Origin of the sequence: Pseudomonas sp. GM30 (assembly GCF_000282275.2) — a bacterium.
Taxonomy (GTDB): domain Bacteria; phylum Pseudomonadota; class Gammaproteobacteria; order Pseudomonadales; family Pseudomonadaceae; genus Aquipseudomonas.
The window spans coordinates 115,344-169,948 of record NZ_AKJP02000011.1; the positions used below are offsets into that span (position 1 = coordinate 115,344).

Here is a 54,605-nt window from a genome sequence, read left to right on the forward strand (position 1 = left end):
TAAGAAAGCTATCAAGTAGAGGTAATGGATATGCCTACGTATTTCCCCTTCTCAACGAAGGAAATCGCCTACAGTTTTTCTGCTGAAATTATGCTTCCTGCGCAGGAGGCTGATCATGTCTGATACGCACAATTCTACAGTCTTCACCCGCCACAACCTCCACCTACACACCCTTCTCCTCGAAAACCAAACATGGTTCTGCGCTCGCGATATCGGTCGTTTAATGGGCGTCCATCTCAGTGATCGCATGATCAACAAACTGGACAACGATCAGCACCGCTTGCTGAGGATTGAGTATTACCGACAACCTGAAAAACAGTTGATGCTCAGCGAATCCGGTGTGTATGCGCTGTTGGTGTATCACTACATCCCTGAGAATCGTTTGCTACGAGAGTGGTTGACCAATCAGGTGGTGCCAGCCCTGCGCGATGCTGAACCCTCGGATAGGTTTGATCGCCCAACGTTGAGCCTGTTGAACTGGTCGGAGATGTCGTTGAGTCTGCTGCATTGGCAGGATGAAGGTTGGATTCGTCTGCGGGATATGCCGTATCTGCTGGAAGGTCAGACTCAACGGCGAGAAACGATGGCTAAGCCTTGGTGGCGAAAAGTCGCGCAGGCGCTTCAGTCGTCGAAGCATTCACTCGGTTAGGAAATGCGCTTGTAGGATCTATCGCGAGATTCGTCGCTATTTTTTGTGGGAATTTTCGTAGACATCCGTAATGGCCACTCAGTATCGTCCGAGGGTCCACAACCCTCGGCGATTCTATGGAAACGGAAAAGAGCAGCAGCGACTGGAACGACTCGGAGATTGACGCAGCGGTCGATGCTTATATCAGCATGTTGTCACGCGAGCAGACTGGCCAAAAGTTCGTTAAAACTGAAGAGAATCGAATCCTTCGCGAAGGTGCCTTAATCGGGCGAACAAAAGGATCAGTTGAGTTTCGGATGCAAAATATTTCTGCGGTTCTTGAAGAGTTGGGATTGCCGCGCATCAATGGCTACAAACCAGCGAAAAACGTGGGAAACCATATCAGAGATCGAATTCTTGCACGACTTACTGAAAAAAATTTAATTCCCCAAAGTTCTAAACCATCAGATTATTCAAGAGAAACGTTGTTCCATAGTGATGATCCATGGGCGATCGGACTGGAAGACAAAATTGGTGTCGCAGATGAAGCAAAAGCGATGGCTACACTTGCCATTCGTACAGAAGACCCTCCATTAGCAATCGGAGTCTTGGGCGACTGGGGGACGGGCAAATCATTTTTCATGAGACTTGTTTATCAGCAAATCCAAAGAGACTCTAAAGATACCGTTCTAATAAAATTTAACGCTTGGCACTTTGTCGATACAAACCTTTGGGCCAGCCTTGTTGATCATATCTTCACAGAACTCGATCAATGGGTTCGAAAAAACGAAATAGAAGGAGAGAGCCGGCTCTCCTCACAGAAGCTATTTGAGAATCTCTCAACTGCACAAGAATTGGCAGTGGAGTCTGCGGAAAAACTGGTTCTCTGCCGTCAAGCACAAAGCATCGCTACTGAGAGATTAGCAGAGGCAAGAGATAACAATAATGCTTTCTGGCAATCCATCACCGAAACTCTAAAAAAGCAGGTTGATTTTGAAAAAGTTAAATCCGCGGCAAAAACCCTTGGTTTAGAAAAATTATACGAGGACACTTTTCAACTAAAAAAAACCATTGATGCCTTCAACAACGAGCGAACACGAACAAAAGCCATTAGAGAAGGACTATTACATCGCATAGCTAGCTGGCAAGCTATCCTGATAGGATTGACCATCATCCTAATTCTACCGCCGGCGTTTTCGAAAGCGTTTGAACTAATAAGTGAGACACTCAAAGCCAATATAAGTATTTTTACCAAAGAGATACTGACACTCAGCACTACAATCACCGGAATAACTGCTGGAATTGCATTTCTAAATAAACATATTCGCTCAGCAGTAAACCAGATATCCGGCTTCCGAACGACACTAGAAAAAGTGATTGACGCTCAAGAAAAATCAAAATCTAAAACACTTTCGAAGTTAGCAACAGATGTCGAAGAAGCTCAGAACCTACTAACTGTAGCTACGGAAAAAGTGGCCGCAGCCACACACGACTTTGACGCAGGTACGGGTCGAGGAAGAATGTTAAGTTTCATTCGCGCACGAGCTAATGATGGACATTATGCAAGCCATCTAGGGCTCGTAGCAGCTATTAGAAAAGACTTTGAGGAACTATCACGCGGGCTAAAAACTGATTCAAATCAATCCAAAATGCCGATTCTCGATGGAAAATTAAAAAAGCGAATACTGGACTTAATTGACGATCCAAAAAGCCAGCTAAAATCGGCAGATAAAGAAAAGCTCGAATCCATGCTGAAAGTCAGTTCAGTGACGGAGACACAAAAATTCAAGAGAATAGTTCTTTTTATTGACGACTTGGATCGCTGCCCACCAACCAAAGTAGTAGAGATACTTCAAGCAGTTCATTTACTACTAGGATTCCCATTATTTATCGTTTTCGTCGCTGCAGATGTGCGGTGGGTCAATCGAGCTCTAACCAAGCATTATCCTGACCTCCTGGATGAACAACATGCCGAAAGCTTTAACAAAAAAATCGGCGCAACCGCTCATGATTATCTCGAAAAAATATTCCAAATTCCTTATTGGGTAAGACCAATGAGCGCAAATTCTAGCGCCGCATTATTAGAATCTAGGATTCAGAATTTCAATACAGACACAACTTCACTCTCCACATCCCCTATAACATCCGACGAGGCTATTACCAACAATACCGCAGATTCTACAGAAGACCTTAGCGAAAACAGCAAAGAAAAAACACAGAACAACAGGCTAATATTTAGTAACGACGAGCGAACATTTCTAAGTGAGCTAGCGCCGTTTGCTGGAAATTCTCCACGCAGAGTACTTCGCTTCATTAACACTTATCGAATCATAAAGATCAGCTTATCTGATGAAGAAAATGAAGCACTTGAGCAAAGATACTTTCGAGAGCTTTTGTTAAGCCTAGCAATAAGCATTGGAACCCCAGAGGCATTCAATAGCTGGTCGCAGTTCATACAGAGTGGCCCAACCAACACGGATCTTAGAACCCTGCTCAAAAAATCTGACTTACAACCTTGGCACCGTCTTTCCTCTTCAAACACAACGCTTCAAGGAGCGGTCCAAACTTACCTCCGCACGAACACCTCTGGAAGCATACAAGACACTATTGAGGCTTCAAAACTAGTAAAACGTTATAGTTTTATTGGATAATCTGCGCCCGTTCCTTTTAGCGTCCAACAATAACATTGAAAAATAATTTTTAGAGTTAGGAAAATGAAATTCGATCTCGCCTACTGCCTCAGCCTCGACGACAAGTTGTCGATCTATGACGTTCGCGATCTCAATTTCGATGAGACGGTGGCGTTCGATTCGGCAAAGGAGCATTTCATGTGCCCCAACGATGCCTGTCGCGCCGCATTCGATGCAGCCAACGAGTTGGGCACGTTCAACGCCAAGAACGTGAATTACGTGCGCACGCCGCACTTTAAGAATCTGCCCACGACGCAGCACGTGGCGGGTTGTCCGTATGTGAGTTTGAAGTCGTCAGCGTCGGGAGTTGAGGCGGCGGAGGGTGAGGTGGATGACGGGCGGGAGGAGCATTTTCCATCGGAGTTGTTGCTGACGCGGCGTGAGTATGCGCGCAAGCCAGCTGCGCCTGCGGGGGCGGCGGATGTGTTGCGGGATGATCCGGTGCGGGTGGCGCAGGTGAGTTCCAGGGAGTCGCCGGGGCGTGAGACGGCGCCGGACAAGACCAGTGTGTTTGCGCATCCGGTGGAGTGTTTTGTGTCGAACTTCGCCGACAAGGAGTTGCTCAAGCGTATGCCGTTGAAGATCGGCGAGCACACGGCGCCTTATGGCTCGTTCTTCAAGAAGATCGAGTATCTGACGGATAACAAGGGGCTGATTTACTGGGGCAAGATCAAGGAGATAAAGGATTACACCCAGAGTTTTCGCATCGATTTCGAGCAGAAAGTCTGGTTCAAGCAGGCGGATGAGGCGAAGAAGAAGCCGTATTCGGTTAACGTCTACTTGAGCAAGAAGCTGATCGACAACTACCGCAAGCGCAAGGCGTTTCTGGAAGAGATCAAGCATGCGATCGACAGCGACAAGGAGTTGTTCTGTTTCTTCTATGGCGTGACGCCGGAGTTGAAGCAGGTGCCGAGCAAGAAGAACCCCGAACAGACGTTCGGGGTGTTCAGTGCCAACATCGAGAACCTGGACCACTTTATTGTGCGGGAGGCGCCGGGCTTGGCGTGACGTGGCGCCGCTACGTTTGAATACGCACTGGTAAATTTCGCGGCGACTTATCAAGGGGCTGTCACAGGAGTCGAGTGCGCCCGCAGGTTTCAGCTCTCCAGTGTTGCTTCGAAAGCACGAATCTCTTGTTGCGCCTTCCTGCGCCGTTTCGAAGCGTCGTGAATATTTGTTTCATCCGCTGCGCAGTATTGACGTAACCAGTGGGCGATCATTTCTTCATCCGGCCAGAAATATTCCTTTTGGCCTTTGCTTCTGGGCCTGTCGTTCACCTGTGCATCGAAGCCAATAGCAGCCCGTTCGCCCTGTGGCAAACATCCCCACTCCGCTGCGCAATCTTGAAAAAACCAGGCAATTTCATCGATGTGCTTTTGCGCACTGCGATGGCTGCGTCGATAAAACCTGTACTCCAGACAGGCCTCTTCCATTCGCTGCGGCATGATGCCGGCATCGACCCAGCTCATGAGATCGTGGTTGATAGAATCGCGTATCAATCCTTCCCGCCAGCGCTCGGCAAACCAGGCAATAAAGCCTTCTGTGCCAGCCTTCTTGGCATCGGCGAAGATCATGCAATAACGAGTTTCCACATGAATGACGAACAGTACATGCTTACGCTGCACGGTGATGGCGTGCACCAGCCACTGCTCGACAAAAGGGGCACACTCATCATCCTCAATAACTGACGACGGTGGTTTGGGGTCTACCGGCGTGAGCTTTTTGCCCTTATGCACGCGGCTAAAGAACTTACTGGCCGCCTCGGTGCAATTGAAGATCAACATCTGTTTTCTCTACTAAATAAGGGTCAATGACGCTCAGTCGTCATATTTGCTTTCATCAACCCACTCAATCTCATAAGGCTGGCGAACAGCACTTTCCAAGATCGCCATATTGCCTCCACGAAGCAATGTTGAGTTGAGCCGGGAAGGCCTCATCTTATAGACATGCCCAGCAAAACAAGAATCAGCAATCCGATGTACACCCAAGCATGCACCCGATCCGGTATCCGCCCGATCCACGGCGTGGCCAATCGAATCCCGACCAACGACCCCAGCGTCAGCACCGCAAACGCCAGCAAATCCACATACCCGAAAAACCATGCGCCCAGATCCGTCTCGCTGAAACCGGCCAGTGCCATGTAGGTCAGTGTCCCGGCCACGGCCACCGGCACGCTTAACGGGTTCGCCATGGACGTGGCCTGGGACATGCTCAGTCCGCAGCGGCGCAGGAGCGGCACGGTCATGACGCTTCCTCCTACGCCGAGGAACGTGGCGATGGCGCCGATGCCTACACCGCCGGCGGATATTTCCCTGCGATCCAGTCGGCGTGGGATGACGCCGTCGCTACGGGTGAGAAAGCCGCGTCTGAGCAGGCAGTCGATGATGGTCACGCCGAGGTAGGCAATGAAGGCGTAGCGAATGACCTCGCCGCTGACCCACACCGCGGCGATCGCGCCGATGATCGCGCCCAGGGCGATGAAGCCGCCGAGCGGCCACAGGTAATGGCGGATCAGGTTGCCGGCGCGGCGGTGTTTGTCGGTGGCGATCAGGGCGTTGACGATCATCACGCAGGTCGAGGTGGCGACGGCGATGTGCATGGCCGATTGGCCGATGGGGTCGTCGGCGCCGTGGCTGGCGCTGAGCATGCGGTAGAGCAGCGGCACGACGACGAAGCCGCCGCCGAAGCCGAAGAGCACGGCGGTGATGCCGGCCATACAGCCGAAGAGGGTCAGCAGGAGGTAGAACATGGCGCGTCTTCCGGTGGTGGGGAGCGGTCGACGATAGAGCGACGCGGCTTGGCCTGCTTCAGCAAATCAGTCAATAATGTTTGCGTTTACGCCAATTACCCGGAAACGCTCAATGCGCAATGTTTCGATCAACCTGCTGGATGACACGCCGCGCCCGGTGGTGGCGATCGGTACGGATTATTCCCACGGCCATCTGTTGCCGTTTCATACACACCGGCGGGCGCAATTGTTGTACGGCGCGACCGGGGTGATGCAGGTCCGCACCCATGACGGCAACTGGGTGGTGCCGCCGCAGCGGGCGGTGTGGATTCCGCCGGGAGTGGCGCATGAGGTGCTGATGCTTGGGGTGAGCACGCGCAGTCTGTACATCGAGCCGGGGGCGGTGGACTTGGGTAGGCGATGCCAAGTGATCAGCGTTTCGCCGTTGATGCGGCATTTGTTGATGGAGGCTGTGGAGGCACCGTTGACCTATAACCTCGAAGGACGCGACGGTGTACTGATCGAGCTGCTGCTGCATGAACTGGCGCGGAGTGCGCCCCTGCCCTTGCACATTCCGCTGCCGACTGACGGAAAGCTCCTGGCTTTGTGTCAGACCTTTCTGGATCAACCCAACGCCCACGAGTCGCCGCAATACTGGGCCGAGCAGTTGCACATAAGCTTGCGCACCTTCAACAGACTGTTTCGACAGCAGACCGGGTTGAGCTTCAGCCAATGGCGGCAACAGGCCTGCGTGGTGCTGGCGCTGGCGCGGTTGGCCGCCGGTGAGGCGGTGACGCGGATCGCCCTGGATTTCGGTTATGAGAGCCCGGCGGCGTTCTCGACGATGTTCCGGCGCATCCTCGGACAGGCACCGTCCGTCTGGTTGGAGGCGGCGAACTAGGGCAAATCAAAAAATGCGTTTGATCCCGGCCGAAAACAACTGTACAAAAACACAGTACATTTTCAATCAGCACTCTTGAGCCCGGAGCACACCATGGCCTCTCTTGCGATGAACCACATCCTCGAACGCATTGCCCTTTTCCAGTTCACCCCGACGCACTGCGTCCAGGCCCGAGCGATGCTGGGCTGGAGCGTGGAACAACTGTCGCGCGAGGCGGAGGTTGCGTTGGATGATATCCAGCGGTTTGAAGCGCAGCAGGACGTGGCGGATGCGGCGCGGCTGGCGTTGGCTTACCGGTTTGAGGCGCACGGGTTGGTGTTCTTTCCCGGGTTTGCGCCGGGTCGCAAATTGAATCCCCAGGCTATGCAGCAAAACGTTGCAGAGCGTGGGGATTTTGCTTAGGTGCAATGATTACTTGAACGCAGGGTGCCGCAGCTCGGCCGAGGCTTGTTCATAGCTGTAGGCCATGGCGAACAATTGCGGCTCGCTCCATGGTTTGCCGAAAAAGAACACGGACGTGGGTATGCCGTTATCGCCCATGCCCGATGGCAGGGTTATCGCCGGGTAACCCGCCACTGCGGCAGAAAATTGCGAGTAACCATCCGCTTCGGCAACCATTGCGTCGAGGCTGTGTTCGCGCAGTTGCTCGTCAATGGCGTCCTTGAAGTTTTTGCTGATGCTCAAGATCGATCCGCTGGCCTGTTCGTGAGTCATGTCCAGCGCATTCATCGCTTCGAGCGTGGCCTGCCCATAGCCCTCCTTGCCGGGATTGAGCTGATTGAAGTCGATCAGGTCCTGCAGCGACTGGATCGGCAGGCCGGAACGGCTGACGAGATATTCAGGCAATTCGTATTTCATCGCCCCCATCAGACCGGGTACGAAATCATCGATATCAGGTAAACGAACGGTCACTGGCACGAGCGTCGCACCTTGTTTCTCGAGTGTGGCCATTGCCTTTTCAAACTCCACTCCAGGAGTCAGGACCACGCCGCCCGTCCCCTCGTAAGCGGCGGGATAACCGATACGCTTGCCTTGCAGGGCATCGTTTGCCAGTAACGCCGTGTAGTCGATTCCTGTCGGGGCGGCCGATGTCGCGGAGTCCGCAGCATCCATGCCTTGCAACACGTTGAACATCATTGCCGCATCGCGGACAGTACGTGTCAAAGTGCCTGGGGTGTCTTGCAGCCGGGTGATCGGCACCACCCCGCTTCGACTGAACAGACCCAAGGTGGGCTTGACGCCAACCACACCATTGGCCGATGCCGGGCAAGAAATCGAACCGTTGGTTTCCGTGCCCAAGGAGAACGGCGCGAAACCGGCCGCCACGGCAGCGGCCGACCCCGAACTGGAACCGCAGATTTCCTCGCTCAATGCGTGTGGATTTTTCCCTTGCCCACCACGTCCGCTCCAACCATGGGGCAATCCCATCTCCCGCACATAAGCCCATTCGCTCATGTTGGCTTTACCCAGAATAATCGCGCCGGCATCCCGCAATTGTTTAACCACAAAGGCATCGTTGGCTGCCGGCTGACCGACCATGGCCAAGGAGCCGGCGCTGGTTTGCAGGCTGTCGGCAGTATCAAAATTGTCTTTGAGCAGTACCGGAATACCATGCAACGGACCACGCGACTGTCCCTCGTTACGCTCGTTATCCAGCGCGGTAGCCATTTCGATGGCTTGTGAATTCAGTTCGACGATGGCGTGGATAGCAGGGCCTTGCTTGTCCAACTCGGCAATTCGCTGGTGGAAGTGTTCAACCAGTTCAACAGCAGTGAGCTCATTGTCGGCCATCATTTTGCTGAGTTCACTGACGCTGGCGTAATGAAGATCAGTGGCCGAATGGGCGGTGGCAGCGGCACCTGTCGCTGCCAGTGCGACCAATATGGATTTCGTCAGCGTATTCACGCGACGTTTAAAGAAGTGTGTCATGTATATCGTCCTTGTTTAGGCTCATCACGAGTGACTCATTCACTCGCGACCAAGCCTACCGAGGACATAGGAAAGAGCTGTCAGCTAGCTGGACTACCGACAGTAGGAAAAGTCATCCCGACTTGTAGCCGCTACCAGCAATTGGGGCGTTTTCCGACACATCCTGCTCCATATTCAGCCACCACGTGTGCCCCCGCTGCGGCTGCATCACGTTAAACGCCTCGCCCATTCGTGGCGTGGTGATCGAAACACTGCGTTCCCACGCCAGCGCCAGAATCCGATCAAACGGTTCATGCCAGGCGTGCATCGCCAGGTCGAAGGTGCCGTTGTGGATCGGAAACAGCCAACGGCCCTTGAGGTCGAGGTGCGCTTGCAGGGTTTCTTCGGGTTGCATGTGCACGTGTGGCCATTCGACGTTGTAGGCACCGGTTTCCATCAGGGTCAGGTCGAACGGACCGTACTGTTCGCCGATGCGTTTAAAGCCGTCGAAGTAGCCGCTGTCACCGCTGAAGAAGATCCGCGTGTCGCCATCGATCATCACCCACGAAGCCCACAAGGTGCTGTTGCCGTCGAACAGGCCACGGCCGGAGAAGTGCTGCGACGGCGTGGCGACGAAGCGGATGCCGGCGATTTCGGTGCCCTGCCACCAGTCGTACTGGCGGACTTTGCTGGCGTCGATGCCCCATTTGATCAGGGTGTCGCCGACGCCCAGCGGGGTCAGGAAGTAGTTGGTCTTGGCCGCGAGTTTCAGCACTGCCTGGTGATCGAGGTGGTCGTAGTGATTGTGCGACAGGATCACCGCTTCGATCGGCGGCAGTTGGTCGATGCTGATCGGCGGCTGGTGAAAGCGTTTCGGGCCTGCCCATTGCACGGGTGAGGCGCGCTCGGCGAAGACCGGGTCGGTGATCCAGAATTTGTCGCGCATTTTCAGCAGCAGGGTCGAGTGGCCGAGGCGATAGACGCTGTGGTTGGGCGCCGCCAGCAGGTCTTCACGGGTCAGCGCTTGCACCGGGATCGCGGCGGCCGGGCGGGTGTTGCGCGGCTTGTGGAAGATCATGTTCCACATGATCCGCAGCATCTTGCGCAAGCCTTCGCGTTGTACCGGCGCATGGTTGCGAAATAACCCTTGATCCTGGCGAGAGGCTTCAGGCGTGGAAGTTTGATCCGCAGAAAAATCTGGATTGGCCATGACTGAGAGACTCCAGAAAAACCGCGCAATTCACGGTTTTTCACGGTGGGACGATAAATGGCCAAGGCACGCACGCATCAGCCGAACTGTCTGGTTTTTAGGTTGCGCGGATTAACGCAACATTACACTGGGCGGTGTAGTTTCTAGGTTGCATGAAACTCGATGACAAGTAAACTGCCAAGTGTAATTCCACTCTTTCTCTGCCGAAGCGTACTTATGACAGCTCCAAAGCGCCTCACCGACCGCAAACGCGAAGCCATTATTCAGGCGGCGATTGCCGAATTCCGCGCCAACGGGTTCGAGATCACCAGCATGGACAAGATCGCAGCCACCGCCGGGGTGTCGAAGCGCACGGTGTACAACCACTTTCCCAGCAAGGAAGAACTGTTCGCCGAAATTCTCAACCAACTCTGGGCAAGGATCACCGACGAGCAAGCCGTGACCTATCGCGCGGATCAGCCGCTGCGCGAGCAACTGCTGCCCATGTTGCTGGCTAAACTGCAGATGATGGCCGATGACAATTTTCTCGGACTGGCGCGGGTGGCGATTGCCGCCACCATCCATTCCCCGGAACGCGCGCAAGACATGGTGGCGCGCATGGGCGAGCGCGAAGAAGGCCTGACGGTGTGGATTCGCGCCGCTCAGGCGGATGGTCGACTGAAAGCCGTGGAGGCGGAATTCGCCGCGCAACAGATGCAGGGTCTGTTGAAGTCGTTCGGGTTCTGGCCGCAGATTTCCATGGGCCTGCCACCACTGGATGCGGACACGCAGAAAGCTGTGGCCGAGTCGGCACTGGAGATGTTCCTGGCGCGATACCAGCTCTAGACCGCCCCTCTCCCTGTGCCCACCCCGAGTAAATGGCTCGAAAGGACACTGATTATTCCCGGTGGAATAAATGACAATGTCCGACAATTTACCGACGAACGGTCAACCTGAAAAAACACTTCAAAGTATTTCAGGATGAATCTGGCGCAGGACATCATGGAAAATCAACGCGGCAAAGGCCTGTCATTCGCCAGACGCATTTATTTGCCAAGGACCATCGGTCTGGGCGTCGGCTTTTTCAGCGTCGCGGCCGCGCTGTATCCGTTGCACATGCCGACCTGGCTCTGGGCGCTGCTGGTGTTCAACGGTTTTATCTGGCCGCATCTGGCCTATCAGGTTGCGACCCGCTCGACCTTCCCCTACCACGCCGAACGCCGCAACCTGGTGTACGACTCGTTGTGCGGCGGTTTCTGGACCGCGTGTTTTCAGTTCAACCCGCTGACCACCGTGACCATCCTGTCGATGATGACCATGAACAATGTCGCCGCCGGTGGACGACGTCTGTTCCTGCTGGGTGCTCTGGCCCAAATCGCCGGCGTGTTGCTGGGCTGGTTACTGTTCGGCTTCAATTTCAGCCTGACGATGACGCAAATCGAGGTTTGGGCCTGCCTGCCGATGCTGACCTTGTACCCTTTGGCCCTGGGCATGGTCTGTTACCAACTGGCGATCAAACTCGCGCAGCACAAGCGTGCACTCAGGGACCTGAGCTGCACCGACAGCCTCACCGGGCTGCTCAATCACGGCGCCTGGAAGGATCTGCTCCATACGCGTTTCATCTTGTGCCGACAAAACAATACCCAGGACATTCTGGCGTTGATCGACATCGATCACTTCAAGACCATCAACGACAACTATGGGCACATCGTTGGCGACGCCGTGCTGCGTGAGCTAAGCCAGGCACTCAAAGGATTACTGGCTGAAGGTGAACGGGCCGGCCGTTATGGCGGCGACGAGTTTTGCCTGATCCTGCCCGACCAGCCACTCAATAAAGCCGAGGCGCAAATGGAACGATTGCGTCAGGCGCTGGACCAATATCGGCACCCGGATGTACCAGAGCTGCGCGTCAGCCTGAGTATCGGTCTGGCACGCTTTCAGCCGTCGTACAGCGACGCGGTTGCCTGGCTGGATGACGCCGACAAAGCGCTGTATACCGCTAAACACACGGGGCGCAACACCATCAGTGTGGCGCTGAGCAATCCGGGCTAAGAAGACGCTCCTCCTCTGAGTCTTGAAAAAACTGCAAACATGTTGATTCGCAATTTCTTGTACAACTTAAATCAGTTTGTATAAGATCTGCTCGTCAGCCTGGATGCTGGCACTTTGCAGTCAATGACCAATGCCGACCCGGCATTTGCTCTGCCAGCGCGGAAACAGGGACACAAACCTCGTCTTTCCCTACTTCCAGGTACTGCCCCTATGTTTTTCAAACGCCATCAGTCCGAACTCAACGACCTTCAACACACCATCACCGAACAGAACGGCCTGCTTGAAGCGATCAATCGCTCCATGGCGGTGATCGAGTTCGATCTTGAAGGCGTGGTGTTAAAGGCCAATGACAACTTCCTCAAAACCATGGGTTACCGCGCCGAGCAGGTGATCGGCCAACCTCATCGCTTGTTCTGCACCCCGGAGTTTGGCCGCAGCGCGCAATACACCGAACTGTGGTCGCGCCTGAAAAACGGTCAGTTCCAGTCCGGCACTTTCGAGCGGATCAACAGCCAGGGCCAGCCGGTCTGGCTGGAAGCCAACTACAACCCGATCAAGGATGCGTCGGGACGCGTGGTCAAAGTGGTCAAGTTCGCCATGGACGTGACGACCAAGGTCCAGCAGGAAAGCGAGGCCAATGCCAAGCTGCAGGCGATCGACCGGGCGATGGCGGTGATCGAATTCGACCTCAACGGCGGCATTCTCACCGCCAACCAGAATTTTCTGACGCGCATGGGTTACACGCTCGCTGAACTGAAGGGTAAACATCACCGCTTGTTCTGCCGCGCGGAACTGGTCAACAGCAGCGCCTATGAGGATTTCTGGCGCCGGTTGAATCAGGGTGAGTTGTTCCAGGGCCAGTTCGAACGCGTCGACAAGCGCGGCCAGAGTGTGTGGCTGGAGGCCAACTACAACCCGGTGTATGACGCCGCCGGACGTTTGTGCAAGGTGGTGAAATTTGCCACGGACGTCACCGCCCGCGTCGAGCAGCACGAGCACGATGCGCGCAGCGCCAGCGCCGCTTATCACATCTCGGTGGAAACCCGGAAAGTCGCCGAGCAAGGCACTCAGGTGATCCAGCAGGCGGCCAGCGAGATGCGCGAAATCGCTGACGATATCGCGCAGTCATCAACGCTGATCGCGCAACTTGGCGAGCGTTCGGAGCAGATCACCGCGATCGTCAACACCATCCGCGCGATTGCCGACCAGACCAATCTGCTGGCGCTCAACGCGGCGATTGAAGCGGCGCGCGCCGGGGATCAGGGGCGCGGGTTTGCGGTGGTGGCGGACGAAGTGCGGCAACTGGCGGCGCGTACCAGCGGCTCGACGGCGGAGATTTCCAACATGATCGGTTTGATCCAGAGCGAAACCCGTCAGGCGATCAAGAGCATGGAAGGCACCCGCGGGCGGGCGGCGCAAGGCGTTGAACTGGCGGATCAGGCCGGCAGCGTGATTCTGCAGATCCGCGATGGCGCCAGTGAAGCGGTGCAGGCGGTGAGCATGTTTGCCAATGAACGGGCGCCGGGCTGATCGATATGTCGGGCCGTTGGACCGCGTCGCGGCTTTCGCGAGCAAGCTCGCTCCCACAGGGATTGAGTCGATCTCTTAACTTGTGATCAACCATTAACCTGTGGGAGCGGGCTTGCTCGCGAAAGGGCCATAAGCCTCGATGCAGGACTATAGTGACCCTCAGTCCCAAGTCCTGCCGAGCCCATCATGACCACAGAAAAAACCGACGCCCCCGCGCCCGCCCCCGTCGACCACCTGCGCTTCCACCGCCCCCACGCCCACCTCAACACCACTTTCGGCGACGACAAGTTCGCCCTGCGCGCCGAGGCCTTTGCGCGGTTCTTCGGCACGCCGGCGTTTCTCGGCGCGCAAACCCTGATCGTGCTGTTATGGGTTGTACTCAACGTGACGGGCATCACCACTTTCGACGTGTACCCGTTCATCCTGCTCAACCTCGCATTCAGCCTGCAATCGGCCTACGCCGCGCCGTTGATCCTGCTGGCACAAACCCGCCAGGCCGCGCGGGACAAGGCGCAAGCGGACGCCGATGCGCAACACCGTGAAGCATTGGCGACGGCCAACACCGAGCGTCAGGCGCAAGCCGCGAACACCACCGCGCAATTGCTGGAGCTGCTGGAGCAGAACACCCAGCTCACCGAAATGACCAAGAGCCTGACTGAACGCATCGAAGGCCTGACCCGCGAACTGCATGCGCACATCTGCCAGAACCCGCAACGCTGATCACGGCAACCGCAGCGCGCTCCCCAACTCATCGAACAGAGTGACCACCGAGCGCAATGCCCGGCAATCCGGGCGGGTCAGCAACCACAGCGCGGTGTCGTAGCCGTGCAACGGTTCGCTGAGGGCCTGCAAACCTTCAGTGATCAGAAAATCCGGCAACGCCGCCACACCGAGTCCGCCGCGCACCAGTTCAGTCACCGACAGCATGCTGTTGCAGCGATACGCCGGGGTCACGCCGGGCAACTGCTGGCGGCGCCAGGCCACGGTCGGGTGATCCGGCAGAAACTCATCCGGGGCGATCCAGGTCAGCGCCGCCAGATCCGATGCATCGACGTTTTGCAGATAACGCGCGCTGGCGCAGAGCCGGTAGGAAATCTTCGCCAGTTGCCGTCCGACCAGATGCTCCGGCGGTGTACGCGTCAGGCGCAGGGCGATGTCGGCGTCGCGGCGGCTGAGGTTGGCGAAATCGTTGGAGGTGCTCAGCTCGAGAGTCAATGCCGGATAGTTCGGCATGAACTGCGCCAGCGCCGGCAACAGCAGCCCTTGCAGCACTGAATCGGTACAGGTCAGGCGCACCGTGCCGCTGACCACTTCACCGCCCTGTTCGACACCGATCCGCGCTGCCTCCAGTGCCTGCTCGGCGCGTTCGGCCTGCTCGGCCAAGGTCTGCGCGAGGGTGGTTGGCAGGTAACCGGCGCGGCTCTTTTCGAACAATTGCTGACCCAGCGCTGACTCCAGCCGCCGCACTGCGCGAAACACCGTCGACACGTCTACTTTGAGCAGCTGCGAAGCCCGGGCCAGAGAGCCGCCCCGCACCAAAGCGAGGATCAGCGCCAGATCCGGGTAGTCGAGCCGATAGTGCGTCGCTGCATTGATCACTTGGGAAAACGCCAATATTGAGTGCGTGAGCGCCAATCTATAGTGAGCCCCGGTGATCGACAACTGCACACCCTCACTGTAGTGAGGGGATTCATCCCCGATGGACTGCGCAGCAGGCCTTGTTGAAGGCCACTTCGCGCCCCGTCGGGGATAAATCCCCTCACCAGAGAGAGGTTCACTCACTCAAATCAAGGAAATCCCATGGACGCCATTTCCATCGCCCTGATCGGCGACTACGACCCGCAAGTCACCGCCCACCAGGCGATTCCCCTCGCCCTCGGGATGATCGCCGAGCAGTCCGGGCGCAATGTGCAATTTCAGTGGCTGCCCACCGAGCAGATTCACGCCGACACCGCGCTGGATCACTTCGACGGTTTCTGGTGCGTGCCGGCCAGCCCCTACAAAAGCGAAGCCGGTGCACTCAGGGCCATCCGTTTTGCCCGCGAACAACAGCGCCCGTTCCTCGGCACCTGTGGTGGTTTTCAGCATGCCGTGCTGGAGTTTTCCCGCAACGTGCTGGGCTGGGCCGATGCCGAACATGGCGAGACATCACCGGATTCGCCGCGAGCGGTACTGACGCCGTTGACCTGTTCATTGGTGGAAGCGGTGGACAGCATTCATCTGGTCGCCGGCTCGTTGATCGCCAAGGCGTACGAAACGTCGGAAATTCATGAAGGCTATCGCTGCCGGTTCGGGGTGAATCCGCAGTTCGAACAAGAATTGCTGACTCATCAGCTACGCGCCGTGGGGCACGATTCGGCGGGCGACTTGCGCGCCATCGAGTTGACCGACCATGTGTTTTTTGTCGCCACGCTGTTCCAGCCAGAACGTGCGGCGCTCAAAGGCCAGGTTCCGCCGCTGGTGCGAGCATTTGTCGAAGCGTGTGCGGAGCAACGTCCATGAAGCCGAACGAGCCTTGCTTTGCGGTGATTTTCACCTCGACCCGCACCGAGGGTGACAACGGTTACGCCGCGGCCTCCGAGCGCATGATGGATCTGGTCAGCGAGCAGCCGGGGTTTCTCGGCATTGATTCGATTCGCGGGGAAGACGGGGTGGGGATCACCATTTCCTACTGGCAGAGCGAGGCGGCGATTCTGGCCTGGCGCGAGCATCCCGAGCACCGGGTGATTCAGGCGCGCGGGCGGGCGCAGTGGTATTCGAAGTTTCAGACTCGGGTGTGTCGGGTGGAGCGGGAATATCGGTTTGGGCAGTGACGATGGCTGCGTGCTGACTGGCCTCTTCGCGAGCAAGCTCGCTCCCACAGGTACAGCGTTTGGGCTTTGAATTTGGTTGTGTTCTCACTGGCCTCATCGCTGGCAAGCCAGCTCCCACAGGGACTTGTGATCGCCACAGATCCAATGTGGGAGCGAGCTTGCTCGCGAAGAGGCCGGAACAGCCACTACAAAGCCTCAGCCCTTCACCAGACTGCGCACCGCCACAATCTCCGGCACCTCAACCTTGCTCATGTACACCCGCAACGGCTCGCTGATGTTGATCCGCTCATCGATGTTCTGATCCAGCAGCAACTGAATCAACTCGCGTTTAAGCGTCATGGTCTGCGGCGTCGTTGGCGCCCAGACAAATTCGCTGGTAGGAATAATGCCGTCATCCGCCACGTCCATGCCGAACGAATCTTCGCTGAAACGCACGATGTACTGGCCGGTCTTGCGGTTGAGGCCGACGAAACCCTTGAGGTCATCGGCGGCCTGACAGATGAGTTGGGAAGTGATGCGCATGGTAAACCTCACGAAAAATCATCGATGGTTTACACGCAGGGCAACGAAATCGGCGCGCCCTCTGCCGGAGCGTCTGCCGAGGGCAAGCGTACTGCAAACCGCGCCACAAAAGTGCAGGAAAAATCGCTTTTAATACGTTTATGTCGGTCTGGCGATAGCACGCAATCGATTCAGTTGTTAAAAGGTACGTCTTTGAAAATGCCCTGCGAAAGGAACTCGAACATGCCCGCCACTTTCACCAAAAGCGCCCTCCTGCTGAGCCTGATGCTCGGTCTCGGTCAGGCCCACGCCGCCCAGACGGACATCGACGCGCTGGCCGCCGCCCACGGCATCCCGCACCCGGCGGTGATCGCGCACCGTGGCGCATCCTTCGACGCACCGGAATCCACCGCCGCTTCCTACAAACTGGCCCGCGACCTCGGCGCCGACTACCTGGAAATGGACTTGCAGCGCAGCAAGGACGGCGTGCTGTTCGCCCTGCACGACAACAACCTGCAACGCACCACCGACGTCGCGACCAAGTTCCCGGAGCGCAAGGACAGCCCGGCCAATGCCTTCACCATGGCCGAACTGAAAACCCTCGACGCCGGCAGCTGGTACAACAAGGCCTACCCGGATCGCGCGCGTCCATCCTACGCCGGGCTGAAAATCCTCACCCTCGACGAAATCATCGACATCGCCCAAGCCAACCCGAAACACAAGCCAGGCCTGTACATCGAAACCAAAGAGCCGCAGCTGTTTCCGGGCATCGAGCATGACCTCAAAGCGAAGCTGCAGGATCGCGGCTGGTTGAGTCCGGCCGGTTCGAAACTGGCCAAAAGCGAGCTGGGCGTCGGCCAGGGCAAAGGCAAGGTGATCCTGCAGACCTTCGAGAAAAACAGCCTCGAACTGCTGCAGAAGGAAATGCCGCAAGTGCCGAAGATCCTGTTGCTGTGGGTCGGCGAAGGCAGCATCGAGCCGAAATCGAAGGTGACCTTTGCCGAGTCCGGCGAGAAGGACAAAAACGTGTTCTACGGCAAGCAGGAGCCGAAGTCCGACGCCGAGTTCAAACAGTGGGTTGATTTCGCCAAGGCTCACGGCGCCATCGGCACCGGCCCTTCGGCGAAGCTGACCAAGGGTGGCGACCAGAGCTATTCGGATCTGGTGCAACCGTGGATGAACCAGTACACCCACGATCAGGGCATGCTGGTGCACGTGTACACCGTCGATGAGCCGGTGGACTTCGAGAAAGTCATGGCGGCCGGGGTTGATGGCATCTTCACCAACCGCGCCAGCGAGCTGTTGAAGTTCTACAAGCGTCCGGCCAGTGCCAGTGTGGATCAGGTGTTGAAGAACAACGGGTTCTGATCTCCAAAACCGGGGCGCCTTCATCGCGGGCGAGCCACGCTCCCACAGGTTTTGTGTCGGGCATGGTTTGCCCGTTTTGTATTCGGGGGTTTTAAGGGTGAATTAAGTTGCGGTGGTTAACCTGAGCCCACTTCAACGAACAACCCAAGGAATGACCCGATGAAAACTTTGACTGCCCTGTTTACCGCCGCTGCCCTGACCCTCACCGCTGGCCTGGCTCAGGCCGACGTACGCGTCGACCAGATCCCGCAACTGGTGAAGGAAGGCAAGATCAAGTCGCTGGAGTCGATGAACGCCGAAGCGCTGAAACTGCACCCTGGCGCAACCATCACCGACACCGACCTGGACAACCACTTCAACGGTTACGAGTACGAAGTCGAGCTGAAAACCGCTGATGGCAAAGAGTTCGACGTCGACTTCGATGCCACCACCGGCAAGGTGCTGAGCAACAAGCAAGACACCTGATACACCGCCCACACCCGCCGCACGATTGAAAAGTCGTGCGGCTTTTTTGCGTCTGGGGTCAGGCCAATTGCAGGCGCGGCGCAATCAATGCGCGCCAAGCAGCGGGCAGCCCGCTAGTATGGCCGGGGACTGAACACACATAACGGCAGACGAGAGCGATGGGCATGGGGCAAGCAGCGGCGGCAGACATCGCGACGATTGGTCGGATCAGCGCGGTTCCGGCGATCCTTCAGGTGATTCGCGAGTTGACCGGTATGCGATTTGCCGCCGTGGCGCGGGTCACCGAGGATTCGTGGACCACCTGCGCGGTGCTCGATCAACTGGAGTTCGGTCTGCAGGTTGGCGACGAACTGGATCTGGTGACCACCCTGTGCCACGAAATCCGCCAGTCGCATGTCTCGGTGGTGATCGACAAGGCCAGCGAAGACCCGCTCTACTGCGAGCACCACACGCCGCGGATGTATCACTTCGAAAGCTACATTTCGGTGCCGGTGTTCCGTACCGACGGGCGTTTTTTCGGCACCATCTGCGCCCTCGATCCAGTCCCGGCACAACTGAAGTCCAGCAGCATCCAGAGCACCATGGAATCGTTCGCACGGATGCTCGCGTTGCAGATCGAAGCCGAGGAAAACGCGCAGCTCACCGAAACCGCGCTGTTGCAGGAACGCGAAACCGCCGAGCTGCGCGAGCAGTTCATCGCCGTGCTCGGCCACGATTTGCGCAACCCGTTGTTCGCCATCAGCGCCGGCGCCGAAATGCTCCTGCGCAAACACCCGGATCCGGCCATCGAAGTGCGGGTGCGCAATATCCTTGGCAGCGCGCAACGGGCAACACGGCTGGTGGACGACGTACTCGATTTTGCTCGCGGACGCTTGGGCAATGGTATTCCGGTCGCGATTCAGCCCTGCGCCGACTTGACCGAGGCGGTGCAGCAGGTGGTGACGGAGATCCGCAATGTGCATCCGCAGCGCACCATTCACGCCTGCATCGGCGACTTGCAGGGCGTGCCCTGCGACCGTGGCCGGATTGCCCAGTTGCTGTCGAACCTGCTGGCCAATGCCGTGACCCATGGCGACCCGGAGGGGGATATCGAAGTCATCGCCCAGGTCGAACACGGTGCGTTGATGCTGGCGGTGAAAAATCAGGGGCATATTGGCGAGGCGATCCTGCCGCACCTGTTCCAGCCCTACTCCCGCCCGATCGGCAGCACGCCCCAGGCCGGGCTCGGTCTGGGGCTGTACATCGCCAGCCAGATCGCCAAGTCCCACGGCGGACGTTTGCATGTCGAGTCCACCGCCGAGAGCGGCACGCTGTTCACCTTCAGCCTGCCCACAGCCTGAAAAGCACACCTTGGATCCCTGTGGGAGCGAGCTTGCTCGCGAAGCTGTTGTGTCTGCCACACATGAGTCGACTGGCACACCGCTTTCGCGAGCAAGCTCGCTCCCACATTGGTTCTGCAGTGCTCCGAAGTTGTCAGGCCGAAGTGCTGACCAACGACCCCGAGCTGCTCGACCCGGACTCCTGCAACGCCTGCAACAACGCCGCCGTGGCCGTCTGCAACGAAGCCGAAGTGCTGGAGATTTGCGACTCGGCGGAGGCCACGTCAGCCGCTTTGGCATCCGCGTCTTCCTGCTTGGCCTGAGCCGCTTGCAATGCCTGCTGTTGTTCCTGCAATTGCTTTTGCAACTCGGCGATCTGCTTGCGCAGTTCTTTCACCGAATCCGATTCATCGCTGCTGCTGGAACTGCTGTCACCCGCCGGCGCTGCGCCACCGCCGGCCGCCACTTTGCTGGTGTCGGCGCTGACGCCCGCACTGCTGGTTGCAGTGGTCGAGGTATCGTCACTGGCGTCGCTGATTTTGGTTTTGCTGATGGCGGTGCTGACGGTCTGGTTGATCGAAACTGAGGTGATGCTGACCATGGGATGGCTCCAATGCCGGTTTTAGATAACCGGCCATCGGCGGCACTCGCAGGGATTTGAGATCGACTGTGTACCGACTCGGTAACCGAACCGGTACACGTCGGCGGACGTCAGGCGCTCAGGCGTGCGGTGACTTCGTTGAGTTGCCCGGACAGGCCATGCAGGTTCTGGCTGGCGCTTTCGGTGCGCTGCACGCTGTTGAGGTTGGTACTGGCGATCGAGGTGATCTCGGTCAGGTTGCGCGAGATGTCTTCGGCCACCGAGGTCTGCTCTTCGGCGGCGGTGGCGATCTGACGGTTCATGTCGCGGATCGCTTCCACCGCGTGGGTGATGCGCTCCAGCATCGCACCGGCCTGGGTCACTTGCTCGACGCTTTCATCGCTGCGCGCCTGACCGCTTTCGATCGCTTGCGCGGCGTCCACGGCACCGGTCTGCACGTTCTGAATGATCTGGTTGATCTCGATGATCGACTCGGCCGTGCGCTGCGCAAGGTTGCGCACCTCGTCGGCGACCACCGCGAAACCGCGCCCGGCTTCACCAGCCCGCGCCGCTTCAATCGCCGCGTTGAGCGCCAGCAGGTTGGTCTGCTCGGCGATGCCGCGGATCACTTCCAGCACTTTGCCGATGCGCCCGCTGTCGCTTTCCAGACGACGAATCACTTCAGCGGTGTTGGCAATCTCGCCACGCATCTTGGTGATGGTGTGGATGGTGCCCTGCATGACCTTTTCACCCTGCTGGGCAGACTGGTCGGCATCGTCGGCAGCCCGCGCCGCATCCGCCGCATGGCGGGCGACTTCCTGGGCGGTGGCGGACATTTCGTTCATCGCCGTGGCCACCTGATCGGTGCGGTTGAACTGCTCGTTGGTGCCGCCGGCCATGGTCGTGGCAATGGCATTCAGTTCGCCGCTGGCGCTGTCCAGATCACTGGCGCTGCGTTGCAGGTGGGTGAAGGTTTCGGCGAGGAAATCACGCAGGGTATTGGCCGCGGCGGCAAGGTTGCCCAGCTCGTCCTGACGGTCGTTGGCGACGCGCTCGGCGAGGCGCCCACGGCTCAACTGGGTGACGTAGTCGATCAGCTTGCGGATCGGATCAATCAGGTTGCGGTTGACCAGCCACAGGCTCAGCAAACCGATCAACAGGCCCGAGCCGAGCATCACCACAATGCCCAGCAGCACGGTGCTGTCAGCACTGGCGCTGATCTGCGCCGACTGTTCGGTACCCTGCTTGCGCAGCTCGGCCACCAGTTCGCTCATCTGATCGCTGGTGGCGCGGTCCACGCCTTTGACGGCGTTGTCGCCAGCGGTTGGATCGCCACCGGCAGCGACGTAGGCATCGCGGCCCTTCTGGTACGCGGCGCCGAGTTGACGATGTTCGTCACGCAGGCGTTCGATGCGGCTTTTCAGCGCCGGTTCAAGGCCTTTCTGCCCGGCCAGTTCACCGAGAATGTTTTGCACATCGCGCTGACGATCTTCGAACTGGCTCCAGTATTTGCCCAGGTCCGCCGGTTGCTTGCCGCGCAGCAGGACGTTTTTCCATTCCTGCACCTGCACCTTGAATTGCAGGTTGGCCTCGTCGATCAACTGCGAGGTGTGCAACGGGCCGGCGATCAACTGGCTGTAGTTCTGCACGCCGTTGGACAGGTAGTGAAAGCAGGCCAGCGCGATCAACAGCATCGCCAGCAGGCTGCCGCTCAGCAGGGCGAGAATTTGCGCTCTCAGGGATTTTTGCAGCATCGCAAGATACTCAAGGACAGGGATGAGGCACGCCCGGTAAGGCGTGGAATTTTGCCGGACATCCGTGTCGGCGCGCCTTGGCTCATGGCCAAGCGCGCGCAACGTAACCTAAGCGTGATCGGCGTACCAGAGCGCTTCTTGAAGAAAATCCGACCGCCGGTAAGCCGCTGATTTGACGTCATTTTGCTGTCACACAAACGTCATGTGACATTGCGATGATCCGGCTCAGGTGAATCTGAAAACTCCGCGCCAGACGCCCTCCTCGCAGCGAGCCTCCATGAACCACAGCCTCGACCTCAGTCATCGCGATCCTGATTTGTTCGGTCTGCTTTACGGCTTCCGTTTTCGTCCTGGTGAACGTGGCCGCGAAGTCGATTCGGCGACCGCCCTGCGTTGTCTGCAAGACGACAGCGACACTGATGAATTCCTCTGGCTGCACCTGAACCTGGCCCACGCCGCGTGCGAGCGCTGGATGAAAAGTCATCTGCAATTGCCTGAAGAGTTTTTCGAGGCGCTGCACGAAGGCTCGCGCTCGACGCGCATCGAGCACGTTGACTCGGCCTTGCTGGCGGTGGTCAACGACGTGGTGTTCAACCTCAGCAGCATGGTTTCCTCGGACGTGTCGACGCTGTGGGTCTGCGTGCGCAGCAAACTGATCGTCAGCGCACGCCTGCAACCGCTGCACTCGGTGGACAAATTGCGCTCGTCGGTGAAGGCCGGTGAATGCTTTCGTTCGCCGTCGGAGCTGCTGGTGCACCTGCTGCGTGATCAGGGCGAAGTGCTGACGCAGATCGTGCGCAAGACCAGCATGAGCGTCGATCAGGTCGAGGACGAATTGCTCTCCTCCCGGCTGTCGACCAACCGCGCCGAACTCGGCGCCAACCGCCGGGTGCTGGTGCGCCTGCAACGCCTGTTGGCGCTGGAGCCGGGTTCATTGCTGCGCCTGCTCAACCGGCCGCCGCCGTGGCTGCAGAAGGAAGACGTCAAGGAGTTGCGCAAATCCACCGAGGAGTTCGCGCTGATCATCAACGACCTGACCGCCCTCGGCGAGCGGATCAAACTGCTCCAGGAAGAAATCGCCGCCAACCTCAACGAACAGAGCAACCGCACGCTGTTCACCCTGACCGTGGTGACGGTGCTGGCGCTGCCGATCAACATCATTGCCGGCTTCTTCGGGATGAACGTGGGGGGTGTGCCGCTGGCGACGGATCCCGAGGGGTTCTGGATATTGGTGGCGCTGGTGGCGACGTTTACCGTGATTGCCGGGCGCTGGGCGTTTCGCAAGCGTGGGGATTATTGACCACCGAACCTGATGTCCAGCACAGATCCCCTGTGGGAGCGAGCTTGCTCGCGAAGACGGAATATCAGGCACCATCATTGTTGAATGACACACCGCCTTCGCGAGCAAGCTCGCTCCCACAGGGATCTGCTTCAGTCTTCAGATCAGTGGTGGAGCTAAAAACCCAAACACTGACCTGCCGCAGTCTCTCTGTAATATTTAGCAACGATCATGACCGACACTCCTTCCCTCGCTCAGGATTGTCCGCTCATGGCTACTCCCTCCCTGACCGCCCGCCAGACGTCCGCCCCCAGCGGCAGGCCCGCCCTCGACAAGAAAACCGGCCCGTTCACCTACGTGATCTTTTTCGCGGTGCTCGCGATGGGGATGTTGTTCACTGCTTACAGCTTGATGCACGACATGCACGAGCTGGGCACCACCGTCACCACCTGGACCCCGTTCCTGCTGCTCGGCGTAGCGCTGCTGATTGCGCTGGGCTTCGAGTTCGTCAACGGTTTCCACGACACCGCCAACGCGGTGGCGACGGTGATCTACACCCACTCGCTGCCGCCGAATGTGGCGGTGGTCTGGTCGGGCTTCTTCAATTTCCTCGGAGTGTTGCTGTCCAGTGGCGCCGTGGCGTTCGGCATCATCGCCCTGCTGCCGGTGGAGCTGATTCTGCAGGTCGGTTCGTCCGCCGGTTTCGCGATGATCTTCGCCCTGTTGATCGCGGCGATCCTGTGGAACCTCGGCACCTGGTGGCTGGGCCTGCCGGCCTCCTCTTCCCACACCCTGATCGGCTCGATCATCGGCGTCGGCGTGGCTAATGCCTTGATGCACGGGCGCGATGGCACCAGTGGCGTGGACTGGGCGCAGGCGACCAAGATCGGTTACGCCCTGCTGCTGTCGCCGCTGGTGGGCTTCGGCTGCGCGGCGCTGTTGCTGCTGGCCATGCGCGCCTTCATCAAGAATCGCGCGCTGTACAAGGCGCCGGAAGGCAACAACCCGCCACCGTGGTGGATTCGCGGTTTGCTGATCGCCACCTGCACCGGCGTGTCCTTCGCCCACGGCTCCAACGACGGGCAGAAAGGCATGGGCCTGATCATGCTGATTCTGGTCGGCACCCTGCCCATGGCTTACGCGTTGAACCGCACCATGCCCGCCGACCAGGCGCTGCAGTTCGCTGCCGTCGCCGAAGTCACCCAGCAAGCGCTGGTGAAAAGTGCGCCTCAACCGGCACCCGCCGATCCGCGCCCGGTGCTCTCTGATTACGTGCGCAGCAAGCAAGCCACACCGCAACTGATCCCCGCCCTCGCCGCCCTCACCGGGCACATTGGCGAAGAGGTCAAAGGCTATGGCTCGCTGTCGAAAGTCCCGGCCGAAGCCATGGGCAACGTGCGTAACGACATGTACCTGGCCAGCGAAAGCATTCGCCTGATGGACAAGAACAAGGTCGGCAATTTCGACGCCGACACCACGGACAAACTGCAACTGTTCAAACAGCAGATCGACAACGCCACACGCTTCATTCCGCTGTGGGTGAAGATCGCCGTGGCCATCGCCTTGGGTCTGGGCACCATGGTTGGCTGGAAACGCATTGTGGTGACAGTCGGCGAAAAAATCGGCAAGACCCACCTGACCTACGCCCAGGGCGCCTCGGCGGAAACCGTGGCGATGCTGACCATCGGCGCGGCGGACATGTTCGGTTTGCCGGTATCGACCACCCACGTATTGTCATCGGGCGTGGCCGGGACCATGGTCGCCAATGGCGGTGGTTTGCAGATGAAGACCATCCGCAATCTGCTGATGGCGTGGGTGCTGACCTTGCCGGCGGCGATCCTGCTGTCGGGCAGCCTGTACTGGCTGTTCACCCAAATTTTCTGAACAACCCGGCCTCCCCTGTAGGAGTGAGCCTGCTCGCGAAAAGCGGTGCTTCAGTCGCATCTGCATCGACTGACAGCACGCCATCGCGAGCAGGCTCACTCCTACAGTTGATCTGCGGTATCAGTCAGAGCGTCGAACGAATCACCTCCCCCAACCACTCCATGAACACCCGCACCCGCAGCGGCAAATGCCGCTGCCGCGCATACAGGATGGCAATGCCCATCGCCGGCGCCGTGAACTGCGGCAGCACAGTCACCAGCTCCCCGTTATCCAGATGCGGCTGCATGCCGGTGCGCGGCACCTGTATCAGACCGAAGCCGCCCAGGCAGGCCGATTCGTAAGCGTCGGTGCTGTTGACCGTGACACTGCCAGCCATCGGCAGACGCCGCACCTGACCGTCCTGTTCATACACAAACCCTTCCGAGCGTGAACCGAGCACGCCGACGTAGTGCACCAGTCGGTGCTGCGCCAGATCCTCCAGGGTCTGCGGCACGCCATAGCGTTCAAGGTACGCCGGGCTGGCGCAGTTGATCATCGGGAAGTCGCCCAGATGCCGCGCCACCACCGACTGATCCGGCTGCGCGCCGATCCGCACCACGCAATCGAAACCCTCACTGAGCAGGTCGACCCGGCGGTCGGTGCTGCTGATTTCCAGTTCCAAATTCGGGTGCCGCGCCATGAACTCAGGCAGCAGCGGCATGATCAGGCGCCGCGCGAGGATGTTCGGCATGTCGACGCGAATCCGTCCGCTCAGCGAAGCCGGATCCTGACGGAACAGTCCCTCGATCTCGTCCATGTGCGACAGCAGATCCTTGCTGCGTTCGTACAGCACCAGGCCGTCCTGCGTCGCCTGTACCTTGCGCGTGGTGCGTTGCAGCAGGCGCGTGCCGAGCAGGGTTTCCAGGGCCTGCACATGCTCGGACACCGTCGAGCGCGGCAGCCCGAGGCTCTCGCCGGCCAAGGTGAAACTCGACAGTTCGCTGACCCGGACAAAGGTGCGCAGCAGTTCCAGTTTGTTCATCAGGACACCCGTTGATTGTTCGGCTGGGTCGATCAGTGATTCCGGTTTCAGTCTGTTTATCACCCCATGGCGGATAAATAAACTTTGCCCATCACCACTCACCGCAATCGAGGATTTCACATGAGCCGCAAAATCGCATTGATCACCGGCGCCAGCCGTGGCTTGGGCAGGAACGCCGCGCTGCACCTCGCCGCCGAAGGTGTGGACATCATCGGCACCTACAACAGCCGCGCCGATGAAGCCGAGGCGCTGGTCGCTGAACTGGAACAACGCGGCGCCAAAGCCGTGATGCTGCAACTGGATGTGGGTCGCAGTGAGACCTTTGCCGAGTTCGCCGCGCGGGTTGAGCAAGCGCTGCAGCAACTGGAGCGTCCGCGCTTCGACTTCCTGATCAACAACGCCGGGATCGGTGTGCACGCGCTGTTCGCCGAGACCACCCCGGAGCAGTTCGACCTGCTGATGAACATCCAGCTCAAAGGGCCGTTCTTCCTGACTCAGCAACTGTTGCCGCTGATCAATGATGGCGGGCGCATCATCAACATCTCCAGCGGCCTGACCCGCTTCAGCCTGCCGGGTTATGCCGCCTACGCGGCGATGAAAGGCGCGATGGAAGTGCTGACCCGCTATCAGGCCAAAGAGTTGGGCGCGCGGCAGATCGGCGTGAACATTCTGGCACCGGGCGCCATCGAGACCGATTTTGGCGGCGGTGCAGTGCGCGACAACGCCGCGTTGAACGCGATGGTCGCCAGCAACACCGCACTGGGCCGCGCCGGGCAGCCGGATGACATTGGTGGCGCGCTGTCGATGCTGCTGGCGCCGGGTGCGCAGTGGATCAACGGACAGCGGGTTGAAGCATCCGGCGGCATGTTCCTCTAACCCAAACATTGTGGCGAGGGAGCTTGCTCCCGCTGGGGTGCGAAGCGCCCCCCAAAGCCGACCAATGCGGTCTGACAGAAAGACCGCGTTTTATCGGGTTTACGACTGCTGCGCAGCCGAGCGGGAGCAAGCTCCCTCGCCACAGGTTGTGTTCCAGACTTAAGCAGCACGGGCCATCAATAACCGCTCGCGCACCACGTCATAGCCCCAGTGATACACATAGGTGTACGGCAGGAAAAACAGCAGCACGCCGATGTCGAGCAAAAACGCCTGCCACAGGCTGACCGACAGCCACCAGGCAATCAGCGGCACGCCCATCACGATCAACCCGCCCTCGAACAGTAGCGCATGGACCACCCGCGTCCAGGCGTTGTGGCCGACGTTCAGGCGCTTGAGCATGCGGTCGAAGAAGCCGTTGAACACCACGTTCCACGCCAGCGCCAGCATCGCGATCAGCACGGTCACGGCGCCCATGTCGAGCAACGGTTTTTGCATGATCCACGCCAGCAACGGCGTGCAGATAAGAATCGCCAGACACTCGAAACCGATGGCCTGGAGGATACGTTCAGTGATGGATTTGCTGGCAGTCATGGCCTGACTCCTTGAGTGAAGAGAGTTGCCATGATCCACCCTCGCCCCGATACTTCATAACCAATAACCATCGATCAAGGCGATAGTTCATGGCTTCGCAAGAAGTGCTGCTGGCGTTTGTCCAGGCGGCCACCCAAGGTTCGTTTTCAGCGGCGGCGCGCAAACTGGGGCGCAGTCAGTCGACCATCAGCGCCGCAGTGGCGAGCCTTGAGATCGATCTGGATCTGCTGCTGTTCGACCGCAGCAGCCGCAAACCGACCCTGACCCCGGCCGGCCACGTGATGCTGCAACGGGCCGAGGCGATTCTGGTGGCCACCAGTCGCATGGAAATGAGCGCCCGGCAACTGGCCCAAGGCGTCGAGCCGAAGCTGACCGTGGCGATTTCCGACACCTACCAGTCAGCGCGATTTGAAGCCGCGCTGGTCGATTTCGAGCAGCGATATCCGGACCTGGAGCTGGAATGCCTGATTGCCGAGTGCGACGACCTGATCGAACTGGTGCAGCGTGGCCGCGCGCATCTGGCGTTTGCGGAGATGCGCGACAGCTATCCGCCGGATCTGGTGACCTCGACGGTGGCCGAGCGCACCGACATCGCGCTGTTCGTCAAACGTGACCACGTGCTGACCGGCCTCGAACAGGTCGATCAGCAGGTGCTGGAGCAGCATCGGGAGTTGCGTCTGGCAACCATCGTCAATCCCTACGACAGCCGCGGCAAAGGCCGGGTGTGGTCGGCGCCGAGTTACCTGATGCTGATGGAAATGGCGGAAATGGGTTTCGGCTGGGCGGCACTGCCACGCTGGCTGGTGGGGCGCTTCGGCAACGACACACTGGTGGAGTTGACCGTGCGTGGCTGGCCTCGGCCGGTGTATGTCGATGCGTTGTGGTCGCGGACTTATCCGCCGGGGCCGGCGGGGAGTTGGCTCCTGAGCAAGATGCTGGAATAGAGCAAAAGATCGCAGCCTTCGGCAGCTCCTACAGAAGCATGCATTTCATTGCAGGAGCTGCCGCAGGCTGCGATCTTTTGATCTTCAGGCCGCTGCAATTTCCACCGGCCGGTTCTCCTGAAAATACCCCTGCAACCCACGCATCGCCGGCAACTCCAACGCCTGCGCCGCATAGCACAACCCGACCCGGCGCGTCGGTGCCGGCAAGTGCAATGCCCGCGCCACCACCCGCGCATGTCCGCTGACCAATGACTGCGGCAACATCGCCACGCCGACACCCGCCGCAACCATGTGCAACGCCTGCTGCAACGACCCGGCATGCCCGGCCAGCGCTTGCGGCGAGCGCCCGTACAACGCCATCAAGCGCTGATGCGACGGATGCTGCGGGCAGGTGATCCAGTCTTCTATCGGCGCCCACCCCGCCTGCGCCGCCGCCATTGGATGGTCCAGCGGCAGCGCCATCACGTAAGGTTCTTCCCACAGCGGCAGGAACAGTTCGTCCTCGCAGCACATCTCCTCCACCGCCAGCCGCCCGTCACCGTGGCAGCCTTCCTCCAGCGTCAGCAGCAGATTGGGCAAGGCCTGATGGGCCATGCGCACGAAGGCTTCGATGTGGCTGGCAGCGATGTCGCCTTCGATGCCGAGCGTCAGCGCCACGCGGTTTTCGCCGCCGCGAAACATCCGGCTCAGGGCTTCGGACTCGGCAACCATGCGCCGCGCCTGCGGGTACAACAGCCGAGCTTCAGCACTGACCTCGACCCCACGGGGTTGTCGCACAAACAGCGTCGCGCCGAGTTCGTCTTCAAGCTGTCTGATCGTCACCGACAGCGTCGGCTGACTGATGAACAAACGTTGCGCCGCTGCGGTGATGTTGCGTTCTTCGAACACCGCGAGAAAGGCTTTCAGGTGGCGGATATCCATAGGTGATTCCGATGACAGACAGAGGAATAAGGCATTTTTCAGCCCCGAACGGGCTAAATATACTGCGCCCGGCATTCAGTCATTTGATTTTCTTATTTCAGGAGTTCGACCATGGGCAAGCCATTGATCATCATCACCGGGGCCAGTTCGGGCATTGGCGAAGCGACAGCCCGCCGCTTGAGCGCTGCCGGTCATCCGCTGTTGCTGCTGGCGCGCCGGATTGAGCGCCTGCAGGCACTGGAGCTTCCGAACAGCCTCAGCCGTCAGGTCGACATCACTGATCGCGCCGCCCTGCTCGCGGCAGTCGCCGAAGCCGAAGCGCAATTCGGCCCGGCCGATGCGCTGATCAACAACGCCGGCGTGATGCTGCTGGGTGCGATGAGCGAGCAGGATCCGGCGCAGTGGGAGCAGATGCTCGACGTCAACGTCAAAGGCCTGCTCAACGGTGTGCATGCCGTGGTCGCCGGTATGGTCGAGCGCAAGCACGGCACGATCATCAACGTCAGCTCGGTGGCCGGGCGCAAGACGTTCCCGAATCACGTGGCTTACGTCGGCACCAAGTTTGCGGTGCATGGTTTGTCGGAAAACCTGCGGGAAGAACTGGCGCCGCACAACGTGCGCGTCACCACCATTGCCCCGGGCGCAGTGGAAACCGAGTTGCTCAGCCACACCACCGATGAAGCGATCAAGACCGGCTACCAGGCGTGGAAGCAGGAGATGGGCGGCACGGTGTTGAGCGCCGAGGACGTGGCGACAGCGATTGCCTATGCCTATGAGCAGCCGCAGGGCGTGTGCATCCGCGAGATCGTTCTGGCAGCGACTCGGCAGCAGGCCTGATGGTTTGATGGTGGTTGGGCTAGCCTCTTCGCGGGCGAGCCCGCTCCCACAGGGTTCTGCAGTGGTCATAGATTTTGTGTGCGGCAGCGACTCGGCAGCAGGCCTGATGGTTTGATGGTGGTTGGGCTGGCCTCTTCGCGGGCGAGCCCGCTCCCACAGGGTTCTGCAGTGGTCATAGATTTTGTGTGCGGCAGCGACTCGGCAGCAGGCCTGATGGTTTGCTGGTGGCTGGGCTGGCCTCTTCGCGGGCAAGCCCGCTCCCACAGGGTTCTGCGGTGGTCACAGGTTTTGTGTACACCACGGACACTGTGGGAGCGGGCTTGCCCGCGAAGGGGTCGGCACTGCCACCGAAGATTTCAGATCAATCCAATTGCGCCAGCCGCGCCTCGATAAACCGCCGCTCCGGCTCCTGCCGGGTCAGCTCCAGGGCGCGCAGGTAAGCCGTGCGCGCCTGCTCCACCCGACCCAACTGCCGACAAAACTCCGCCCGTGCCGAATGCGCGAGGTGGTAATCCTGCAATTCGCCACGATCGAGAATCCCCTCGATCAGCGTCAACCCCGCCAACGCTCCATCGCGCTTGGCCACCGCCACTGCGCGGTTCAATTCAATCACCGGCGACGGCACTGCACGCAACAGCACGTCGTACAGGCCAACGATCTGCTGCCAGTCCGTATCCGCCGCTGAAGGCGCCTCGGCATGCACCGCCGCGATCGCCGCTTGCAGACAATAAGGCCCGAAGCGCCGCGTGCTCAGCGCACGTTCGATCAGCGCACAACCCTCGGCGATCAACCCGGCATCCCAGCGCGAGCGGTCCTGATCATCGAGCAGAATCAACTCCCCTTGTGCCGAGGTCCGCGCCGGGCGCCGCGACTCATGCAGCAGCATCAACGCCAGCAGGCCCATGACCTCCGGCTCCGGCAGCAATTCCATGAGCAAACGCCCGAGTCTGATCGCCTCGCGGGTCAGGTCTTCACGGATCAATTCAGTGCCCATCGATGCCGAATAGCCTTCGTTGAACACCAGATAAATCACCCGCAACACACTGTCGAGGCGCTCCGGCAACTCGTTCAGGCTCGGGACCTGATAAGGGATTTTCGCATCGCGAATCTTGGCCTTGGCCCGCACGATGCGCTGGGCAATCGCCGCCGGTGCGGAAAGAAACGCCCGGGCGATTTCCTCGGTGGTCAGGTCGCAGACTTCCCGCAGGGTCAACGGAACTTGCGCATCCGCCGCCAGCGCCGGGTGACAGCAGGTGAAGATCAGCCGCAGGCGGTCGTCTTCCACGTCTTCGCCACTCCAGTCGGCCTGTTCCAGTTCCTCGAGCTGTGCCCGCAACAACGGCTGCGAGGCCTTGAAGCGGGCGCGGCGGCGCAACACATCGATGGCCTTGAAGCGCCCGGTGGACACCAGCCAAGTGCGCGGGTTGTCCGGCACGCCGTCGCGCTGCCAGCGCTCGACCGCGACGAAGAACGCCTCGTGCAAGGCTTCTTCGGCGAGGTCGAAATCGCCGAGCAGGCGAATCAGCGTCGCCAGGATCCGCCGCGAGTCTTCGCGGTAGACCTGCTCGACCCGCGCCCGAACCTCAGACATTCAACTGCCGCACCGGACGCACTTCGACGCTGCCGACCCGGGCCGCCGGAATGTTGCCGGCGACCTGGATCGCTTCGTTGAGATCCTTGGCATCGATCAGGTAGAAGCCGGCCAGTTGCTCCTTGGTTTCAGCGAACGGGCCATCGGTGATCGACAGCTTGCCGTTGCGCATGCGCACCGTGGTGGCGGTCTGCACCGACTCCAGCGCTTCGGCCGCGACCATCCGCCCGCTGCCCTGAATCGACTCGGCGTAGGCCCAGCACTCGGCGTCTTCCGGGCTGTCGGGCGAGGTGTGCAGCAAGCGCTCGTCGCTGTAGACCAGGCATAGATACTTCATGGTTTTCTCCTGATTCGAACGGATCAACTATGGCTGAAGATCAGGGTTGTACATCGAACAGCGTGGCGCCGCTCATCGGATCGAACGGTGCCGACCAGTGCTCGTGGGCGATTTTCCACGTCCCGCCGACCTGCCGATAGCACGCGGTGGCGCGCATCCAGCAGCTCTGGGTTTCGCCCTTGTCGTTGGTGCCGCCGCAATGCGTGACCCAGTGGGCGAAGGCGAGGTTGTCGGCGGTCTCGATGGCGATCTGGTGAAACTCGAAAACGTGCGGGCCGGAACACATTTCCATGCAGGCTTCCCAATGTGCACGGTAGGCCGCTTTGCCCTTGAATTGCAGGGCCTTGATCGCATCGAAGGAGACGATGTCGTCGGTGTACAACGTCATGACCTTGTCGACGTTCTTGGTCATTACCGCGTCGCGGTAGGTGTTGATCAGGGTCTGGATTTCAGTCTGTGCGCTCATGGTGTTCTCCGTGTTTTTTGTTGTGAAGACACCCTTAGTCGTTCGGCCATCGAGCCAATCGACAGACGAAACAAAAAATTTCCGCAGAACACAAACTCGCTAGAATCCGAGGCTCATCTTTGTAGGAAAAAGGAAATTCCCGTGTCAGCCCAACTCGTGCCGTACGACAGCCTGGACGCCTTGCAGCGTCAGCAGGTCGAGGCGATTGAGATCCATCCCGAGCAGATCAAATTCTCCGGCGACATTCACGGTGCGCTGCACACGCTGCTGTCCAGACCCGGCCCCGGTGTGAAGGGCTTCGCGCTGCTGGCCGATCAGGTGCCGGTGGCTTTTCTGCTGCTCAAGCGCCCACCGGTGTTGCCGGACTGGGCCGATGAACACAGCGCCACCCTGCATGCGTTGCAGGTCGATCACCGGGCGCAGGGCAAGGGTTACGGCAAGGCCTGCCTGCAAGCGTTGCCCGCCGTGGCGCGTGAAGCGTGGCCGGAAATCAAAGGGCTGGAACTGTCGGTGGACGCTGATAACGACGCGGCGATCGCGCTGTACGCCAGATACGGTTTCGTCGACAGCGGCGAAGCGTACAAGGGCCGGATCGGTTACGAGCGGCGCATGGGGCTGTTTTTCTGAAATCATCGAGGGAGAGAAGATGATCGATTCAATCGAAGCCCTGGAAGCTATTTACGGCCTGCCCCACGACCGCGCGGTGCGCAAGCAGATCGGGTTTCTCAACGAGGATTATCAGGCGATGGTGCGGGTCTCGCCGCTGGTGATCGTCAGCTCGGTGGGCGCCGACGGCCTCGACAATTCGCCCCGTGGCGATGCGCCGGGGTTCGTGCGGATCATCGACCAGAATACCCTGGCCCTGCCGGATCGCCCGGGCAACAACCGCATCGATACCCTGCGCAATGTGCTGCACGATCCTCGGGTGTCGCTGTTGTTCATCATTCCGGGTATCGGCGAGACATTGCGGGTCAACGGTACCGCGACCATCAGCGCCGACCCTGAGCTACTGGAAAGCTTTGCGGTGAACGGCAAACCGGCGAAAACGGTGTTGCTGGTGACGGTAGAGGCAGCGTTTTTCCACTGCTCGAAAGCCTTTGTGCGCTCTGACGCCTGGAACCCGGAAACCCACCTGCCGCGCTCGGCCCTGCCCTCTGCGGGCGCGTTTCACAAGCGTTTGAACGACGGGCAGTTTGACGCCGAGACCTACGACCGCGAAGCATCGAAAAGAGTAAGCGACACTCTCTACTGACACCTATCAACGAGTCACCACTGCTCCCCTGTGGGAGCGGGCTTGCCCGCGAAGGCGTCGTGTCAGATAAATCATTGGCAACTGACACACCGCCTTCGCGGGCAAGCCCGCTCCCACATTTGGGCTTGCAGCGATTTTCAGAGGGTCAGGATCATCTCGTGCCACGCCATGCCGCCGTGATCCGACTCCGACGGTTTGATGTAGGCAAAGCCAAAACCGGCGTACAGCGGAATATGCTGTTCCTTGCACATCAGATGAATCGTCGCTTTATCCAGCCCGCGCATGCGTTCGATGAACTCGGCCATCAGGCGCTTGGCCAGGCCCTGGCCCTGATAGTCCGGGTGCACCACCACCGACATGATCACCACGTTCGGCCCTTGCGGGTCGTGGCCGATCAGTTCCTTGAAGGCCTCGTCCGACATCTGCACCTCAAACGCCGCACCCGAGTTGATAAAACCGGCGACCACACCGTCCACCTCGGCGACGATAAAGCCCTCCGGCCAGGTGGCGATGCGCGTGGCGATCTTTTCGCGGGTGGCGGCTTCATCGCCTTCGTAGGCCACGGTTTCGATGGCGTAGCAGCGGTCCAGGTCGGCGGCGGTGACGTTGCGGATGACGGTGTTCATGGCAGCTCGGAAATCAGCAGAAGAAAGTGCCGAAAGCATAAAGGAATAAGGCATGCATATCGATCTGCGCGGGCGGCGTAAAGCTTGCGTATAAGCGCTTTTCTTCGGGTTCGGGGCGGGCTATTTCTCGGGGTGTCTCTGATCACCCTTGGGGGGAAACCGCTTATGAGCAGCGTTGAAATCGGCCTGTTGATGGTGTTGGGCATCAGTACGTTCGGCTTTATCACCTTGGGCATCGACCTGTTGCGGGCGCGACGGGTGTCCAAGGGCAAGCGCGGTTGAACGGCATGAGGCGGATCAGTGATCCGCCTCATGTTTTGTTGACTCAGGCCTTGGTATCGACCGGCACGCAGATTTCCAGTTTGCCGGTGTGCAGTCGCGGATTGAAATCGGCGCTGTAACGTTCCAGCTCCGGGGCATTCAGTTCCACGTAGTGGGAGGTCGGCAGCCAGGTCTTGTAGATGTATTGCAGGGTCTGCGGCAATTGATCGAGCGGTCCCTTGTGCTCGAACACTGCGTATTGCCGGGGCAGCACTTCGACCCACTGGTAGACCTTCTGGTCCAGGTCATCGAGCTTGCTGATTTCCACCCCGGCGATGTAATCGAAGCCACCCTGGCCGTCGAAATTGCTGCAGACGCCGTAGGTCACTTCGTTCTTCTGTCCCTGAATCTTTCCCAGATGCGGCAAGAACTTTTCCCACAGCGCGGGGATGTCCTTGGCAGTGTCCTGGGTAAATCGACCACGAAAACCTGCAATCAGCAGGAAGTGTCCATGTTCGAAGCGAGGTTCAGCCACTTCGACGCGTTTTTGCTCATCCATGACTCGACTCCTGGAACAAAAGTAGGGGTTCGGCTGCTGAGTATAGAAGCCAAACCCGATTCGCAATGTTACAAGGCGTGCAACTGGTCGGCGGCCCCGGAGCCAACGAACTCGTTATAACCGGATACGATCACGTAAACCGCGAAATAGCAGAAGATCGCCGCCGATGCCATGTAGGAGTAGCGCAGCAGCTTGTCACCCAGCAACTTGCCGCCGTGGCTTGCGGCGAAGCACAGGCCGGCCGACCACAGCAGACCGGCGCAGAGAAAACCGCCGAGGAACAGCGCCGAGCTGAGCGGGCCGCCGCCACCGGAGCGGGCGATCAGGGTACCGCCAACTGCGGCGAACCAGAGGATCGCGCTCGGCGAAGACATGGCGAGGAAAATCCCGCGGAAGAACTCCTTGCGATGCGAGTTCTGCCCCACTTCCGCCGTCGCCGCCAACTGCGCTTCGTGGTGAATCGCCGAATAGATCATCTTCGCCGCAAAGTAGATCAGCAGCGCCGACCCGCCGATCCACAGCACCCAGCGCACGCTTTCGTATTGCAGCAACACGGTCATTCCGGCCAGCGCCAGCACCGCGTAGATCAGGTCACCGACGCAGGTGCCGAGGCCCAGCGCGAAGCCCTGAAAGTAACCGCGCTGCATCGCCAGGGTGATCATCGCGATGTTGGCCACGCCGATGTCCAGGCACAACGAAAGGCTCAGCAAGAAGCCACTGGTGAATTCCATCTACCGATTTCCTTGGGAAAAATTTGTTTGCTCGCAGGCTGGACAGTCTGCCATCACAGCCCTTATCTTCCGCCACAGGTCACCGCAGTGACCAGCGTCGCTCGGACGGTTCCGGGCGCTTACGTTATCCGAGGCAACAATGGCTGAACAAGGTTCGCCGCGCCGCTTTGCGCGCATTGATCGACTCCCCCCTTACGTTTTCAACATCACCGCCGAGCTGAAGATGGCCGCGCGGCGCCGTGGTGAAGACATCATCGACCTGAGCATGGGCAACCCCGACGGGGCCACACCGCCGCACATTGTCGAAAAACTCGTCCAGGTCGCCCAGCGCGAAGACACCCACGGTTACTCCACGTCCAAGGGCATTCCGCGTCTGCGCCGGGCGATTTCCAACTGGTACAAGGAACGCTACGCGGTCGATATCGACCCGGAAAGCGAAGCCATCGTCACCATCGGTTCCAAGGAAGGCCTGGCGCATTTGATGCTGGCGACCCTGGATCAGGGCGACACGGTACTGGTGCCGAACCCGAGCTACCCGATTCACATCTACGGCGCGGTGATTGCCGGTGCGCAGGTGCGTTCGGTGCCGCTGGTGCCCGGTGTGGACTTCTTCGATGAACTGGAGCGGGCGATTCGCGGTTCGATCCCGAAGCCGAAAATGATGATCCTCGGCTTCCCGTCCAACCCTACCGCGCAATGCGTGGAGCTGGATTTCTTCGAACGGGTGATCGCCCTCGCCAAGCAGTACGACGTGCTGGTGGTGCACGATCTGGCTTACGCCGACATCGTCTACGACGGCTGGAAAGCCCCGTCGATCATGCAGGTGCCCGGCGCCAAGGACATTGCGGTGGAGTTTTTCACCCTGTCCAAGAGCTACAACATGGCGGGCTGGCGCATCGGCTTCATGGTCGGCAACCCGGAGCTGGTCAACGCTCTGGCGCGGATCAAGAGCTACCACGACTACGGCACCTTCACCCCGCTGCAAGTGGCGGCGATTGCTGCGCTCGAAGGCGATCAGCAATGCGTGCGCGACATCGCCGAGCAGTATCGTCAGCGTCGCAACGTGCTGGTCAAAGGCCTGCATGAACTGGGCTGGATGGTCGAGAACCCGAAGGCTTCGATGTACGTCTGGGCGAAGATTCCCGAGGCTTACGCGCACCTCGGCTCGCTGGAGTTCGCCAAGAAGCTGCTGGCCGAGGCCAAGGTTTGCGTCTCGCCGGGGGTTGGCTTTGGTGAGTATGGCGACGATCACGTGCGCTTCGCGCTGATCGAAAACCAGGACCGGATTCGGCAGGCCGTGCGCGGGATTCGCGGGATGTTCCGGGCCGATGGCCTGACCCCGAAAACCGCCTGACACCTATCACCTGTGGGAGCGAGCTTGCTCGCGAAGGCGTCGTGTCAGCGACATCAATGCTGACTGACCCACCGCTTTCGCGAGCAAGCTCGCTCCCACACTGGCTCTGTGTGTAACAAAGAAATCATCACCCACAAAAAAACCGCATCGCTGCGGTTTTTTTGTGCCTGCAAAACGCCGTTTAAACGAACAGCGACAACAGCAGGATAAAGCCCAACGCAACCACCGACAGGATGGTTTCCATCGCCGTCCAGGTCTTGAAGGTCTCGGCCACAGTCATGTTGAAGTACTGCTTCACCAGCCAGAAACCGGCGTCGTTCACATGGGACAGGATCAACGAGCCAGCGCCCGTAGCGAGTACCAGCAGCTCACGGTTGACGCCCGGAATCATCCCCACCACCGGCACTACGATGCCCGCGCCCGTGATGGTCGCCACAGTCGCCGAACCGGTAGCAATACGAATCACCGCCGCCACCAGCCACGCCAGCAGGATCGGCGAGATCTGCGCGCTGACCGCCATGTGGCCGATCACGTCGCCCACGCCGCTGGTCACCAACATCTGCTTGAAGCCGCCACCAGCACCGATGATCAGGATGATCGCGGCGGTTGGCGCCAGGCTTGCGTCCAGCCACTTGAGCATCTGTTGCGAACCGATGCCCTGCTTGTGACCGAAGGTGTACAGCGACAGCAACAGCGCCAGCAGCAGTGCCGAGATCGGGTGACCGATCATGTCCATCCAGGTGCGGAAGAAATGACCGTCCGGCAGCGCCACGTCGGCGAAGGTTTTCAGCAGCATCAGGAACACCGGCAGCAGCACGGTGATCAGGGTGATGCCGAAGCTCGGCAGATTCTGCGAATCGGTTTCACGGGCCAGTTGATCGACCAGTTCCTGATTCGGATGACCGGGGATGTGCTTGGCGATGAACGTACCGAAGATCGGACCGGCAATGATGGCCGTCGGCAGCGCAACGATCAGACCGTAGAGAATGGTCTTGCCGATGTCGGCACCGAACACGCCGATCGCCAGCAGCGGGCCCGGGTGCGGCGGCACCAGACCGTGTACCGCAGACAGACCGGCGAGCAGTGGAATACCGATCTTGATGATCGACACGCCAGTGCGGCGGGCAACGATGAACACCAGCGGAATCAGCAGCACGAAGCCGATTTCGAAGAACAGCGGAATACCGACGAGGAATGCGGCGAACATCATTGCCCACTGCACTTTGTCCTTGCCGAACGCACGGATCAGGGTCTGCGCGATCTGATCGGCACCACCGGATTCGGCCATCATTTTGCCGAGCATGGTGCCCAGCGCGAGGATGATGCCGACGAAACCGAGCACGCCACCGAAACCGTCCTGGAACGCCTTGATGATGGTGCCGATCGGCATGCCCGACGTCAGACCGAGGAACGCGGCCGCGATGGTCAGGGAGATAAAGGGGTGAATCTTGAATTTGGTGATCAGGATGATAAGTCCGATCACCGTGACCACTGCATCGAGCAGCAGGTAGGCGTCGTGGGACATGCCAAACATTGGGGGTGTCTCCTGGCTTGTTGTTGTTATTAAAGCGGGTTAAACAGAATTCGTGAGGACAGCGCTAGCTCTTTCAACACACTCATACCGCCTGTTTCAGACCATGGGCCTGCCACCAGACGTGCGCCTGGGCCGCCAGTTCTTCAACGCTGTGGATCGAAGCATTCAGCGCCAGGGTCAACGGCTCGCCAACCGGCGATTCGAGGGTGGCGAACTGGCTTTCGATCAACGTCGCCGGCATAAAGTGGCCCGGGCGATGGGACACGCGGTCGGCAGCGACTTCAGGGGTCAGCTCAAGAAACACGAAGCCCAGGCCCGGCAAGGCACTGCGCAGCACTTCGCGATAACTGTGTTTAAGGGCCGAGCAGGTCAGCACCGGGCGCTCGCCGAGTGCATCGACACGACGCAGCTCGACGCACAGGCTGTCGAGCCAGCCGGCACGGTCGTCGTCGTTCAGGGGGATCCCCGCGCTCATCTTTTCGATGTTGGCGGCCGGATGAAAAGTATCGCCTTCAATGGCAGTGGCGCCGCTCAATTGGCACAGGGCCTGGCTGACGCACGTCTTGCCGCAACCGGCAACGCCCATGATGACCAGGGCGGTGATGGGATGACTCATATAACACCTCAGCGCGCAGACAGCGCTACCTTTGCTAGCTATGACTCTAGTGCACAGGCAGAAGTTGCCGACGCCTTCTTGTCGTTTTTTTGGGTTGCAGCAGGTTTTCGCCCAACGCCAAAAAGCGAGGATCAGGCAGGACCTCGCTTACGCATTTGCAGCTGCATCAGGACAGCGCTACCTTAGTGCCTTGATTTTTGTTTGGCAAGCCGCCCGATGACCACCCCTAAAAACGATAAAAACACTCGCACCACCGGCCGTCCCACCCTTAATGAAGTTGCCCGTCTGGCCGGCGTCAGTCCGATTACCGCCTCCCGCGCCCTGCGTGGGGTCAGCACCGTGGCCACCGAACTGGTGGAAAAAGTGCAGAAAGCCGCGCTCGAACTCAACTACGTGGTCAACCCTGCCGCCCGCGCCCTGGCCTCGGCGCAGAGCCATTCGGTGGTGGTGCTGGTGCCGTCGCTGTCCAACCTGTTGTTCATCGATACGCTGGAAGCCATTCATCGGGTGCTCACGCCCAAGGGCTTCGAAGTGCTGATCGGCAACTTTCACTATTCGCGCGATGAAGAAGAAAACCTGCTGCGCAACTACATGGCCTATCAGCCGCGCGGCTTTCTGCTGACCGGGTTTGATCGCACGGAAAGTTCGCGGCGGATGATCGAGGCCAGCAATATTCCCTGCGTGTACATGATGGAACTGGACAGCGCTGCCGGGGTGAACTGTGTGGGCTTCTCGCAGCTCAGCGCCGGCGAAACCGCCGCCGAGCATTTGCTCTCCCGAGGGCGCAAGCGCCTGGCCTACATCGGCGCGCAACTCGATCAGCGCACGTTGCTGCGTGGCGAAGGTTTCCGCAAAGCCTTGCAGAAGGCCGGTCGTTACGACCCGGACCTGGAAGTGCTGACCCCGCGCGCCTCGTCCGTGGGCCTGGGCGGTGAACTGTTTCTGCAATTGCTGGCGGCGCATCCGGACGTCGATGCGATCTTCTTTGGTAACGATGACCTGGCGCAGGGTGCCCTGCTCGAAGCGTTGCGCAACGGCATCAGGATCCCCGAACAGGTGGCGATCCTCGGCTTCAACGACTTGCCGATGTCCGAACACATGGTCCCGCGCCTGAGCAGCATCAACACCCCGCGCGAAGCGATCGGCCGGCGTGCGGCGGAGCAGATGTTGACGCTGATGGCCGGCAACAGCGTGGCGCGGCCGGTTGAGGATATGGGTTTTGAATTGAAGATTCGCGAGAGTACCTGAGCTCTGAAATCCCTGGGGTGGTCACAAATGCCAAGGTGAAACCCAATCTCCCTGTGGGAGCGAGCTTGCTCGCGAAGGCGGTGTTTCAGATAAGCAAATGCCAGCTGACACGACGCCTTCGCGAGCAAGCTCGCTCCCACAGGAGATCTGTGTCGGGTTCAGTGGCTAAGCAGTTCGACCAGGGCCGATGCGCCCTTCTGCAGCGGCTGGCTCTTGAGCCACACCGCATGCACCGGCAGCACCAGGCCGTTTTCGATATTGCGGAAATTCAGGCGTTTCAAGCGCCCACTGTCCAGCCACGGCTGCACCACCGACAACGGGAAATTGCCCCAGCCCAACCCCGCCTCAACCATCTCCAGCGCCGTCTCCAGCGTGTCGGTGCGCCAGTGCGATTCGGCCACCAGCGGCCGGGTTTCGCTGATCGGCAAATCACGGCTGGCGACGAAGATCTGCCGCACGTGCACCAGGTCTTCGAGGAACAGATCCTGCCCCTGCAACAACGGACTGTTCGCCGCCAGCGTGGCAATCATCCGTTCGCTGCCGACAAACTGAAAACGCTCCAGCACGTTCATGCTCAACCCGGCGAACGCCAGGCACACGCTGACGCGGCCACTGTGCAGCATCGCCAGCACGTCGTCCTGCGGCGCGGTCAGCACCTCGATGTCGAGCAGCGGATGACGCTCGGCAATCACCTTGATCGCGGCGAGCAAGCGGCGCCGGTCGATGTCGGCGACTACGCCAATCGACAGCTTGCTCTCCAGCCCCAGCGACAACTCCACCGCGTGCACTTGCAGTTGCTTGAGCTGCTCGGCAATCAGCCGCGCATGGGGCACCAGTGACAGCGCCATCGCCGTCGGTTGCGGTTCACGATGGCTGCGGTCGAATAGCGGATAACCGAGTTCCGCTTCCAGATTACCGATGCCCATGCTCACTGCCGAAGGCACCCGACCCAAAGCGCGGGCGGCTGCGGAGAACGAGCCGCGCTCGATCACGGCGAGGAACAATTCGATGCTGTCGCTGTTGAAATTCAAACCACCACCTATCACCAAAACTGAAAGCTACTGACTTTTTCTGTCACGCCTATTGAAGCTATCTTTCGTCGCCTTCGCCAGTCCCGCTGGCCATCGAGTTCAAGACAGAGGCAAATTTTCATGCAAGGCGTCAAACGCAAACTGGTCTATGTGTCGCTTTATGAAGTGATCGGCATGACTTTCTCCGCCCTCGGTCTGGCGCTGTTGTCCGGCACTTCGCCGGGCAGCACCGGCCCATTGGCGGTGATCATCACCACCATCGCCGTGACCTGGAACTTCATCTACACCTCGTTGTTCGAGCACTGGGAAAGCCGTCAGAAGTCGCGCACACGCACGGTCAAACGGCGCATCGCCCACGCCGTGGGTTTTCAACTGACGCTGATCGTGTTCCTGATCCCGCTGATTGCCTGGTGGATGAACATCAGTCTGGTGCAGGCGTTCCTGTTGGATCTGGCGCTGATCATTTTCATCCCGTGCTACACGTTTGCCTTCAACTGGCTGTTCGATCGCATCTTCGGCTTGCCGGCGTCGGCGCTGCCCGATTCCGCCGCTGAGGCATAAATCGTTAATTGGTAAGTAGTTATTGCAAGAAATCGGCGGTATTCCCGGGCAAACCGCCGATATTCACAATCCATCAACTCTGATAGCAGGCTAAGCTTTTCCATCAATAAAAAATGGATCCGCCGATGACTGCTCACGCCCCCGCCGCCGCGCAACGCGACGGCATCGACCCGATACGCGCCGCCGAGATTTCCGCCCGCATCGACCGCCTGCCCGCCGTCGCCACCATCTGGCGATTGGTCGCGTTGTTGTCGATTGGTGGTTTCTTCGAACTCTACGATTTGTTCCAGACTGCCTACATCAGCCCCGGGCTGATCCGTGACGGGATCTTTGCCACCGGCAATCAAGGCGTGTTCGGCTACTCCGATCAGGCAGCGTTCGCTTCGGCGACCTTCCTGGGGCTGTTCCTCGGCGCCAGCCTGCTCAGCCCGTTGGCCGATCGTTTCGGCCGCCGCGCGATCTTCACCTTTGCGCTGGTCTGGTACACCGTGGCCACGGTGCTGATGGGGATTCAAAGCTCGGCGCTGGGCATTATCTGCATGCGCTTTCTGGTGGGCATTGGCCTCGGTATCGAGTTGGTGACCATCGATGCCTACCTCTCGGAACTGGTGCCCAAACGCATGCGCAGTTCGGCGTTTGCCTTCGCCTTTTTCGTGCAGTTTCTCTCGGTGCCAGCGGTGGCGTTGATGTCGTGGTGGCTGGTGCCGCAGGCTCCGTTCGGTGTGTCCGGCTGGCGCTGGGTGGTGCTGGCGAGCGCGGTGTTTGCGCTGTTCATCTGGTGGCTGCGCAAGCGTCTGCCGGAGTCGCCGCGCTGGCTGGCGCAGCATGGGCGGTTCGATGAGGCGAACCGGATTCTCGACGACATAGAGGCCCGCTGCGAGAAGGATCACCGCCAACCGCTGGACGCCCCGGAAGCGGTGCCCGTCGACGTCGAGGGCAAGGGCCGCTTCGCCGATATCTGGCAACCGCCCTACCGGCGTCGGGCGTTGATGTTGATCGTGTTTCACGTGTTTCAGGCGATCGGGTTCTTCGGTTTCGGCAACTGGCTGCCGGCGCTGCTTTCCGGCCAGGGCGTCAGCGTCACCCACAGCCTGATGTACGCGTTCATCATCACCCTCGCCTACCCGCTCGGGCCGTTGCTGTTCGTGAAGTTCGCCAACCGTTTCGAGAATAAATGGCAGATCGTCGGCTCGGCCCTCGGCGCCATGACGTTCGGCACCTTGTTCGCGCTGCAGACCAGCGCCTTCGGCCTGATCTTTTGCGGGGTGATGATCACCTTCTGCAACGCCTGGCTGAGCTTCAGTTATCACTCGTACCAGAGCGAATTGTTCCCGACCAACATCCGTGCGCGGGCGGTGGGTTTCTGCTATTCGTTCAGCCGTTTATCGACGGTGTTCAGCAGCCTGTTGATCGGGCTGTTCCTCGACCACTTCGGCACGCCCGGGGTGCTCGCGTTCATTGTCAGCAGCATGCTGATCGTGATGCTGACCATCGGCTGGTTCGGCCCGCGTACGCGCAATCTGGCGCTGGAAAACATTGCCCATCGCTGACCACCACGCGGTCACCCTCTGCCGCCTGACGGCAAAGGATGACCGCTTTGCTCGGCGCACAAGTCGCATAACCCGTTGAAATCATGTGGTTCTTCGCAAAGGCACGGTAATTGCTGCGTCATGCCCGTCTGCAATTATTCATAGGTCTCCATCATGATGTTGGTCAGTGCCAAACAGCAGCAACTCGTCCACTTGCCCAAGCGGCCAGTGGATGATGCGACCACGACCGCCGCTGCCGGTCTGCAAAGCGGCCTGCACGGCGCCATGCTGCAATCGCTGCAGAACCAGGCTCAGTCGCAAGCCACCGATGCAACCTCAAAGGTCGAGGATTCGGCCACGCAGATCGCTACCCAGCAAGTGGCCGCCGCTACGCGCATCAGCGATAACGTCGACGAAGCGTTCGCCAAGACCCGCGTCGGCCTGCAAACCACCGATGCCACGGCGGCCGGCACCACCACCGGGACCTCGGCCACCGACGCGTTCAAGGACTACATGAGCAAGTCGCCGGAACAACGTCTGCGCGACAGTATCCTTCAGAGCATGGGCATCACCGAAGACGACATCAAAGCCATGCCGCCGGAGAAACAACTGGCCATCGGCAAAGAGATTGCCGAGCGTCTGCAGGACAAGATGAAACTGGCGCAGGCGGACAAAGAGAACGTCAATGACGTCAAGGACAGCGACAAGCTGGCGGACAAGTTTCTCGCGGCGCTTTGACCTGAAAGTTGCTTGGAAACCAATGTAGGAGTGAGCCTGCTCGCGATAGCGATACATCAGTTACTTATCCAGTGACTGACACACCGTAATCGCGAGCAGGCTCACTCCCACAGTTGTTGATGGGTGTCAGTTCAGCTGCAAAGTCGCATTGAACTGCCCGATCGCATCCACCACATGACGCGATCCCTGCTGAATCTCCAGAATCACCTCCCCCGCCTCGTTCGCCAGCTCCACACCCAACCCGGTGCGGCTCAGGCTCGACTGCATGCTCGACACCGCGCTCAGTGACAGGTCATGGTTTTTGCGCACCACTTCGACAATCTCAAGCGTCGCCTGACTGGTGCGCGCCGCGAGACTGCGCACCTCGTCCGCCACCACCGCAAAGCCACGCCCGTGCTCACCGGCCCGGGCCGCTTCGATAGCGGCGTTGAGCGCCAGCAGGTTGGTCTGGTCGGCGATGCCGCGAATGGTCTGGACGATGGTGCCGATGATGTCCGACTGCTTGCTGACCGCATCGATGCTCAGCGCCGCTTCGTTGAGGTCGCGGGAAATGTCCTGAATGATCTGCACCGTTTGCTGCACGACCTGTGAGCCTTTTTGCGCGCAGGCGTCGTTCTGTACCGAGGTGCTGTGGGCCGATTCCGCGGCGTTTTGCAGCGTCGTCATCTGCTGGGTGATGTCGCTGGCGAACTTCACCACCTTGTACAACCGGCCCTTGGTGTCGAACAGCGGGTTGTACGAGGCTTCGAGATAAACCATCTGCCCGGACTTGTTCTTGCGTTCGAAACGGTGCGAGTGATATTCGCCGCGATTGAGCGATGCCCAGAACGCCTTGTACTGCGCCGATTCGGACTCGGAACGGTGACAGAACATGCTGTGGTGATGGCCGACGATTTCGTTGAGCGAGTACTGCATGGTTTTCAGAAAGTTGTCGTTGGCGGTAATCACGTTGCCTTCGGGCGTGAACTCGATCACCGCCATCGAACGGCTGATTGCCGCGAGCATGCTTTCTTCTTCGTGCTCTTTGTTGACCCGGGCGGTGATGTCCGCCGCCACTTTGATCACACTTTTGACTTGTTTGTCCGGACCATAAACCGGCATGTAACTGGCTTCGAGCCAGATCTCCTTGCCGGACTTGTTCAAGCGCAGAAACGTGCCGCTGATCGGCTCACCACGGGCCAGGTCGCGCCACAATCTGGCGTATTCCTCGCTGCGGTAAAACGCTTCTTCGCAAAACACCCGGTGATGTTTGCCGCGCACTTCCTCGGCGCTGTAGCCCATGGTCTTGCAGAAGTTTTCGTTGGCATCCAGAACAATGCCTTCGGGGGTGAATTCGATCATCGCCATCGAACGGCTGATCGCCTCCAGCTTGGCGTTGGCTTCGGTCAAGGCGCAGCTGAAACGCTCGATCTGCTGCAGGTCAGCCTTGTGATGTAGGTTGAACATGGTTGTATCACCTTCCGCGCGGTCTTTTGATTTGATGAAAGTTCAGGTCTTTCAGAATCCACCACTACGTTCCACAGAACAGGCACACGCATTCCTCCACAGGAGGAAGTTGTCAGGTGATAAATGACGTTTAATCAAAGAGTCCATGCAGCGACGCTCTAATCAAGACATCCTTCTCTTGATAGCCCGCGAGCGGGCCAGCCCTAACGTGCAGAAGAACTTCCATGTAAAACAGGCTCCTTGTTGGTTCAGTGTCCGGTGCCTTTGAATGCGCACTCTGGCAGCGTTTAAATCACGGCTAACCGATGACGGTCGACATAGTTAGTTACAGCTCAGCATAGCCAGCGCGAAGCCTTGCGCAAGGCCACTAGTCGGCCAGTATCTGGCACTTTTTGCACAAGAAACGGTTCAGCGAGTGGCAGCGACCGTCGTATCCGCCAGCAGATCCAGCAATGCCTGCACCGCCGCTGACGGCGTCTGCCCCGCAGGCAGCACCAGCGAAAACACCCGTTCGATACGTGGCTGCAAGGCAATCACCCGCAAGCCCTGACGCTCGGCCGGCAAGGTCATTTCCGGCACCAGCGTCACGCCGAGGTTTTCCCGCACCAGAGTGAAGGCGCTGCTCCATTCGCGCACCTCGACCCGCACATCCTGCAACTGCAATCCGGCGTCGGCGGCGAGGCTGCGGGCGTTGGTCGAGCAACCGCCGGTGGCCAACACAAACGGCAGCGCCGTCAGCTCATGCAGGCTGACACCCTGCTCACTGCCTCGCAGCGCCAGCGGATGCCCTGCCGGCACCACCGCCACCCATTCATCACGACCCAATGGCCCGGCGTTGCGCTCAGGCGCCGGGTTGAGCACCACGCCGACATCCACCAGACCGGCCGCGAGCAGGGTTTCCACCTCGTCATCGCTGACCTCCAGCGCCACCACTTCGATCCCCGGATACAGGCGATTGAACTGGCGCAGCAGCGGCGGCAGAAAACTCGCCAGCACCATGGGGAAACTTGCCAGACGAATCGTCCCGCGCAGCATCGGGCGAACGCTGTCGACAGTCTGGCGAATGGTCTCCAGCGCACCGAGCATCAGCCGCGCCTGTTCGATCACCGGCAGGCCGATGGCGGTGGGCAGCGTCTGGCGGCTCTCGCGGCTGAACAGTTGCACACCGAGGGTTTCTTCCATTAGCGCCAGGGCCTGGCTCGCCCCGGACTGCGTCATGCCGACCCGCTCGGCAGCGCGGGTGATGTTGCCGTGATCGGCCACGGCGACCACCAGCCGCCAATGCATCAGGTTCATCATGGCAGTAGCTGTCCTTATGGCTGCTTTCTGAAAGATTAATTTTACCGAGGGTGCGGCGCACTATGACACTGGCGCCAAATCCTCACCAGAGAGCTGCCGATGAAGCTGTATTACGCCCCGCAAGCCTGTTCACTGGCGCCGCACATTGTGTTGCGCGAACTGAAGCTGCCCTTCGTGCTGATCCGCGTCGACAACCGCAGCAAGCGCACGGCCAGCGGCGAAGACTTCCTCGCGATCAACCCCAAGGGCTATGTCGCGGCCCTGCAACTGGACGACGGCGCGGTGCTGACCGAAGGTCCGGTGATCCTGCAATATCTGGCGGATCTGCAACCACAGACAGGATTGGCGCCGGCACCCGGCAGTTTTGAACGGCTGCGTTTGCAGGAGTGGCTGAATTTCATTTCCAGCGAGATCCACGGCGGCCTTGGTGCGCTGTTCGATGAGCGCCTGCCGGCCGAGGTGATCAAGGAGAAGTTGTTCAGGCGTTTTGCGGTGTTGGTCGCGGTGCTGGAGCAGCAGGAGTATCTGCTGCCGAGCGGCTTCAGCGTGGCGGATGCGTTGTTGTTTGTGGTGTTACGCTGGGCCGGGTTGTTTGACATTGATTTGGCGCAGTGGTCGGCGCTGGCGCGGTTTCAGGCGCGCGTCGAGCAGCGGCCGACCGTGATGGCGGCGTTGGCGGCAGAAGCGGCGTAGGCCGGTGGATTATTCGCGAGCAAGCTCGCTCCCACACTGGATTCGGGCAAGCCATGGACCCAGTGTGGGAGCGAGCTTGCTCGCGAAGGCGGTAGCTCAAACGCCACCGATCAAACAGTTGAAACTCAAAGCCCCGCCGTCACCTTGCTCGCCACCTCCCCCGGCACCCACGCCTGCCACACCTGCGGCTGGTCGCGCAAAAATGCTTCGGCGACCTGCCGTGGTGGCTGACGCTTTTCGCTCATCCCGGCCAGCGTCTGGTTCAGCAGATCAATCGGCAAATCGACTTTCTCGAAGAACGTCACCAGCTCCGGATACTGCGCCTTGAACGGTGCCGACACGCCTATCGCCAGGCTCGCCGGCATCGAGCGGGTGCCCTTGGGATTCGGGTTGCTGGCATCGGCCAGAGTCTTCCAGGCTTCGGCATCGAACGGCGGCTCTTCGAGCTTCACCAGTTTGAAGCGACCGAGCAACGGCGTCGGCGACCAGTAGTAGAACAGCACCGGTTTGCCGCGTTTGATCGACGACGCCACCTCGGCATCCAGCGCCGCGCCGGAGCCGGTGCGGAAGTTCACGTAGCTGTCAGTCAGCGCATAGGCCTTGAGCTTCTGGCTGTTGACGATCTCCGAGGTCCAGCCGGTCGGGCTGTTGAGGAAACGCCCACGGCTCGGGTCTTCCGGGTCGCGGAATACGTCCTTGTAGCGCGGCAGGTCGGCCACCGACTTCAGCTCCGGGGCCAATGGTTTGATGCCGCGCTCGGGGTCGCCCTTGATCACGTATTCCGGCACCCACCAGCCCTCGGTCGCGCCCTTCACCGTATCGCCTAGGCCAAACACCTTGCCTTCATTGGCCGCCTTGACCCACGCCGGGCTGCGCCCGGCCCATTCTTCGCCGATCACTTGAATGTCGTTTTTCGCCAGCGCCGCTTCCAGGCTGACGGTGCTGCCGGGCAGCGTATCGGTCGGGTAGCCGTAACCTTTTTCGACGATCAGGCGCAGCAATTCGGTGATGAAACTGCCGCTTTCCCAAGTGATGTCACCGAAGTGAATCGGCGCAGTTTTCTCCGCCGCCGAAACAGCGCCGACGCTCAGGCTCAGCGCCAGCAGCGAACGGCCGAGCAGGGTTTTGATCGATCTCATGCGGACCTCTTGTCTGTCAGGATTTGATTGGCGCTGTGGCGGTCGCACAGGGTCTGGGAACGGCTCATGTAAGCGCTGACCGAACGCTGGGAGATGCCCAGTTCGGCGGCAATTTGCGGGTAAGTCAGGCCATCGATCCGCGCCAGCAAAAAGGTCGAACGGACCTTGCCGGGCAGACGTTGCAGACTGTGGTCGAGGCGCTTGAGGGTCTGGCTCAGTTGGGCGATTTCTTCAGGCGAGATAGCGACATCGACGTCGATCTGCTGCGCATGCCGGCGCTCCAGATCCGCCCGGCGCCAGCGCTGATAGAGCAGGCGTTGGGCAATCGTGGTGAGCATGGCGCGGGGTTCACGTATCGCCGTGACACTGGGTGACTGGAGCAACTGCGCGAAGGTTTCGGCAGCGATGTCTTCCGCACTTTCGGCGTCGTGCAATTGCCGGCGCAGATAAGTGCATAGCCAGCGATAGTGGGCGCGGAACAGTGCGTCGAGATGATTGCGGTGAACGGTGTCGGCGCCGGACATAAGGGCTCCTGGGTAAGGGGTCGCTGAATGTCCGGTGATCCGGTGGCGCGATCGTAACAAGGCGCCTTATGCATTAATAAGATTTATATTTCATTTTTATATTCTATTTGGAGATATAAGAGCAAAAGATCGCAGCCTTCGGCAGCTCCTGCATTTGAAATGCGTTCAACCTGTAGGAACTGCCGAAGGCTGCGATCTTTTAGCGCAAGCGGCCATAACCCAACTCTTCAGCCTCACGCCGATAGTCGAGCAGAATCTGATAGTCGCTATCACTGGCGGGCAACACTTCAGGCAAACCAAGTATCTGCGCCACATCCGGCAACTCACCCAACGCCTGATTCATAACCCGGCGCAACTGTTCGATCTGCTCATCAGTGGCAGTCGCAACGGTGATAAACGGCAACGTCGGGCTGAACGCACTGCGCGTCACCACCCGCAAACCGCTGACTTCTTGCGGCGCATGCTGAGCGAGATAGGCATAAGTCACGCTGTCGATGGCCGCCAGATCGGCGCGCTCTTCACGCAGCCAGCGCAGACTTTCGCGGTGCGCCCCACTGATGCCGACCGTGGCGAAAAACTGCCCGTCGCGGTGCAATGGCGCCAGACGCTGGCGCAACAGGTTCATGCCGCTGTTGGAGTCTTCACTGTTGATCACCCCGCGACTGCCGCGAAAATCCGCCAGGGTTTTGCGCGCATCATCGGCACGGCAGAGGATCAGGCTGCAGTGCTTGCCGGCAGTGGCGTCGGGCATTTCGTAGCGCGGACGCCCGACGATGCGTACCTGATCGCGCAACAAGGTCATCAGGGGATAGCCGCAGGTCTGGGTCAGCAGCAGATCGGGGGATAACCAAAGCTCGGGGAGCGACAGGCTGGCGGCGTCCAGGCGGGAGCGGCCAAGGTGTTCGAGGATGCGGGAAATCCAGCGTTCGTTGGCCGCGCGAATGGGCTCGGGGGCGGTGTACATCAGCAGTTCGAGGTGGTGTTGGGTCATACGTTATTTCCCTGCAAATACTTACCCCTGTGGGAGCGGCGGTGCGACGATTCGACTTGCTCGCGAAAGCGGTGTGTCAGACACCAGACATGTCACTGTTCTACCGCATTCGCGAGCAAGCTCGCTCCCACAGGGGTTTTGTGGTGTTTTTGAGGTTAGTGGTAAGGATGCTGCGGACTGTCAATCGGCCTGAAGCCGTGCTGCCGCCACAACTGCCCATAACCCTGCACCACAAATCCGCCACTGCGCGCCACCCATTGCTCGCGGCGCATCCGATAGGCCGTCGGCAAGTCGTACCACGCCAGCCCCGGCAGGTCGTGATGCACCAGATGAAAATTCAGATTCAGAAACAGCCAGCGCCACGGCCAGCCGGCTTCATTGAGCACGGTACGCTGCTCCGGCTGTGCGTGCGGGCGGTGTTCATAGTAGGAGCGGATCATCGCGATCGACAGCGCCGGCACGCTGATCAGCAGCAGGTAATGCCAGACCGGCAATACGCTGTAGCGGGCGATGAACCACAGCATCAACACGGTGAAAACACCGTGGGTCAGCCACATCAACCAGGCCTGACGCTCACGGTTTTTCAGGCGTTGCAGTTCTTCGGCGGCCAGCGTCAGCAACGCCAGCGGCGCGCCGATCGCAAAACGCCCGAGCACGGTTTTGTTCAGCCAGTGCAGGCCTCGCTCAAATAGCGAACTGCCCTGCCAACGCGACGCTGTCAGGTAACGGCTTTCCGGGTCAACGCCGGGCACGGTTAGGTGTTCATCGCGGTGATGCAACAGATGGCTGTCGCGATACAAGGTGTACGGGTACCACACCGCAAAGGGTGCATAACCGAGGATTTTATTGAAAAGCACCGAGCGGGTCGGGTGCCCATGCAGCAACTCATGCTGCACCGACAGCCACACCACCAGCAGCGGAATCAGCAGCAATGTGCTCAAGCCGCGACCGAGCCAGACGCTGTTGAGGATGATGGCGAACCAGCCGCCGTACACGCCGATCAACAGCAGCCACGTCGGCCACTCGGTGCGGGCGGTGAAACGCTGGCGCAGGGTTTCGATCTGCTGGCGATGGTCGGCGTCGAAGTAATTCGGCATGGCGTGGCTCGGAACGGGAATCTTCCCCTTCTGTGCAACGAGGCCGGGCAATCTTGCAGATTATTTTTGCGCTGAAACGGGAGCCCGAGATCCGGGCTCCCGAAGGACGTGATCAATGACCGAAAATATCGACCTTCTTGGCTTTCTTCTCCGCACGTTTTTCAATGGCGGTCTTGGCCGGTTTCTTCTTCGCGGCTTTCTTTGAATCCATACCTTTGGACATGATGCGTACTCCACTCACAGGGATGTAGGCTCAGGTATACACCTATCGCGCGTCGCGCGTTCTTTTATAATCGACGCTTTGCCCGCCGCCAGTCCGATCCCATGCCCGATACCCAGTATGTCCTGCTCGACGAGCCTTTGTGGCCGTTGATGAACAAGTTTTACCGTAGCCACCAATCGTCGATGAAGGCGGTGCGCGACGCGCAGTTATGGGTTGCTCGTCGCGAGGACATCGTCGCCGCGCTGTGCTTGCGGCCGGTGGCAGGCGGGCACTGGTTGACCGGGTTGTTTGTCGATCCGGGTTGCCGTGAGCAAGGGATCGCCGCGCAGTTGATCGCAGCGGCGGTGAAGGATCTGCAGGAACCGGTGTGGCTGTTCTGCCATCCGGATTTGCGCGGGTTTTATGAGCGACTCCATTTCAGCTTTGACCCCGCCCTGCCCTATGCGCTGGCCGAACGGTTGAGCCGGTATGCGCGGAGCAAGCCGATGATTGCGATGGGGCTGACACCTTCGATCTGATGCGAATCCCAATGTGGGAGCGAGCTTGCTCGCGAAAGCGGCGTGTCATTCGATGCATTTTTCGCCAAGACGCATTCGCGAGCAAGCTCGCTCCCACAGGGTTTTGGGTTGTTAGCGAGATCAATCGTCAGCTGTGGGATCGAGATCCGGGAACATCACTTCGGTAAAGCCGAACTTGCTGAAATCGGTGATGCGCGACGGGTACAGGCGGCCGATCAGATGATCGCACTCATGCTGCACCACCCGCGCATGAAAACCCGACGCCACGCGCACGATCGGCTCGCCCTTGGGATCGAAGCCTTCGTAGCGAATCTGCTGATACCGATCCACCGCACCGCGCAGGCCGGGCACCGACAGGCAGCCTTCGAAGCCCTCTTCGGTTAGCGGACTCAACGGCGTGATCAGCGGATTGATCAGGATCGTCTGCGGCACCGCTTCGGCGTCCGGATAGCGTTCGCTGTGCTCGAAACCGAAGATCACCAGTTGCAGGTCGACGCCGATCTGCGGCGCAGCCAGGCCGACGCCACCGACGCTTTCCATGGTTTGAAACATGTCGTCGATCAGTTGCCACAACTCGGGGCTGTCGAACATTTCCGGCGGTACTGGCGGGGCGATGCGCAGCAGGCGTTCATCGCCCATTTTCAGAATTTCACGGATCATGGTCAGACTTCGTCAGTGTTCGGTTTCAGCGACTGGTCGCGGCCAAGCCCCGAAACGTGTTGTTTGGGATGTTCATCGAGTTCGCCGGGGACCTTCTCGCCCTCGTCCTTGCCCTCGCTGGACATGTGCTCGATCACCGCATTCATCTCCGCCCCGAGCAACAGCACGGCGGCGGAAATATAGAAATACAGCAACAGCACGATGATCGCCCCGATGCTGCCATACATCGCATTGTAGTTGGCGAAGGTTTTGACGTAGAACGCAAAGCCCAGCGAGGCGACGATCCACACCACCACCGCCAGCACCGAGCCGGGGGTGATGAAACGGAATTCCTGTTTGACGTCGGGCATCACGTAGTAGATTAGGGCCACGGCGACCATCATCAGAATCACGATCACCGGCCAGCGCGCAATCGTCCACACCGTCACAATGAAGTCTTCCAGACCCACCTGCGCGGCAATCCAGCCCATCACCTGCGGCCCGAGCACCATCAGCGCGGCGGCTACCAGCAACATGCCAGCAATGCCGACAGTGTAGAAAATCGACAGCGGGAAGCGCTTCCAGATCGGCCGGCCTTCGACCACGTCATACGCGGCGTTCATCGCGCTCATCATCAATCGTACGCCGGCAGACGCGGTGTACAGAGCGATGACGATACCGATGGAGAGCAAGCCGCCCTTGGACTGCTGCAACTGATCGATCACCGGGTTGACCTGCTCCAGCGCCTGCGGCGGCAATACCAGTTCCGACTGCAGGCGCAGCCAGGTGAAGAAGTCCGGCAGGTGCAGGAAACCGATCAGCG

At 59.6% G+C, this 54,605-nt stretch carries 55 protein-coding genes and 3 pseudogenes (1 of these 58 only partly in view); 29 read left to right on the top strand and 29 right to left on the bottom strand.

Annotation, left to right across the window (positions count from 1 at the left end; all coding sequences use genetic code 11):
- Positions 1-115 precede the first annotated feature (115 nt).
- From PMI25_RS08210 to PMI25_RS08220, 3 genes are all read left to right on the top strand, one after another.
- Positions 116-649: a BRO-N domain-containing protein gene (locus PMI25_RS08210; protein ID WP_007963109.1), complete on the top strand. Its 534-nt coding sequence runs from the start codon at positions 116-118 to the stop codon at positions 647-649.
- A 116-nt stretch (positions 650-765) separates the two neighbouring features.
- The gene (locus PMI25_RS08215) at positions 766-3,279 is read left to right on the top strand and encodes a P-loop NTPase fold protein (protein ID WP_045122016.1); all 2,514 of its coding nucleotides are present in this window, start codon (positions 766-768) and stop codon (positions 3,277-3,279) included.
- A 63-nt stretch (positions 3,280-3,342) separates the two neighbouring features.
- A complete protein-coding gene (locus PMI25_RS08220) occupies positions 3,343-4,326 on the top strand; it encodes a hypothetical protein (protein WP_007963111.1) in 984 nt (327 codons plus the stop codon).
- A gap of 89 nt (positions 4,327-4,415) precedes the next feature.
- On the opposite strand, the gene PMI25_RS08225 is transcribed toward PMI25_RS08220, so the two are convergent.
- Positions 4,416-5,102, bottom strand: coding sequence for a DUF6933 domain-containing protein (locus tag PMI25_RS08225; protein WP_007963113.1), 687 nt, complete (start codon positions 5,100-5,102; stop codon positions 4,416-4,418).
- A gap of 149 nt (positions 5,103-5,251) precedes the next feature.
- Positions 5,252-6,067, bottom strand: a complete 816-nt coding sequence (locus PMI25_RS08230) for a sulfite exporter TauE/SafE family protein (protein WP_007963114.1) — start codon at positions 6,065-6,067, stop codon at positions 5,252-5,254.
- Positions 6,068-6,179: 112 nt separating this feature from the next.
- Here PMI25_RS08230 and PMI25_RS08235 point away from each other — a divergent pair, with 112 nt between their 5' ends.
- Both PMI25_RS08235 and PMI25_RS08240 read left to right on the top strand, forming a co-directional pair.
- Positions 6,180-6,947 carry an AraC family transcriptional regulator gene (locus PMI25_RS08235; RefSeq protein ID WP_007963115.1) on the top strand — a complete coding sequence of 256 codons (768 nt, stop codon included), beginning with the start codon at positions 6,180-6,182 and terminating at the stop codon, positions 6,945-6,947.
- A gap of 93 nt (positions 6,948-7,040) precedes the next feature.
- Positions 7,041-7,349 (top strand): hypothetical protein, encoded by a 309-nt coding sequence (locus PMI25_RS08240; protein WP_007963116.1) that lies wholly within the window; start codon positions 7,041-7,043, stop codon positions 7,347-7,349.
- A gap of 9 nt (positions 7,350-7,358) precedes the next feature.
- Here PMI25_RS08240 and PMI25_RS08245 read toward each other — a convergent pair whose 3' ends face one another.
- The gene (locus PMI25_RS08245) at positions 7,359-8,876 is read right to left on the bottom strand and encodes an amidase family protein (RefSeq protein ID WP_007963117.1); all 1,518 of its coding nucleotides are present in this window, start codon (positions 8,874-8,876) and stop codon (positions 7,359-7,361) included.
- A gap of 112 nt (positions 8,877-8,988) precedes the next feature.
- Positions 8,989-10,065 (bottom strand): MBL fold metallo-hydrolase, encoded by a 1,077-nt coding sequence (locus PMI25_RS08250; protein WP_007963118.1) that lies wholly within the window; start codon positions 10,063-10,065, stop codon positions 8,989-8,991.
- 216 nt (positions 10,066-10,281) lie between these two features.
- Here PMI25_RS08250 and PMI25_RS08255 point away from each other — a divergent pair, with 216 nt between their 5' ends.
- From PMI25_RS08255 to PMI25_RS08270, 5 genes and pseudogenes are all read left to right on the top strand, one after another.
- Complete coding sequence (locus PMI25_RS08255; RefSeq protein WP_007963119.1) at positions 10,282-10,890, top strand: TetR/AcrR family transcriptional regulator; 609 nt, start codon at positions 10,282-10,284, stop codon at positions 10,888-10,890.
- A 156-nt stretch (positions 10,891-11,046) separates the two neighbouring features.
- Complete coding sequence (locus tag PMI25_RS08260) at positions 11,047-12,096, top strand: diguanylate cyclase (protein ID WP_045122029.1); 1,050 nt, start codon at positions 11,047-11,049, stop codon at positions 12,094-12,096.
- Between the two features lie 300 nt (positions 12,097-12,396).
- Positions 12,397-13,080 (top strand): annotated as a pseudogene (locus PMI25_RS29865) (PAS domain-containing protein); the annotation flags it as partial.
- A gap of 108 nt (positions 13,081-13,188) precedes the next feature.
- A pseudogene (locus PMI25_RS29870) lies at positions 13,189-13,626 on the top strand (methyl-accepting chemotaxis protein); the annotation flags it as partial.
- Positions 13,627-13,812: 186 nt separating this feature from the next.
- On the top strand, positions 13,813-14,346 hold the full coding sequence (locus PMI25_RS08270) for a DUF1003 domain-containing protein (protein ID WP_007963124.1): 534 nt from the start codon (positions 13,813-13,815) through the stop codon (positions 14,344-14,346).
- Here the strand turns inward: PMI25_RS08270 and PMI25_RS08275 are convergent, their stop codons facing one another.
- On the bottom strand, positions 14,347-15,288 hold the full coding sequence (locus tag PMI25_RS08275) for a LysR family transcriptional regulator (RefSeq protein ID WP_007963125.1): 942 nt from the start codon (positions 15,286-15,288) through the stop codon (positions 14,347-14,349).
- 138 nt (positions 15,289-15,426) lie between these two features.
- Here PMI25_RS08275 and PMI25_RS08280 point away from each other — a divergent pair, with 138 nt between their 5' ends.
- Positions 15,427-16,128, top strand: coding sequence for a CTP synthase C-terminal region-related (seleno)protein (locus PMI25_RS08280; protein WP_007963126.1), 702 nt, complete (start codon positions 15,427-15,429; stop codon positions 16,126-16,128).
- Complete coding sequence (locus PMI25_RS08285; protein WP_007963127.1) at positions 16,125-16,439, top strand: antibiotic biosynthesis monooxygenase family protein; 315 nt, start codon at positions 16,125-16,127, stop codon at positions 16,437-16,439. Before PMI25_RS08280 ends, PMI25_RS08285 begins: the two co-directional genes overlap by 4 nt.
- 195 nt (positions 16,440-16,634) lie before the next feature.
- Here the strand turns inward: PMI25_RS08285 and PMI25_RS08290 are convergent, their stop codons facing one another.
- Positions 16,635-16,961 carry a DUF2025 family protein gene (locus PMI25_RS08290; RefSeq protein ID WP_007963128.1) on the bottom strand — a complete coding sequence of 109 codons (327 nt, stop codon included), beginning with the start codon at positions 16,959-16,961 and terminating at the stop codon, positions 16,635-16,637.
- 222 nt (positions 16,962-17,183) lie between these two features.
- On the opposite strand from PMI25_RS08290, the gene PMI25_RS08295 reads away from it, so the two are divergent.
- From PMI25_RS08295 to PMI25_RS08305, 3 genes are all read left to right on the top strand, one after another.
- On the top strand, positions 17,184-18,308 hold the full coding sequence (locus tag PMI25_RS08295) for a glycerophosphodiester phosphodiesterase (protein ID WP_007963129.1): 1,125 nt from the start codon (positions 17,184-17,186) through the stop codon (positions 18,306-18,308).
- Positions 18,309-18,467: 159 nt separating this feature from the next.
- Positions 18,468-18,773 carry a PepSY domain-containing protein gene (locus PMI25_RS08300; protein ID WP_007963131.1) on the top strand — a complete coding sequence of 102 codons (306 nt, stop codon included), beginning with the start codon at positions 18,468-18,470 and terminating at the stop codon, positions 18,771-18,773.
- A 164-nt stretch (positions 18,774-18,937) separates the two neighbouring features.
- Complete coding sequence (locus PMI25_RS08305; protein ID WP_007963132.1) at positions 18,938-20,113, top strand: GAF domain-containing sensor histidine kinase; 1,176 nt, start codon at positions 18,938-18,940, stop codon at positions 20,111-20,113.
- A gap of 133 nt (positions 20,114-20,246) precedes the next feature.
- Here the strand turns inward: PMI25_RS08305 and PMI25_RS08310 are convergent, their stop codons facing one another.
- Both PMI25_RS08310 and PMI25_RS08315 read right to left on the bottom strand, forming a co-directional pair.
- Entirely contained in the window at positions 20,247-20,693 is a 447-nt protein-coding gene (locus tag PMI25_RS08310) for a hypothetical protein (protein WP_007963133.1), read from the bottom strand.
- A gap of 110 nt (positions 20,694-20,803) precedes the next feature.
- Positions 20,804-22,426, bottom strand: a complete 1,623-nt coding sequence (locus tag PMI25_RS08315) for a methyl-accepting chemotaxis protein (RefSeq protein ID WP_007963135.1) — start codon at positions 22,424-22,426, stop codon at positions 20,804-20,806.
- A 277-nt stretch (positions 22,427-22,703) separates the two neighbouring features.
- Between PMI25_RS08315 and PMI25_RS08320 the strand changes: the two genes are divergently transcribed.
- Together PMI25_RS08320 and PMI25_RS08325 are read left to right on the top strand one after the other, a co-directional pair.
- Positions 22,704-23,726 (top strand): transporter, encoded by a 1,023-nt coding sequence (locus PMI25_RS08320; protein ID WP_007963136.1) that lies wholly within the window; start codon positions 22,704-22,706, stop codon positions 23,724-23,726.
- 249 nt (positions 23,727-23,975) lie between these two features.
- Positions 23,976-25,589 carry an inorganic phosphate transporter gene (locus PMI25_RS08325; protein WP_007963137.1) on the top strand — a complete coding sequence of 538 codons (1,614 nt, stop codon included), beginning with the start codon at positions 23,976-23,978 and terminating at the stop codon, positions 25,587-25,589.
- A gap of 124 nt (positions 25,590-25,713) precedes the next feature.
- Here the strand turns inward: PMI25_RS08325 and PMI25_RS08330 are convergent, their stop codons facing one another.
- Positions 25,714-26,610, bottom strand: a complete 897-nt coding sequence (locus PMI25_RS08330; protein WP_007963138.1) for a LysR family transcriptional regulator — start codon at positions 26,608-26,610, stop codon at positions 25,714-25,716.
- Between the two features lie 120 nt (positions 26,611-26,730).
- Between PMI25_RS08330 and PMI25_RS08335 the strand changes: the two genes are divergently transcribed.
- Positions 26,731-27,486, top strand: coding sequence for an SDR family NAD(P)-dependent oxidoreductase (locus PMI25_RS08335; protein ID WP_007963139.1), 756 nt, complete (start codon positions 26,731-26,733; stop codon positions 27,484-27,486).
- Positions 27,487-27,645: 159 nt separating this feature from the next.
- Here the strand turns inward: PMI25_RS08335 and PMI25_RS08340 are convergent, their stop codons facing one another.
- Positions 27,646-28,077: a multidrug/biocide efflux PACE transporter gene (locus PMI25_RS08340; protein ID WP_007963140.1), complete on the bottom strand. Its 432-nt coding sequence runs from the start codon at positions 28,075-28,077 to the stop codon at positions 27,646-27,648.
- 89 nt (positions 28,078-28,166) lie between these two features.
- On the opposite strand from PMI25_RS08340, the gene PMI25_RS08345 reads away from it, so the two are divergent.
- Positions 28,167-29,021, top strand: a complete 855-nt coding sequence (locus tag PMI25_RS08345; protein WP_007963145.1) for a LysR family transcriptional regulator — start codon at positions 28,167-28,169, stop codon at positions 29,019-29,021.
- An 84-nt stretch (positions 29,022-29,105) separates the two neighbouring features.
- Here PMI25_RS08345 and PMI25_RS08350 read toward each other — a convergent pair whose 3' ends face one another.
- Positions 29,106-29,942, bottom strand: a complete 837-nt coding sequence (locus PMI25_RS08350; protein ID WP_007963146.1) for a LysR family transcriptional regulator — start codon at positions 29,940-29,942, stop codon at positions 29,106-29,108.
- 111 nt (positions 29,943-30,053) lie between these two features.
- Between PMI25_RS08350 and PMI25_RS08355 the strand changes: the two genes are divergently transcribed.
- A complete protein-coding gene (locus PMI25_RS08355; protein WP_007963147.1) occupies positions 30,054-30,779 on the top strand; it encodes an SDR family oxidoreductase in 726 nt (241 codons plus the stop codon).
- Between the two features lie 361 nt (positions 30,780-31,140).
- On the opposite strand, the gene PMI25_RS08360 is transcribed toward PMI25_RS08355, so the two are convergent.
- From PMI25_RS08360 to PMI25_RS08370, 3 genes are read right to left on the bottom strand one after another with little or no spacing between them, the layout of a single operon-like run.
- Complete coding sequence (locus PMI25_RS08360; protein WP_007969365.1) at positions 31,141-32,370, bottom strand: RNA polymerase sigma factor; 1,230 nt, start codon at positions 32,368-32,370, stop codon at positions 31,141-31,143.
- Positions 32,363-32,707: a YciI family protein gene (locus tag PMI25_RS08365; protein WP_007969364.1), complete on the bottom strand. Its 345-nt coding sequence runs from the start codon at positions 32,705-32,707 to the stop codon at positions 32,363-32,365. Before PMI25_RS08365 ends, PMI25_RS08360 begins: the two co-directional genes overlap by 8 nt.
- A gap of 40 nt (positions 32,708-32,747) precedes the next feature.
- Positions 32,748-33,173 carry a YybH family protein gene (locus PMI25_RS08370; RefSeq protein ID WP_007969363.1) on the bottom strand — a complete coding sequence of 142 codons (426 nt, stop codon included), beginning with the start codon at positions 33,171-33,173 and terminating at the stop codon, positions 32,748-32,750.
- Positions 33,174-33,314: 141 nt separating this feature from the next.
- Here PMI25_RS08370 and PMI25_RS08375 point away from each other — a divergent pair, with 141 nt between their 5' ends.
- The gene (locus PMI25_RS08375) at positions 33,315-33,800 is read left to right on the top strand and encodes a GNAT family N-acetyltransferase (protein WP_007969362.1); all 486 of its coding nucleotides are present in this window, start codon (positions 33,315-33,317) and stop codon (positions 33,798-33,800) included.
- A 19-nt stretch (positions 33,801-33,819) separates the two neighbouring features.
- On the top strand, positions 33,820-34,425 hold the full coding sequence (locus tag PMI25_RS08380) for a pyridoxamine 5'-phosphate oxidase family protein (RefSeq protein WP_007969361.1): 606 nt from the start codon (positions 33,820-33,822) through the stop codon (positions 34,423-34,425).
- 137 nt (positions 34,426-34,562) lie between these two features.
- On the opposite strand, the gene PMI25_RS08385 is transcribed toward PMI25_RS08380, so the two are convergent.
- From PMI25_RS08385 to PMI25_RS08395, 3 genes are all read right to left on the bottom strand, one after another.
- A complete protein-coding gene (locus PMI25_RS08385; protein ID WP_007969359.1) occupies positions 34,563-35,051 on the bottom strand; it encodes a GNAT family N-acetyltransferase in 489 nt (162 codons plus the stop codon).
- Between the two features lie 325 nt (positions 35,052-35,376).
- Complete coding sequence (locus tag PMI25_RS08390) at positions 35,377-35,871, bottom strand: GyrI-like domain-containing protein (RefSeq protein WP_007969356.1); 495 nt, start codon at positions 35,869-35,871, stop codon at positions 35,377-35,379.
- Positions 35,872-35,939: 68 nt separating this feature from the next.
- Entirely contained in the window at positions 35,940-36,602 is a 663-nt protein-coding gene (locus tag PMI25_RS08395) for a LysE family translocator (RefSeq protein ID WP_007969355.1), read from the bottom strand.
- A gap of 139 nt (positions 36,603-36,741) precedes the next feature.
- Here PMI25_RS08395 and alaC point away from each other — a divergent pair, with 139 nt between their 5' ends.
- A complete protein-coding gene (alaC, locus tag PMI25_RS08400; RefSeq protein WP_007969354.1) occupies positions 36,742-37,956 on the top strand; it encodes an alanine transaminase in 1,215 nt (404 codons plus the stop codon).
- Positions 37,957-38,137: 181 nt separating this feature from the next.
- Here the strand turns inward: alaC and PMI25_RS08405 are convergent, their stop codons facing one another.
- Both PMI25_RS08405 and PMI25_RS08410 read right to left on the bottom strand, forming a co-directional pair.
- Positions 38,138-39,490, bottom strand: coding sequence for a GntP family permease (locus PMI25_RS08405; protein ID WP_007969353.1), 1,353 nt, complete (start codon positions 39,488-39,490; stop codon positions 38,138-38,140).
- A gap of 82 nt (positions 39,491-39,572) precedes the next feature.
- The gene (locus PMI25_RS08410) at positions 39,573-40,106 is read right to left on the bottom strand and encodes a gluconokinase (protein ID WP_007969352.1); all 534 of its coding nucleotides are present in this window, start codon (positions 40,104-40,106) and stop codon (positions 39,573-39,575) included.
- A 216-nt stretch (positions 40,107-40,322) separates the two neighbouring features.
- Between PMI25_RS08410 and PMI25_RS08415 the strand changes: the two genes are divergently transcribed.
- Positions 40,323-41,354 carry a LacI family DNA-binding transcriptional regulator gene (locus PMI25_RS08415; RefSeq protein WP_007969351.1) on the top strand — a complete coding sequence of 344 codons (1,032 nt, stop codon included), beginning with the start codon at positions 40,323-40,325 and terminating at the stop codon, positions 41,352-41,354.
- A 158-nt stretch (positions 41,355-41,512) separates the two neighbouring features.
- Here PMI25_RS08415 and PMI25_RS08420 read toward each other — a convergent pair whose 3' ends face one another.
- On the bottom strand, positions 41,513-42,385 hold the full coding sequence (locus PMI25_RS08420) for a LysR family transcriptional regulator (RefSeq protein ID WP_007969350.1): 873 nt from the start codon (positions 42,383-42,385) through the stop codon (positions 41,513-41,515).
- A gap of 120 nt (positions 42,386-42,505) precedes the next feature.
- Between PMI25_RS08420 and PMI25_RS08425 the strand changes: the two genes are divergently transcribed.
- The 3 genes from PMI25_RS08425 to PMI25_RS08435 all read left to right on the top strand — a co-directional run bounded on the left by PMI25_RS08425 (position 42,506) and on the right by PMI25_RS08435 (position 45,213).
- Complete coding sequence (locus PMI25_RS08425; RefSeq protein WP_007969348.1) at positions 42,506-42,946, top strand: PACE efflux transporter; 441 nt, start codon at positions 42,506-42,508, stop codon at positions 42,944-42,946.
- A gap of 125 nt (positions 42,947-43,071) precedes the next feature.
- A complete protein-coding gene (locus tag PMI25_RS08430; protein WP_007969347.1) occupies positions 43,072-44,496 on the top strand; it encodes an MFS transporter in 1,425 nt (474 codons plus the stop codon).
- A gap of 156 nt (positions 44,497-44,652) precedes the next feature.
- Positions 44,653-45,213 (top strand): hypothetical protein, encoded by a 561-nt coding sequence (locus PMI25_RS08435; RefSeq protein ID WP_045122030.1) that lies wholly within the window; start codon positions 44,653-44,655, stop codon positions 45,211-45,213.
- 126 nt (positions 45,214-45,339) lie between these two features.
- On the opposite strand, the gene PMI25_RS29875 is transcribed toward PMI25_RS08435, so the two are convergent.
- The 3 genes and pseudogenes from PMI25_RS29875 to PMI25_RS08445 form a co-directional block, all read right to left on the bottom strand.
- Positions 45,340-45,879: a methyl-accepting chemotaxis protein gene (locus PMI25_RS29875; RefSeq protein ID WP_256214240.1), complete on the bottom strand. Its 540-nt coding sequence runs from the start codon at positions 45,877-45,879 to the stop codon at positions 45,340-45,342.
- Positions 45,880-45,882: 3 nt separating this feature from the next.
- Positions 45,883-46,659 (bottom strand): annotated as a pseudogene (locus tag PMI25_RS29880) (PAS domain-containing protein); the annotation flags it as partial.
- Positions 46,660-47,067: 408 nt separating this feature from the next.
- Positions 47,068-47,958, bottom strand: coding sequence for a LysR family transcriptional regulator (locus PMI25_RS08445; protein WP_007969343.1), 891 nt, complete (start codon positions 47,956-47,958; stop codon positions 47,068-47,070).
- A gap of 99 nt (positions 47,959-48,057) precedes the next feature.
- Here PMI25_RS08445 and gstA point away from each other — a divergent pair, with 99 nt between their 5' ends.
- Positions 48,058-48,651, top strand: a complete 594-nt coding sequence (gstA, locus tag PMI25_RS08450; protein ID WP_007969342.1) for a glutathione transferase GstA — start codon at positions 48,058-48,060, stop codon at positions 48,649-48,651.
- A gap of 125 nt (positions 48,652-48,776) precedes the next feature.
- On the opposite strand, the gene PMI25_RS08455 is transcribed toward gstA, so the two are convergent.
- From PMI25_RS08455 to PMI25_RS08470, 4 genes are all read right to left on the bottom strand, one after another.
- Positions 48,777-49,790, bottom strand: coding sequence for an ABC transporter substrate-binding protein (locus PMI25_RS08455; RefSeq protein WP_007969341.1), 1,014 nt, complete (start codon positions 49,788-49,790; stop codon positions 48,777-48,779).
- Positions 49,787-50,314, bottom strand: coding sequence for a sigma-70 family RNA polymerase sigma factor (locus tag PMI25_RS08460; RefSeq protein WP_007969339.1), 528 nt, complete (start codon positions 50,312-50,314; stop codon positions 49,787-49,789). Before PMI25_RS08460 ends, PMI25_RS08455 begins: the two co-directional genes overlap by 4 nt.
- Before the next feature lie 199 nt (positions 50,315-50,513).
- Entirely contained in the window at positions 50,514-51,305 is a 792-nt protein-coding gene (locus PMI25_RS08465) for a phosphate/phosphite/phosphonate ABC transporter substrate-binding protein (protein WP_007969338.1), read from the bottom strand.
- 155 nt (positions 51,306-51,460) lie between these two features.
- Positions 51,461-52,402 (bottom strand): fatty acid desaturase, encoded by a 942-nt coding sequence (locus PMI25_RS08470; RefSeq protein ID WP_007969336.1) that lies wholly within the window; start codon positions 52,400-52,402, stop codon positions 51,461-51,463.
- Positions 52,403-52,726: 324 nt separating this feature from the next.
- On the opposite strand from PMI25_RS08470, the gene PMI25_RS08475 reads away from it, so the two are divergent.
- On the top strand, positions 52,727-53,143 hold the full coding sequence (locus PMI25_RS08475; RefSeq protein ID WP_007969334.1) for a GNAT family N-acetyltransferase: 417 nt from the start codon (positions 52,727-52,729) through the stop codon (positions 53,141-53,143).
- A gap of 120 nt (positions 53,144-53,263) precedes the next feature.
- Here the strand turns inward: PMI25_RS08475 and def are convergent, their stop codons facing one another.
- Positions 53,264-53,803 carry a peptide deformylase gene (def, locus tag PMI25_RS08480; protein ID WP_003227403.1) on the bottom strand — a complete coding sequence of 180 codons (540 nt, stop codon included), beginning with the start codon at positions 53,801-53,803 and terminating at the stop codon, positions 53,264-53,266.
- Positions 53,804-53,805: 2 nt separating this feature from the next.
- Positions 53,806-54,605, bottom strand: partial view of a YihY/virulence factor BrkB family protein gene (locus PMI25_RS08485; RefSeq protein ID WP_007969331.1) — the 3' portion only. Its footprint extends 151 nt past the window's final position; only the last 800 of its 951 coding nucleotides appear in the window; the start codon falls outside the window, past its right edge — the gene reads right to left on this strand; its stop codon occupies positions 53,806-53,808.

What these genes read in the sequence shown, in the direction of transcription:
- PMI25_RS08230 (WP_007963114.1), bottom strand. Translation starts at nt 6,067, where the DNA reads ATGTTCTACCTCCTGCTGACCCTCTTCGGCTGTATGGCCGGCATCACC.
- gstA (WP_007969342.1), top strand. Translation starts at nt 48,058, where the DNA reads ATGAAGCTGTATTACGCCCCGCAAGCCTGTTCACTGGCGCCGCACATT.
- PMI25_RS08280 (WP_007963126.1), top strand. Translation starts at nt 15,427, where the DNA reads ATGGACGCCATTTCCATCGCCCTGATCGGCGACTACGACCCGCAAGTC.
- PMI25_RS08290 (WP_007963128.1), bottom strand. Translation starts at nt 16,961, where the DNA reads ATGCGCATCACTTCCCAACTCATCTGTCAGGCCGCCGATGACCTCAAG.
- PMI25_RS08300 (WP_007963131.1), top strand. Translation starts at nt 18,468, where the DNA reads ATGAAAACTTTGACTGCCCTGTTTACCGCCGCTGCCCTGACCCTCACC.
- PMI25_RS08410 (WP_007969352.1), bottom strand. Translation starts at nt 40,106, where the DNA reads ATGAGTCATCCCATCACCGCCCTGGTCATCATGGGCGTTGCCGGTTGC.
- def (WP_003227403.1), bottom strand. Translation starts at nt 53,803, where the DNA reads ATGATCCGTGAAATTCTGAAAATGGGCGATGAACGCCTGCTGCGCATC.
- PMI25_RS08405 (WP_007969353.1), bottom strand. Translation starts at nt 39,490, where the DNA reads ATGTTTGGCATGTCCCACGACGCCTACCTGCTGCTCGATGCAGTGGTC.
- PMI25_RS08250 (WP_007963118.1), bottom strand. Translation starts at nt 10,065, where the DNA reads ATGGCCAATCCAGATTTTTCTGCGGATCAAACTTCCACGCCTGAAGCC.
- PMI25_RS08355 (WP_007963147.1), top strand. Translation starts at nt 30,054, where the DNA reads ATGGGCAAGCCATTGATCATCATCACCGGGGCCAGTTCGGGCATTGGC.
- PMI25_RS08380 (WP_007969361.1), top strand. Translation starts at nt 33,820, where the DNA reads ATGATCGATTCAATCGAAGCCCTGGAAGCTATTTACGGCCTGCCCCAC.
- PMI25_RS08260 (WP_045122029.1), top strand. Translation starts at nt 11,047, where the DNA reads ATGGAAAATCAACGCGGCAAAGGCCTGTCATTCGCCAGACGCATTTAT.
- PMI25_RS08460 (WP_007969339.1), bottom strand. Translation starts at nt 50,314, where the DNA reads ATGTCCGGCGCCGACACCGTTCACCGCAATCATCTCGACGCACTGTTC.
- PMI25_RS08315 (WP_007963135.1), bottom strand. Translation starts at nt 22,426, where the DNA reads ATGCTGCAAAAATCCCTGAGAGCGCAAATTCTCGCCCTGCTGAGCGGC.
- PMI25_RS08470 (WP_007969336.1), bottom strand. Translation starts at nt 52,402, where the DNA reads ATGCCGAATTACTTCGACGCCGACCATCGCCAGCAGATCGAAACCCTG.
- PMI25_RS08435 (WP_045122030.1), top strand. Translation starts at nt 44,653, where the DNA reads ATGTTGGTCAGTGCCAAACAGCAGCAACTCGTCCACTTGCCCAAGCGG.
- PMI25_RS08325 (WP_007963137.1), top strand. Translation starts at nt 23,976, where the DNA reads ATGGCTACTCCCTCCCTGACCGCCCGCCAGACGTCCGCCCCCAGCGGC.
- PMI25_RS08455 (WP_007969341.1), bottom strand. Translation starts at nt 49,790, where the DNA reads ATGAGATCGATCAAAACCCTGCTCGGCCGTTCGCTGCTGGCGCTGAGC.
- PMI25_RS08285 (WP_007963127.1), top strand. Translation starts at nt 16,125, where the DNA reads ATGAAGCCGAACGAGCCTTGCTTTGCGGTGATTTTCACCTCGACCCGC.
- PMI25_RS08245 (WP_007963117.1), bottom strand. Translation starts at nt 8,876, where the DNA reads ATGACACACTTCTTTAAACGTCGCGTGAATACGCTGACGAAATCCATA.
- PMI25_RS08305 (WP_007963132.1), top strand. Translation starts at nt 18,938, where the DNA reads ATGGGGCAAGCAGCGGCGGCAGACATCGCGACGATTGGTCGGATCAGC.
- PMI25_RS08430 (WP_007969347.1), top strand. Translation starts at nt 43,072, where the DNA reads ATGACTGCTCACGCCCCCGCCGCCGCGCAACGCGACGGCATCGACCCG.
- PMI25_RS08365 (WP_007969364.1), bottom strand. Translation starts at nt 32,707, where the DNA reads ATGAAGTATCTATGCCTGGTCTACAGCGACGAGCGCTTGCTGCACACC.
- PMI25_RS08310 (WP_007963133.1), bottom strand. Translation starts at nt 20,693, where the DNA reads ATGGTCAGCATCACCTCAGTTTCGATCAACCAGACCGTCAGCACCGCC.
- PMI25_RS08340 (WP_007963140.1), bottom strand. Translation starts at nt 28,077, where the DNA reads ATGACTGCCAGCAAATCCATCACTGAACGTATCCTCCAGGCCATCGGT.
- PMI25_RS08395 (WP_007969355.1), bottom strand. Translation starts at nt 36,602, where the DNA reads ATGGAATTCACCAGTGGCTTCTTGCTGAGCCTTTCGTTGTGCCTGGAC.
- PMI25_RS08215 (WP_045122016.1), top strand. Translation starts at nt 766, where the DNA reads ATGGAAACGGAAAAGAGCAGCAGCGACTGGAACGACTCGGAGATTGAC.
- PMI25_RS08270 (WP_007963124.1), top strand. Translation starts at nt 13,813, where the DNA reads ATGACCACAGAAAAAACCGACGCCCCCGCGCCCGCCCCCGTCGACCAC.
- PMI25_RS08220 (WP_007963111.1), top strand. Translation starts at nt 3,343, where the DNA reads ATGAAATTCGATCTCGCCTACTGCCTCAGCCTCGACGACAAGTTGTCG.
- PMI25_RS08255 (WP_007963119.1), top strand. Translation starts at nt 10,282, where the DNA reads ATGACAGCTCCAAAGCGCCTCACCGACCGCAAACGCGAAGCCATTATT.
- PMI25_RS08415 (WP_007969351.1), top strand. Translation starts at nt 40,323, where the DNA reads ATGACCACCCCTAAAAACGATAAAAACACTCGCACCACCGGCCGTCCC.
- PMI25_RS08465 (WP_007969338.1), bottom strand. Translation starts at nt 51,305, where the DNA reads ATGACCCAACACCACCTCGAACTGCTGATGTACACCGCCCCCGAGCCC.
- PMI25_RS08335 (WP_007963139.1), top strand. Translation starts at nt 26,731, where the DNA reads ATGAGCCGCAAAATCGCATTGATCACCGGCGCCAGCCGTGGCTTGGGC.
- PMI25_RS08445 (WP_007969343.1), bottom strand. Translation starts at nt 47,958, where the DNA reads ATGATGAACCTGATGCATTGGCGGCTGGTGGTCGCCGTGGCCGATCAC.
- PMI25_RS08425 (WP_007969348.1), top strand. Translation starts at nt 42,506, where the DNA reads ATGCAAGGCGTCAAACGCAAACTGGTCTATGTGTCGCTTTATGAAGTG.
- PMI25_RS08390 (WP_007969356.1), bottom strand. Translation starts at nt 35,871, where the DNA reads ATGGATGAGCAAAAACGCGTCGAAGTGGCTGAACCTCGCTTCGAACAT.
- PMI25_RS08320 (WP_007963136.1), top strand. Translation starts at nt 22,704, where the DNA reads ATGAACCACAGCCTCGACCTCAGTCATCGCGATCCTGATTTGTTCGGT.
- PMI25_RS08330 (WP_007963138.1), bottom strand. Translation starts at nt 26,610, where the DNA reads ATGAACAAACTGGAACTGCTGCGCACCTTTGTCCGGGTCAGCGAACTG.
- PMI25_RS08345 (WP_007963145.1), top strand. Translation starts at nt 28,167, where the DNA reads ATGGCTTCGCAAGAAGTGCTGCTGGCGTTTGTCCAGGCGGCCACCCAA.
- PMI25_RS08295 (WP_007963129.1), top strand. Translation starts at nt 17,184, where the DNA reads ATGCCCGCCACTTTCACCAAAAGCGCCCTCCTGCTGAGCCTGATGCTC.
- PMI25_RS08370 (WP_007969363.1), bottom strand. Translation starts at nt 33,173, where the DNA reads ATGAGCGCACAGACTGAAATCCAGACCCTGATCAACACCTACCGCGAC.
- PMI25_RS08385 (WP_007969359.1), bottom strand. Translation starts at nt 35,051, where the DNA reads ATGAACACCGTCATCCGCAACGTCACCGCCGCCGACCTGGACCGCTGC.
- PMI25_RS08360 (WP_007969365.1), bottom strand. Translation starts at nt 32,370, where the DNA reads ATGTCTGAGGTTCGGGCGCGGGTCGAGCAGGTCTACCGCGAAGACTCG.
- PMI25_RS08210 (WP_007963109.1), top strand. Translation starts at nt 116, where the DNA reads ATGTCTGATACGCACAATTCTACAGTCTTCACCCGCCACAACCTCCAC.
- PMI25_RS29875 (WP_256214240.1), bottom strand. Translation starts at nt 45,879, where the DNA reads ATGACGACGCTGCAAAACGCCGCGGAATCGGCCCACAGCACCTCGGTA.
- alaC (WP_007969354.1), top strand. Translation starts at nt 36,742, where the DNA reads ATGGCTGAACAAGGTTCGCCGCGCCGCTTTGCGCGCATTGATCGACTC.
- PMI25_RS08225 (WP_007963113.1), bottom strand. Translation starts at nt 5,102, where the DNA reads ATGTTGATCTTCAATTGCACCGAGGCGGCCAGTAAGTTCTTTAGCCGC.
- PMI25_RS08350 (WP_007963146.1), bottom strand. Translation starts at nt 29,942, where the DNA reads ATGGATATCCGCCACCTGAAAGCCTTTCTCGCGGTGTTCGAAGAACGC.
- PMI25_RS08475 (WP_007969334.1), top strand. Translation starts at nt 52,727, where the DNA reads ATGCCCGATACCCAGTATGTCCTGCTCGACGAGCCTTTGTGGCCGTTG.
- PMI25_RS08235 (WP_007963115.1), top strand. Translation starts at nt 6,180, where the DNA reads ATGCGCAATGTTTCGATCAACCTGCTGGATGACACGCCGCGCCCGGTG.
- PMI25_RS08240 (WP_007963116.1), top strand. Translation starts at nt 7,041, where the DNA reads ATGGCCTCTCTTGCGATGAACCACATCCTCGAACGCATTGCCCTTTTC.